Consider the following 56,815-nt stretch of genomic DNA (forward strand, 5'->3'; position numbering starts at 1 on the left):
CCCCTTTGGGGGAAGAGGAAGAGAGGGGGGACCCCACCCCCTTCCGCCCCTTCCTAGGAAGAGGGGGGCGGACGTCCTCCCCCTTCCCCCCCCGTTCTGCGTAGACGGCGCCCAGAACTAGAACAGGCGGAGCTTGTCGTCCTCGATGCCGCGCATCGCGTTGTAGTCGAGGACGACGCAGTCCATGCCGCGGTCGTTCGCCAGGACACGCGCCTGGGGCTTGATCTCCTGGGCCGCGAAGATGCCCTTGACGGGCGACAGGTGCGGGTCCCGGTTCAGGAGCTCCAGGTAGCGCGTGAGCTGCTCGACGCCGTCGATCTCGCCGCGGCGCTTGATCTCCACCGCCACCGTCGCGCCGGAGGCGTCCCGGCACAGGATGTCGACCGGTCCGATCGCGGTCATGTACTCGCGGCGGATCAGCGTGTAGCCCTCGCCGAGGGTCTCGATCCGGTCGGCCAGGAGCTCCTGCAGGTGGGCCTCGACGCCGTCCTTGATCAGACCCGGGTCGGTGCCCAGCTCGTGCGAGGAGTCGTGGAGGACTTCCTCCATGGTGATGATGAGCTTCTCGCCCGCCTTGTTGACGACGGTCCAGACGCCGGCGTCGTCACCGCTCCCCTCCTTGAGGGTGCAGGGCGGGGACATCCAGTTGAGCGGTTTGTACGCTCGGTCGTCCGCGTGGATCGAGACACTGCCGTCGGCCTTCACGAGGATCAGACGGGGTGCCGAGGGCAGATGGGCGGTGAGCCGGCCCGCGTAATCGACGGAGCAGCGGGCAATGACGAGACGCATGGTCGGCAACGCTACTCGACCGACGGGCCTGCACGCGATTCGCCCCCGAAAGCCCCGTTCGAGGATGGCGCGTTGTATGCGCATTCTCCTGGTGCGGTACCCACCGGGCGCCTACCGTGGTGAGCGGGAGGTTGCGAAGCGTGCACGCTGCGTCGCGATCTCCCTCCCTGCCCGTAAGGCTCCGGCAACCCAATCGGCCGGAGTCGCGAGAGGAGAACCCATGTCGCTCGACGTCTCACCGGCCCTACTCGAACAGGCCGAGCGAGGCGAGGTCGACGAAGCCGCTTTCGTCGACTGCGTCCGGACCTCCCTGCCCTACGCATGGGAGATGATCAGCTCGTTGGTGGCCCAGCTCAAGGTGGACGGCGGACAGTTCGCCGACAACCAGACGCCGCCGCCGGACGAGCAGGCGCGTGGCCAGCTGCTGCGTGCCCTTGCGAGTGACGCGATACGGGGTGCGCTGCAGCGCCACTTCGGAGTGCGCCTGGCATTCCAGAACTGCCACCGGGTTGCGGTGTTCCCGCTGGACTCCTCGGTGGACGACCGGCTGGCCAAGTTCACTTCGATCCGTGGTCAGCTGCTCAACCAGTCGCCCGAAATGCGCGACTGTTAGCAGGAAGTTCCGCACGACAGCACGCTGCACGACCAGCACTTCGGCACGACAGCACCTCCGCACGACCGCAGTCCGCACCGCCGTACGACCGTATCGCCGCACGACCGGTACCTCGCTGCCGCTCCGGTGCCAACGGAGCGGCAGCCCTGGTCTCAGCCGAGCCGGGGCAGCACCTCGGCGCCGAGGCGCCGGAGGTTCTCCTCGGTCGAGGCGAGATCGCCCGATCCTTCCGTCAGCAGGGCGAACCGCGTGATGCCCGTACGCTCCGACGTGGCCGCGAGCCGGTCGGCCGCCAGCTCCGGTGTGCCCACGGGGTGCAGATCGCACAGGAGCTCGGTGTACGCGACCGGGTCCCGCATCGCCCGCTGCCGTCCGTCCACCGTGACGTGCGCGTCCAGGCCCTGCTTGAACCAGCCCGGCATCGCCTTCAGCAGCGTTTCGCGGGCGTCCGCCGTCCGGTCCGCCAGCTGGCAGACCCCGGCCGACACGTGGCCCGCCTCGGGCGAGCGTCCCGCGGCGCGCGCCGTGCGCCGCCACAGGTCGACCATGGCGGCCTTGTCCTCGTCCCCGCAGTGCATGCCCAGCAGCATCGGCAGTCCGCGCTCCGCGGCCAGCCGTACGGAGCCGGGGGAGGTGCAGGCGACGATCAGTTCCGGCCCTGTCCCGTCACCGTCCAGCGCCTCCGACGCACGCGGTACGACGGCCACTTCGCGGAAGCCGTCCCGGCCGCCGGCCGTTGCCGCAGGGGCCCCCACGCGCGGCTCGGCCAGCCAGCGGCGCAGCAGGTCCAGGTCCTCCGGGAAGCGGTTCTCGTACGCGTCGAGCCCACCGCCGAAGACCTCCAGGTCCACCCAGGGACCGCCCCGGCCCACCCCGAGGGTGAACCGCCCCTCCGAGGTCAGGTGCAGCAGGGCCGCCTGCTCGCCCAGGGCCACCGGGTGGGTGTTCGGCAGCACGCTCACCGCGGTGCCCACGCGCAGCCGCCGGGTGCGGCCCAGCATCAGGGCCGCCAGGGTCACCGCGGACGGGCAGACCCCGTACGGGACGAAGTGGTGTTCGGCGAGCCAGACCGAGTCGAGTCCGGCCTCCTCGGCCACCTCGGCGGTCCGCACCGCCCGGTGCAGTGCCTCGCCCTGTCCCTGTCCCGGGAACTGGGCCGCCAGTACAAATGCTCCTACGCGCATCGCCTTTAGCCTCCTCGCGGCTGACGCGGCCTCCCCCAGGCGGACCGGTTTCTTCACCGGCAACAACGTCTGACACGTGCCAAAGGCACGGCCTGAACAGAAAGTTATTGGGATTGTCGGGTCAGTCACGCCAACCGGTTGATCCGTACTACGGTCGTCCTTCGGCCACCCTGCGGGTACCCCGGCTCGCTGCGCGTAGTCTGGGAGAAAGTCACTGCCGTCCGCCCATCCGTGAGGTATACGTGTCACCGCGCCACAACCGCCCCAGGGGCGGCGAGAATCCAGCCGATCGTTCGGACCAGGGCTCGGGCCCGGGCGGTCTGGACCGGTACGGCCTGGAGCGCACGGAGGAGTACCAGGGCGAGGAGTGGAAGGTCCGGCACGTCGCGGGCGCGAGCGCCGCGGGCAAGCGCTACCGCTGCCCCGGCTGCGACCAGGAGATCCCCTCGGGCACCCCGCACCTCGTGGCCTGGCCGGAGTACGGCGGCGTCGACGACCGCCGGCACTGGCACAAGGCCTGCTGGAACGCGAAGGACCGCCGCACCTCCAAGGTGCAGCGGTCCCGCAACGCTCCCAAGTATTGAGGCGGAGGCGCCTGAGCCGGAGTCGCCCGGGTCAGACGTCCCGGCGGCCGGACACCACGTACGAAGCGGCGACCGCGGCGCCCGTCACCAGCAGGATCAGCACCAGGTGGCTCAGGCTCGTCGGGTACGCCGGGCTCCCGTCGGCCGGGGCCTCGGTGCTGTCCAGCGGCATGCCGAACAACGTGATCAGTGCCACCGGCGCGTTGTACTGGAGCAGGGCGCGGCCCACCGGGGCCAGGGCCTCCCAGATGCTGAGCACCGCCCCTATCACCGGCGGCAGCGTGACGACCCCGAGCATCACGGCGATCGCCCCGGCGGAGTGCCGCACCAGCGCCCCGACCGCCATGGCCAGCACGCCGAGCAGGGTGACGTAGAAGCTGCCCAGGAGTCCGGTGGCCCACTCGGCGCTCGCGTGCGCCCCGGAGCCCCGGCCGTCGCGCAGGATCGTCGCGGTCAGCCCGACCAGGCAGACGGACCCGGCCGTGACGAAGAAGGCGGTGGAGGCGAAGACGAGGTACTTCGCGGTGAGCACCCGGTACCGGTCGGGGGCGGCCGTGAACGTGGTGCGGATCAGGCCGGTGCCGTGCTCGGAGCTGATGGTCAGCACCCCGAGCACCATCACCGCCAGCTGCCCGACCAGCAGCCCGAACAGGGCCGGGGCGATGAACGGCATCTGCTCGTAGTCGGCGGAGGAGGTCTGCAGGATCACCGCGCCGCCGATGCCGATGACGAGCAGCACCAGCGCCCCGAGCGTCCACATCGTGGAGCGCACCGAGGTCAGCTTGGTCCACTCCGAGGCCACCGCGTGCCCCAGGTGCGGCCGGCGGGCCGGCAGGGGCGAGGTGTATCCCGGCGGGCTCTGCTCCCCGTCGGTCGCGATCGTCGGGGCGGTCATCTCTGGTCCTCGGGCTTCTGCGCGGGGGTGTGCACGGGGTCGGGGGCGTGCACTGCGTCGGGGGAGTGCCCGGCCCCGGTCCCGCTCGTGGAGCCGGAGAGTTCGCCGGGGCTGGCGGGCATCAGGAAGGGCTGCCCGGCCGCGCCCGGCGGCGGGGGCGCGAAGAAGCCCGCCGCGGGGACCTGGAGGGCCTCGGCGGCCTCCAGCGCCTCTTCCTCCCACTTCGGGACGCTCAGCGGTTCGGGCTCCCAGAGCTCGGCGCGCGGGTCCTCGCTGGAGGTGTACTCGACGGAGGACTGGGTCATCCGCATGTACGCCTCCTCCAGCGAGGCCCGGTGCGGCGACAGCTCCCACAGCCGTACGCCGGCCGCGTGCGCGAGGTCGGAGATCTGCGGCAGCTCCAGCCCGGTCACCCGCAGGGCCCCGTCGGGCTCCCGCAGGACCCGGCCGCCCGCCTTGGTGAGGACGGAGCCGAGGGTGTCCCAGCCGCCCGGGTCGGTGTCGGCCGTGCGCACCCGGGCGAATCCGGCCGAATTGTGGGTGATGAAGTCCTGGGTGCCCATGTCGGCGAGCAGCCGCCCCCGGCCGATCACGATCAGGTGGTCGGCGGTCAGCGCCATCTCGCTCATGAGGTGGGAGGAGACGAAGACGGTGCGGCCCTCGGAGGCGAGCCGGCGCATCAGATTGCGGACCCAGAGGATGCCCTCGGGGTCGAGTCCGTTGACCGGCTCGTCGAAGAGCAGCACCTGGGGGTCGCCGAGCAGGGCGGTCGCGATGCCGAGCCGCTGGCCCATGCCGAGCGAGAAGCCCTTGGCGCGCTGCCGCGCCACGTCCTGCAGGCCCACGACGCCCAGGACCTCGTCCACCCGCTTCTCGGGGATCCCGGAGAGCTGGGCGATCGACAGCAGGTGGGTGCGGGCCCGGCGGCCGCCGTGGACGGCCTTGGCGTCGAGCAGGGCTCCGACGTGCCGCTGGGCGTTCGGGAGCTCGCGGAACGGCAGGCCGTTGATCGTGACCCGGCCGGCGGTGGGCCGGTCCAGGCCGACGATCATGCGCATCGTGGTGGACTTCCCGGAGCCGTTGGGCCCCAGGAATCCCGTCACGTGACCGGGCTTGACCTGGAAGGAGAGGTCGTCGACAGCGGTCTTCGCGCCGAAGCGCTTGGTCAGGCCGACTGCCTCGATCATCTTTGCTGCCCCTTGCCAGGCCGGGACGACTCTCGCCCGCGTAAGGGTTAAGAGGATATCCAGTCCCTTGCGGTTCCACGTCGTCCCCGACCCTGAGCTACCCCTGAGAACCGACCCGGGGATCCCCCGTAGTACGTCAGGCGTCCCTCTTCTTGAGGACCAGGTAGCCGCCGAGCACGGCCGCCAGCACCCACAGGGCCATGATCCCGAATCCGCCCCAGGGACCGTAGGGCACCTTCTCGCTGCCCATCGCTCCCGGGATCACCTGCATGATCTTGGAACCGGCCTGGTCGGGGAAGTACTGGGCCACCTTCCGGGTCGCCGGGACCGCTCCGAGGATGGTCGAGATCAGGAGGAAGAACGGCATCAGGATGCCGAGCGAGAGCATCGAGCTGCGCAGCATGGTGGCCACGCCCATGGAGAACAGCGCGAGCATCGCCATGTACAGCCCGGCTCCGAAAACGGCGCGCAGCACGTTCGGCTCGTCGATGCCGATGGAGCGGTCGCCCAGGATCGCCTGTCCGATGAAGAAGGACGCGAAGCTGGTGATCAGGCCCACGATCAGCGCGAGCCCTGTGGCGACGAGGAGCTTGCCGGCGAGGAAGCTGCCGCGCCCGGGTACGGCCGCGAGCGAGGTGCGGATCATGCCCGAGCTGTACTCGGTGCCCACGACCAGCACTCCGAACACGATCATCGCGAGCTGGCCGAGGGACATGCCGGCGAAGCTGGCGAGCGTCGGGTCGAAGGTGGCCTGCTCCTGTGGGGGCATGTCCTTGAAGGAGGAGTTGATGAACGCGCAGAGCAGGGAGCTGATGCCGACGGTGACGATGGCGGCGGCGGCCAGGGTCCAGACGGTCGAGGCGACCGAGCGGATCTTGGTCCACTCGGACTGGAGAACGGCGGGGAAGGCGGACATGGTCACTTACCGCCCTTGCGCTGAGCTTCGAAACCGGCGCCCCAGGCGGGTACGTCCGCCGGCCGGGCCGGGTTGTCCGCGGCCATGCCGGGTCCGGCCGGGAAGTCGGCCGCCCCCGGTGCGTGGGCGTGGTACTCGACGGAGTCCGCCGTCATGCGCATGAACGCTTCCTCCAGTGAAGCCCGCTGCGGGCTGAGTTCGTGCAGCACGATCTGGTGCTGGGCGGCCAGCTCGCCGAGCCGTTCCGCCCCCACGCCGTCGATCTCCAGGGTGCCGGTGGCCGGGACGCTGATCGCGTCGATCCCGGCCTCGTGCAGGACGTCCTTCAGCCGTTCCTGCTGCGGAGATCGCATGCGGACGAAGCTGCGGGAGTTCTGCTGGATGAAATCGGCCATGGACAGGTCGGCGAGCAGCCTTCCTTGTCCGATGACGACCAAATGCTCTGCGGTCAGGGCCATTTCGCTCATCAGATGGGAAGAAACGAAGATCGTCCTTCCCTCCGCCGCAAGCCCCTTCATCAGATTGCGGATCCAGAGAATTCCCTCCGGGTCCAGACCATTGACGGGTTCGTCGAACATCAGGATCTCCGGGTCGCCGAGCAGCGCGGCGGCGATTCCGAGCCGCTGGCCCATGCCCAGCGAGAATCCTTTCGACTTCTTCTTCGCCACGGCCGTGAGGCCGACCATGTCCAGCACGTAGGAGACCCGGCTGCGCGGGATCCGGTTGGCCTGGGCGAGGCAGAGCAGGTTGTTGTACGCGCTACGGCCGCCGTGCATGGCCTTCGCGTCCAGCAGTGCCCCGATGTACTTCAGCGGCTCCGGCAGGTCCCGGTAGTGCTTCCCGTCGATCCGGACCGTACCGCTGGTCGGATTGTCGAGGTCGAGCATCATGCGCATGGTCGTGGACTTGCCCGCCCCGTTGGGGCCGAGGAAGCCGGTGACCACCCCCGGTCTGACCTGGAAGCTGAGGTTGTCCACGGCGGTCTTCGCGCCGAATCGTTTCGTAAGGCCCTCAAGCTCGATCATTCCGCCACGCTAGAACGCCCGAGGGCCCTACGCCACCTCTCATGGGTGACGAAGGGCCCTCGGTGTCGAAGCGGATTGTTGGCTTCCGGCCACTGGTGCCGGAAGCCTTCCCGCGACTAGCGGCTCTGCTGCGCCGGAACGCCGCGCGTGACCGGCTCGTCGTCGATCGGCGCGGACGCGGCGGCGACCGCGGCACCCGTCAGCGTCGCCAGCATCTCGCGGACGTTGGTGAGCTGCGCGTTGATCGAGTCGCGGCGGTTGGTGAGCGCCGCCAGCTCGCGCTCGGACTCGCTGCGGATCCGGTCGGCCTTGGCGTTGGCGTCGGCCACGATGTCCTCGGCCTGGCGCTGCGCGGTCTCCACGGTCTGGCGGGCGCGACGCTCGGCGTCCGTACGGAGCTTCTCGGCCTCCAGGCGCAGCTGCTCCGCGCGGTGCTCGATCTCCGCGAGACGCTTCTCGGCCTTGGCCTGACGGCCGGCCAGGTCGCGCTCGGACTGCTCGCGGCGCTTGGCCAGGTTGGTCTCGAAGTCCGCGGCGGCCTGGGCGGCCTTGGCGCGGGTCTCCTCGAAGAGCGCGTCGGCCTCCTCGCGCTTGGAGGCCGCGTCCTTCTGGGCCTCGGTGCGCAGCGAAGCGGCGTCGCCCTTGGCCTTCTCGACGATCCGGACACCCTCGTCCTCGGCGGTCGACTTCCGGTCGGCGGCGAACGACTCGGCGTCGTTGCGCACCTGCTGGGCGGCCGACTCGGCGAGCTCGCGGTGCTGCTCGGCCGCGCGACGGGCCTCCTCACGGAGGTCCTTCGCCTCCTCCTCGGCCAGGCGCAGGATCTTCTCGACCCGGGCGCCGAGACCGGCGTACGACGGCTCGGCGTCGTTCACCTGAGCCTGGGCGTTCTGCGTCTCGAGGTGCAACTCCTCGATCCGCTTTTCCAGAGAGTTGATACGTCCGAGGGCGCTGTCACGGTCGGAGACCAGCTTGGTGATGCGGTCGTCCACCTGACCGCGGTCGTAACCACGCCGCACGAGCTCGAAGCCGAAGGGGGAGGATGTGTCGCTCATGGGGTTCCTGTCGAATGAGACCGATGAGGTGCTACGCGGGGTGTTAGGTGTGTAAGGGGAATCCTAGGCGCCAGGACGGCGTGTCATCGAGTCAATCCGCGTTTGATCTGGACAATGACACCCCTTTTGAGTGGCAAGGCGACAGAATGCTTGTCACTCGTTCGCCTGAACCTCCATCAGGAGCACAGAGTCGAGTGCATTGACTAGCCCTCTGACGTCTTGCCACCCGATCGAGTGGAACCCGCTGTCGCACCGGCCTTCACGCCCCCCGCGCCCTGGCCGCCGACCCCGGGCTTTCCGCCGCCCGAAGGCGCCTCGAATGATTCCAACGCCTCAAGAACGTCCTGGACACGGGAGATCTCCGCCTGAATGTCCTCGCGCCTGCGCACGAGCACCTCCAGCTCGCGCCGGCCCTCCTCGACGAGCCGCTCCGCCTCGGCCTTCGCCTCCGCGAGAGCGCCCTCGGCGGCCCGGACCAGCTCGGCCTTCTTCTGCTCGGCCTCCTTGAGCAGCGCTTCCGCCTTGCGCACCGCGGCGATGCGGACCTTGCTCGCCTCGCTGCTCGCGTCCGACACCAGCTCCTTGGCCTTCGCATCGGCCTCGATGCTCTGCTCGGTCGCCGCCCGCACCAGCTTGTCCACGCGCTCGCCGGCCGACTTCATCTGCTCGGCCGACTCCCGGCGGGCCCGCTCGTGCAGCTCCTCGACCTCCGCCTCGACGCGGCCGCGCAGCTCCTCCGCCCGCTCCCTTATGGCCGACGCGTCGCTGCGCGCCCCGACCAGCAGCTCGTCGGCGTCCGTACGGGCCTTCTCCACCAGGGAGTTGCCCTCCACGGTCGCCTCCGAGGAGATCCGCGCGGCTTCCTTGCGCGCCGCGTCGACCATCGCGTCCGCCTGCTCCTCGGCCGCCGTCGTGGCGGCCAGGGCCTGCTTCTGCGCGTCCCCGGTGAGCTTCTCGGCCTCCGAGGAGGCCTCCGTGATGAGCCGGTCGACCTGCGTCGCGGCCTCGCTGCGGCGCTTGTTGGCCTCTTCGCGGGCCTCGTCCAGCACCCGCTCCGACTCGGTGCGCGCTTCGCCGCGGATCCGCTCCGCCTCGGTGGCGGCCTCGGCCTTGACCCGCTCGGCCTCGGACCGGGTACGGGTCGCGTGCTCCTGCGCCGAGGACAGCGCCTCGGAGGCCTCGGCCCGCAGCCGCTCGGCCTCGTTCGCCGCCTCGCCGACCGTGCGCTCGGTGTCCTTGCGGGTCTGCTCGGTGAGCCGGTCCGCCTCCGCGACCGCCTCGCCGACCAGGTGGTCCGCCTGCTCGGCGGCCTCGGTACGGATCCGGCCCGCCTCGGCGCGCGCCTCGTCCAGGGTCCGCTCGGACTCCCGCTCGGCGCCCGCCAGGGTCTCGTTGGCCGCGACCGTGACCCGGTCCGCCTCCGCGGTGGCCTCGCCGATGATCCGGCCGCCCTCCGCGCGGGCGTCGTCCAGGGTGCGCGCCGCCTCGGCGCGCAGCCGGTCGGCCTCCGCCGCGGCCTCGCCGACGGTGGCCTCGTTGGCCGTGCGCGTCTCCTCGACGAGCCGGTCGCCCTCGTTGCGCGCGTCGACGAGGATCCCCGTCGCGTCCCGCTCGGCCCCGGCCAGCGTCTGCGCGGCCTGCGCCGTGAGCTGCTCGGCCTTGGCCGTCGCCGCGTCCAGGGCGGCGGCCGCCTCGGTCCGCAGCGCCTCGGCCGCGGCCTCGGCCTCACCGACCGTCAGCGCATTGGCCGCGCGGGTCTGCTCGGTGAGCCGCTCCGCCTCCGTGGTGGCCTCGGCGATCAGGCGGTCCGCCTGCTCGGCCGCCTCCGTGCGCAGCCGGTTCGCCTCGGAACGGGCCTCGTCCAGCGTGCCCGCGGCCTCGGTACGGGTCGCGTCCGCGGCGGCCTCGGCCTCGGCCGTGAGCCGCGCCGCCTCCGCCTGGGCCTCGCCGACCGTGGCCTCGTTGGCCGCGCGGGTCTCCTCGGTGCGGCGCTCGGCCTCGGCCGTGGCCTCCGCGACGATCCTGCCGCCCTCGGCGCGAGCGGCCTCCAGGGACTCCGCGGCCTCGCCGCGGATCCGGTTGGCGTCGTCCCGGGCGTCGGCCTTCGTACGGGCCGCGTCGCGCTCGGAGGCGGCCAGCGCGTCGGTGGCCTCCGTGCGCACCCGCTGCGCGTACTCCGCGGTGTCCGTGCGCAGCTGCTCGACCTCGGCCGCGGTGTCCGTGCGCAGCTGCTCGGCCTCGGCGATCGCGTCGCCGACCGTGCGGGCGGCCAGTTCCTTCGCCGCGTCCGTCTCGGTGCGTGCTTCGGTGCGGATCCGGTTGGCGTCCTCGGTGGCCCGCTCCCGCTCCGCGTACGCGTCGGCGCGGACCCGGCCGGCCTCTTCCTCGGCCTCCGTCTTCGTGCGCTCCGCGGAGTGCTCCGCCGCGCTGCGCAGCCCCGCGACCTCTTCCTCGGCCTGCTCGTGCAGCCCGGCCACGGCGTCGCGCACCTGCTGGGCGGTGGCCTCGGCCGCCGCGACCACCTCGGACGCGCGCCGCTCGGCCTCCTCGGTGAGCCAGACGGCCTCGGCCGTGGCGTCCTCGGAACGCTTGCGGGCCTGGGCGAGGAGCTCCTCGCTCTCCTCCCGGGCCTGCGCCCGCTCGCTCTCCGCGTCCGTACGCGCCGAGGTCAGGGTCTCCTCGGACTCCCGGCGGCGCCTGGCGGCCTCCTCCTGGGCGGCGGCCAGCGCCTCGGCGGCCTCCTGCGCGACCCGCTCGGCGGCGGCCTTGGCCTCCGCGCGCAGCCGGTCCGCGGTCTCCTTCGCCTCGGAGCGCAGCCGCTCCGCCTCGGCCTCGGCCTCGCCGGTCAGCCGTACCGCGGACTGCTCGGCCTCCGCGCGGACCCGGCCGGCGTCCTCGGCGGCGTCGGTGCGCAGCTGGTCGGCCTCGGCCTCCGACTGCGTCTGCAGCGTGCGGATCCGCTCCGCGGACTCCGCGCGCAGCCGGTCGCTCTCCTCGGTGGTCTCCTTGCGGATGTTCTCCGCGGCCGCCCGGGCGTCGCGCAGCGTCTGCTCGGCGGTCGCCAGGCGTCCCTCGGCGTCGGTGTGCAGCCGGACGAGCTCCTCGTCGGCCTCCGCCCGCTTCGCCGACAGGGCCCGCTCGGTCTCCTCGCGCCGCACGGCCGCCGCGGCGTCCGCCTCGGCCCGTACCGACTCCGCCTGCTCCTCGGCCTCCGCGCGCAGCCGCTCGGCCTCGGCGCGGGTCCGCTCCAGGGTCTCCTCGGCCTGCTTGCGCAGGGTGGTGGCCCGCTCGACGGCTTCGCCGCGGACCCGCTCGCTCTCGGTGTTCGCTCCGGCGCGCACCTCGTCGGCGTCGGCCCGGGACTTGCCCAGCAGCTCTTCGGCGGTGCGGGCCGCCTCCTCGATCTGCTGGACCGCCTCGCGACGGGCCTCGCCGCGGATCCGCTCGCCCTCGGCGACGGCCTCCGCGCGCAGCTGTTCGGCCTCGCCGCGCAGCCGGCGGGCCTCCTCCTGGAGCTCGACCGTACGGGCCCGGTACTCCTCCGTGTCGTCCTTCGCGGCGCCCTTGAGCTCATCGGCCGTGGCCGCGGCCTGGGCGCGCAGCCGCTCGGCCTCCGCCTCGGCCTCGCCGCGGATCCGCTCGGCCTCCTCGGACGCCGCCCGGGTGGTGGCGCGGGCGTCCTCCGAGGCCTTGTTCAGGACCTCCTCGGCGGTGCGGGCCGCCTTCGCCAGCTGGGCCGCCGTGTCCTCGGCCGCCGCGGTACGGGCCTGCTCGCCGGCCTCCGTGCGCAGCCGGTCCGTCTCCGCGCGGGCATCGGCGAGCGCCTGCTCGGCCTCGGCCTTGAGGGTCTCGGCCTCCTTGCTGGCCTCGCCCACCAGGCGGGCCACCTGCTCCTTGGCCGTACGGGTGCGCTGCTCGTTGACGGACTCCGCCGAGGCGAGCTGCCGTGCGGCGCTCTCCTTGGCCTCCGCGAGCAGCTTCTCCGCGGCCGCGCGGGCCTCGCGCAGGGCCCCTTCGGCCTCCTGCGTGCGCTGCTCGGCGACCCGGCCCAGATCCATCGTCTGGCGGCGGGTCTGCTCGGCTTCGGCGGAGGTGGTGGAGCGCAGCCGCTCCGCGTGCTCGGTGGCCTCCTGGGCCTGCGCGGAGGCGGCGGTCAGCAGCCGCTCGGCCTCCTTGCGGGCGCGCAGCAGCGTCGACTCGGCCTCGGCGCGGGCGGATTCGTTCTCGGAGGCGAGCCGCCGGGTGGCCTCGGAGGCGACCCGGGCGGCCTCGGAGCGCGCGGTGTTCAGCGTCTGCTCGGCCTCGACGCGGGACTCGTCCATGAGCCGGCGGGCCTGGGCTTCGGTGCGGGCGCGCAACTGCTCGGCCCAGGCCACGTTCTCGTTGACGTGGGCTTCCACCGTCTGGCGGCGCTCGCTCAGCTCCTGGTCCAGGCGCTGGCGGCGGTTGACGGCCTCGGCGTGCAGTTCGGCCTGGAGCCGCGCCTGGTGCTCGGCGTGCTCCTGGAGGATGCGCTGGGTCTGTGCCCGGACGTCGCGCAGTTCGCGCTCGGCGTCCGAACGCATCTGGTCGGCCTGGATCTGGGCATTGCGGAGCAGCTGCTCCGCCTGGTACCCCATGTCCGCGCCGTCGTAGGCGGGGCGGGACGCCAGGTTGCGGCGTACCTCGTGGAGCTTGGCGCGCAGCACCTCGACCTGGTACCCCAGGTCATCGGCGTGCTGGACGGCCTTCCCGCGTTCCTTCTTCAGCCGCTCCATCTCGGCTTCGAAGCGCGAGAGATGGTCGGCCTCGGCCTGATGGCTCTCCTGGCTTTCGTAGCCCCGCACAGCGCGGTCCCATCCGTCCCCTGGTCGCAAGCTCACTACCGAATGAGCACCGTCCGCCCGCTGAACGACGCCCCCGGGGAATGGTGTCAGATTCCGGGTCGGTCGACACAGGCCCCGACCCCGTCTCCGCACCGAACCCCGGCCGAGCCAGAGCCACTCTACCGGCCGGGGAAACGGGACATCAGTGCCCTCGTGCGGTAAACCCGACGAGCTGCCCCTGCGGAGATTCCCTCTTCGGGTCCGCGGAGTGCTGATTTGCGGTGTTCGAATGCATGTGTACGGGCCGCACCGTACGGTCGTCGACGTCAAGCTCGTGGTGCAGGTCAAGCTCCTGCCGACGGCGCCGCGGGAGTCGGCGCTCGCGGCGACCCTGCGCGCCTGCAATGAGGCCGCCTCGTGGGTGAGACCAAGGACCGGTGGGGCTCGGAGCGCAGGCGGCTCAGCATGTGATCAAGAAGACGTGCGACGCCTACGCGACGTTGAGGACGAATCTGCGGACCGGGCATCTGGACGCGTACGGCGCACCGCAGCCGGTGATGCGCCGGAACGCAATCCCGTCAGTGCTGGGCGGTTGACTGGTCGGGGTTGCTCGTGACCAGTTCGGTGAGGACGCCGTGGCAGTCCTTGGGGTGCAGGAAGGTGATCGAGGAGCCCATCGAGCCGGTGCGGGGCTGGTCGTAGAGGACGCGGACGCCCTTGCCGCGGATGGCCTCCGAGTCGCCCTGGACGTCCTCGGTGCCGAAGGCGATGTGGTGGACGCCCTCGCCGTTCTTGGCCAGCCACTTGCCGACCGCGGAGTCCTCGCGGGTGGGCTCCAGGAGCTGGAGGTAGGAGGCTCCGCCGTCGGAGGTCTCGTTGATCTTCAGCATGGCTTCGCGGACGCCCTGCTCCTCGTTGACCTCGGAGTGGAACACCTCGAAGCCGTACGTGGCACGGTAGAACTCAACCGTCTTGTCCAGGTCGAAGCAGGCGATCCCGATGTGGTCGATTCTTGTCAGCATGGACACAGTGCAGCGCTACCGGGGCCGGTTACGCAACGTGCGCGCGATCACACTGGCGGGCCGGTGACGGCACGGGTACCGCTCAGTACATTCGGGTAAACCCTCGTTCACTCCTCATCTCCAAGGGGCTGTGCTCCATGTCCGGAACGAACAACACCACGTCAGTGATCGTCGCCGGGGCCCGCACGCCCATGGGGCGACTGCTCGGCTCGCTGAAGTCCTTCTCGGGTGCCGATCTCGGCGGCTTCGCCATCAAGTCCGCGCTGGAGCGGGCCGGGATCTCCGGTGACCAGGTCCAGTACGTGATCATGGGCCAGGTGCTCCAGGCCGGCGCGGGCCAGATCCCCGCCCGCCAGGCCGCCGTCAAGGGCGGGATCCCCATGAACGTGCCCGCGCTCACCATCAACAAGGTGTGCCTGTCGGGCCTCGACGCCATCGCCCTGGCGGACCAGCTCATCCGCGCCGGGGAGTTCGACATCGTGGTCGCGGGCGGTCAGGAGTCCATGACCAACGCCCCGCACCTGCTGCCGAAGTCCCGTGAGGGATTCAAGTACGGCGCCATCGAGATGCTCGACGCGATGGCCTACGACGGCCTCACCGACGCCTTCGAGAACATCGCGATGGGCGAGTCCACCGAGAAGCACAACACCCGCCTGGGCATCGAGCGGGCCCCGCAGGACGCGTTCGCGGCCACCTCCCACCAGCGCGCCGCCGCCGCGCAGAAGAACGGCGTCTTCGAGGCCGAGATCACCCCGGTCGAGATCCCGCAGCGCAAGGGCGAGCCGGTGGTGTTCTCGCAGGACGAGGGCATCCGGGCCGAGACCACCGTCGAGTCCCTCGGCAAGCTGCGTCCGGCCTTCGCCAAGGACGGCACCATCACCGCGGGCACCTCCTCGCAGATCAGCGACGGTGCGGCCGCCGTGGTCGTGATGAGCAAGGCCAAGGCCGAGGAGCTGGGCCTGGAGTGGCTCGCCGAGATCGGCGCGCACGGCAACGTGGCGGGCCCGGACAACTCGCTCCAGTCGCAGCCCTCCAACGCGATCCTGCACGCCCTGAAGAAGGAGGGCCTGGGCGTCGAGGACCTCGACCTCATCGAGATCAACGAGGCCTTCGCGGCGGTGGCCGTGCAGTCAATGAAGGACCTCGGCGTGACCCCGGAAAAGGTGAACGTCAACGGCGGCGCCATCGCCCTGGGTCACCCGATCGGCATGTCCGGCGCCCGCGTGGTGCTGCACCTGGCGCTGGAGCTCAAGCGCCGCGGCGGCGGGGTCGGCGCGGCCGCCCTGTGCGGTGGCGGCGGCCAGGGCGACGCCCTGATCGTCCGCGTCCCGTAGGGGAGGGGCGGCCGTCCGGCCGCCCGCACGCGTAGCCGTACCCGTACGAGACCCGCGGGACGAGACCCGCGGGACCCGTGAGAACGAAGGAGCGCAGCAAGAATGACGGCGGTGGACGTCCCCCAGCTGGTGGCCCAGGCCCGTGAGGGCAGGCCGCGAGCGGTCGCCCGGCTGATCTCGCTGGTCGAGGGGGCGTCCCCGCAGCTGCGCGAGGTGATGGCGGCGCTGGCGCCGCTCACGGGCAACGCGTACGTGGTGGGCCTCACCGGCTCCCCGGGCGTCGGCAAGTCCACGACGACCTCGGCGCTGGTCTCCGCGTACCGGCAGGCCGGCAAGCGGGTCGGCGTCCTGGCCGTCGACCCGTCCTCGCCGTTCAGCGGGGGCGCGCTGCTCGGCGACCGGGTGCGGATGTCGGACCACGCCTCCGACCCGGGGGTCTACATCCGCTCCATGGCCACCCGCGGCCACCTGGGCGGACTCGCCTGGGCCGCCCCGCAGGCGATCCGGGTGCTGGACGCGGCCGGCTGCGAGGTGATCCTGGTCGAGACGGTCGGGGTCGGGCAGTCGGAGGTGGAGATCGCGGCGCAGGCCGACACCTCGGTGGTGCTGCTGGCCCCCGGGATGGGCGACGGGATCCAGGCCGCGAAGGCGGGCATCCTGGAGATCGGCGACGTCTACGTGGTGAACAAGGCCGATCGGGACGGCGCGGACGCCACCGCCCGGGAGCTGAACCACATGCTGAGCCTGGGGGAGTCCCGGGGCAAGGGCGACTGGCGGCCGCCGATCGTGAAGACGGTCGCGGCGCGCGGTACGGGCATCGACGAGCTGGTCGAGGCGCTGGAGAAGCACCGGGCGTGGATGGACGAGCACGGGGTGCTGGCGCAGCGGCGTACGGCCCGGGCCGCGCGCGAGGTGGAAACGATCGCGATCACCGCCCTGCGGGCCCGGCTGGCCGACGTGCACGGCGACGCCCACCTGGATGCCCTGGCCGGGCGGGTGGCGGCGGGCGAGCTGGATCCGTACGCGGCCTCGGACGCGCTCCTTGCGACCCTCACGGAACCGGCGGAACCGGATGCGGAGCCCGTGGCCCGGTCATAGACTGGCGAACGCCCGGAATGCCCCAAACGCAGGGAGGTTTCATGGCGAAGCGCGGCAACAAGAAGCGAGCCCGCAAGAAGAAGAAGGCCAATCACGGAAAGCGTCCCAACGCCTGACCGTGACGACTGACCACACACGGAAGCCGCACCCCGTCCACGAGGTGCGGCTTCCGTGCGCAGGGGCCGTGCGGGGTTCAGTCGTTTCCGTCGTCGTTTCCGTCGCCGTCCGAGTCGGACGAGACCACCTTGGCCGTGGCGGTGTCCACGTGGACGTTCTGCGTCTTGCCGTCTGCGGTCTTGACCTCGACGTTCCAGGTGGCGGCGCGGCCGTTGTCGTCGTCGTCATCCCACTCGACCGACCAGACCTTGCCGGGGTGGGCGGCCAGGGCCGTCTTCATCGCCTGCTCGGCGGTCACCTTCGCGGCGAGCAGCGAGGCGTAGTCGTCGGCCTTCTGCTCGTCGTCCTGGTTCTCCTTGGTGACGCCGCCGCTCACGGCGTCCACCTCGAGCTCCACATGGGTGCCGTCCTTGCTGACGACGTCCACGTGCCAGACCGCGCCGTCGCGGTCCAGGGACTCGATGACCCCGGGGCTGGCCTTCAGGGCCGCCGCTGCCGCCGCCTCGGCGGTCACGTCGGCGCGCGCGGCGGTGGCCGCGGTCAGGGCCGTCGGCGCGGCGGCGGCTGCCGTCGCCGCGGCTGCCACCGGGCCTCCCAGGGCCAGGACCACGGCCGCGGCCGCGGAAACGTACGTAGTGCGCTGCATGGCAGGACCTCCTCGGGCCGGCCATGTGCGCCTACGGTCGCTCGGCGTGGGCCGGCTGCGGATGCGTTGCCACCATTGTCCGGTGATCCGCCGCGACGGGCGCGCCGAGCGACCCGGGGTCAGGCCTTGCCGCGCCCCGCGCGCAGGTGGTCGGCGACCGGTGCGAGCGCGGCGCGCAGCGCGGCGAGGGCCTCCGGCGGGAGCAGGTCGATGAAGTGCCGGCGGACGGACGCCACGTGGTGCGGGGCGACCTTGCGCATCGTCTCCATGCCCTCGGGCGTGAGGACGGCGTAGAGCCCGCGGCGGTCGGACTCGCAGTTCACGCGGCGGACGAGGCCCGCCGTTTCCATGCGGGTGATCTGGTGGGAGAGCCGGCTCTTGGACTGCAGGGTCGACATCGCGAGATCGCTCATCCGCATCCGGTGTTCCTCGGATTCGGAGAGGTTCACGAGGATCTCGTAGTCGTTGTTGGTGAGCCCGAACGGCTGGAGGTCCTTTTCCAGCTGGTGGGACAGCAGTCTGCTGACGTCCAGGTGGGTGCGCCAGGCGCACTGCTCGGCGTCGTTCAGCCAGGGGGTGGCCGCCTCGGTCTCGATGGTCTCCATGAAAGAACTCTACCTAAGAAGTTGAATTGCGTACAAAAATACTGCGAGGTGAGAGGTTTCCTACAGCCCGAAGCGCCGCTGGAGATCACCCAGCTGCCCCGGCATCCGCGGTACGCCGAGCTGCCCCAGCGGACCCTGCCCCTGGCCGGGAACGCCCTGCGCCTGGCCCGTGGCCGCCCCGGCGCCCACGGCCCCGACCGCCTGCTCCGGCATCAGCATCTCCGAGGACTGGAGAAGCACCGTACCCGCACCCACGAACTCGAACTGGTGCTCCTCGCCCGAGGAGCCCCCGATGCCCGTCAGCGAGCGCAGGCCGCCGATCACGCCCGACATGTACCCGTGGTCGTAGTGGTGGCAGGGGGAGGGGCAGTCCGCCCACCCCACCAGCGCCTGCGGATCCACCCGCAGCGGCGGCTCCATGAACACCACCGGACCACTGGAGGCCGCCACGAACTTCCCGGTGCCGATCAGCGTGAGGAAGCCCGGGACGATCGACTGCTTCAGCGCGAGCGAGGGCTGGTAGGCGAGCAGGTTGCCCGACCGGATGGTCAGGTTGCCATTGTCCAGGTCGTACGAGTTCACGTCGAAGGCCCGGTCGGCCAGCAGCATCTTGCCCTGGCCCTCGGCCACCACCCAGTCGCTCGCGTGCAGCGGCGAGTGGAAGCTGGTGCGCAGCAGCCGGTCGAACCGGCCGTGGCCGATGCCGTTGAACTCGATGCGCCCGTAGTAGGCGATCATCTTGCCCTTCTGCAGGAACCACTGGCTCCCCTTGAGCTCCACGCAGAAGGTGTAGGCGTTGACGTTGTCGTCGGACGGCAGGGTGTACGGGTCGAAGACGGTCGGACCTCCCGGTCCACCGGTCACGGGACCAAAGTTCACAGTTTTTCCTCCGAGGCCTGTACGTACACCGCGCCCTGGCCGGACAGTTCCAGCTGGAACGCCTCGCCCGAGCCGCGCCCGACCATGTCGCGCCAGCCCAGCGCCGTGGACAGCTTGTTGCGGACCTCGCCGTGGTGGGCGACGTAGGCCTGCGGGTCCACGTGGATCGGACGGTTCGGGTGGATCGGCAGCTCGATGACCCCGCCGTGGGCCATCACGGCCACCGAGCCGTGGCCCTTGAGGGTGGTGGTGAACAGGCCCTGCCCGGTCACCTGGCCGCGCACCATGCCCATGACCCCGCCCTGCGCGCCCATGAACATCGTGCCCTGCTGCAGGGTGCCGTCGAAGGCGAGCAGCCGGTCGGCCTCCACGTAGAGGGTCTCGCCGGTGAGGCTGATCACCTGGATGTGGTGGCCGCCGTGGCCGAACATCACGGTGCCGCTGCCCTCGACCTCCATCAGCGGGGTCTGCTCGTTCGCCACGCGGCGCCCGATCATGCCCATCACGCCGCCCTGGCCGCCGGTCAGGCTCGGGGTGAAGGAGACCTCGCCGCGGTAGGCGAGCATCGCGCCGCGCTGGCTGTACATCTTCTGCCCCGGTACGACCTGGGCCTCGACCATCTTCGAGTTGATCTCGCGGAACGGCATCAGACGTCGCCCCCGATGGTGTTGCGCTCGCTGGGCTGCACGTACACCAGGCCCTCGCCCTCGAAGCGGATCTGGAACGCCTCGCCGGAGCCCTCGCCGATCAGCGTGCGGAAGTTCACACCGGACTGGAAGGACTGCTGGAGGTTCCCGGTGTGCGCGATGTACGCACCCGGGTCGACGGAGAGCGGGTACTGGGAGCTGACGCGCAGCACCACCGCCGGGCCGTCGGACATGATCGCCGCCTGCCCGCTGCCCTCGACGGTCGTGGTGAACAGGCCGTTGCCCGTCGTAGCGCCCCGCAGGCCGGTGAAGGTGGTGCCGGTGCGCAGGCCGGCGTCGGTGCACAGCAGGTTGCTGGACTCGACGTACAGCTTCTCGCCGCGCAGATTGACCAGATTGATCTCACTCGCCCGGTCGGCGAAGAAGCAGGTGCCGTGTCCCTGTACTTCCATCACGGTCATCTGCTCGCCGGTGAGCCGCCGGGTCACCATTCCGCGGAGGCCTTCGCCGCCGCCGGTCATCTTCTTGAAGGCCATCTGGCCGTCGTACGCGACCATGGAGCCGTTTTTCGCTTTCACGGCGTCCCCGGTCAGGTCGACGGCGAGCACCTTGCTGCCTTGGAGTCGGAACTGAGCCACGGGAAGACGTTATCGGCAGCGGGCGGCACCGAACAGGGCCCGTTGGCCGATATCCGTCACGGTTCAGCACGGTCCGCCCCGGTCCGCGGGGACCCCCGGGCCCCGCGCCAAGATCGCCCGGGGCGGCTGAGACACTGGGACGGACCCCCGGCATCCACCCCGAAGGTTCCACGTGGACATCAAGACCGCTTCCGCCCTGCACCGGCTGCGCCTCATCTCCGTACCGGAGGCGCTCTCGTTCCCGGCGCTGCTGATCTTCGGCTCGGTGCTGAGCCGGATCTCGGACATCGACTACCTGATGATGCCGCTCGGCGTCATCCACGGGATCCTGTTCGTCATCTACGGCGTCTTCCTGCTGGACGTCTGGTTCAAGGCGAAGTGGCCCCTGAAGAAGGTCGCCCTGTTCTTCCTGCTGGCGCTGGTCCCCTTCGGCGGGCTCTACGGCGACCGGCTGCTCAAGCGGGACGAGTCGGCCGGCGTGCTCGCCGCCCGCGCCCGTGAGGCGGCCCGCGCATGATGATCGCGTTCTCGGTGACCCCGCTGGGCGTCGGCGAAGAGGTCGGCGAGTACGTGGCCGACGCGGTCCGCGTGGTCCGCGCGTCGGGGCTGCCGAACCACACGGACGCCATGTTCACCACCATCGAGGGCGAGTGGGACGAGGTGATGGACGTGGTCAAGCGCGCGGTGGCCGCCGTGGAGGCGCGCGCCCCCCGGGTCTCCTTCGTCCTCAAGGCCGACATCCGCCCCGGCGTCACGGACGGCATGACCTCCAAGATGGAAACGGTGGAACGCCACCTCGCCGGGGGCTGAGCCTGCCCACGAGCCCCTCGAAGCTGCCCGCGCGACCCTTCGGATCTCCGGAGGCCGTGCCGGCGGATTCGGGGGCTTCGTCGTGTCCGGGATCGATCAGGGGCCAATATCGCGTACCGATCGGTACAACTTTCACCTTTATGTACGCTCGCCGGGCCCGGCACGCATCAGCAGAAGGACGCCCCGTGACCTACCCGCCGCCGTACCCCCACCCGTATGCGCCCGTACGGCGTTGGTGGCACCATCCGGCCCTGATCATCACCCTGCTCGTCGTCTTCCCGCCCGGTGGCATCGCCCTCGCGTGGACCAGCGGCTGGAGCAAGGGAAAGAAGATCACTGCCACGGTCCTCGCCGGCCTCTGGTTCTTCACCCCCTTCCTGGGCGATCCGCCGGAGAAGACCGGGACCGATGCGAAGCCGAAGGTCGCGGTCAGCCAGGAGGCCGCCGCGATACCCGTGGCCTCGGCCGGCGCGACGGCGGCGCCTTCGGCGACCGTGACACCCGCGCCTTCGGCGACCGCAGCCCCGGCTCACCCGAAGATGCCGATGGTCATGGGCCTCCCCTTCGCCAGGGCCACCGAGACCCTCAAGCCCATCGGGCTCGCGTTGGTCGAACCGGAGAGCGCGTACGCCGACGTCACGCTGCCCGCGGCCGTGGACGGCTGGAAGGTCTGCTTCCAGGACCCGGCCGAGGGCAAGGAGATCCAGGCCCCGAACACCGTGAGCGCCCACCTCAAGGTCGTGGCACCCGGCACGGGCTGCCCGGCGACGGCCGGCGCCAGGCTGCATCCGGACCCCGAGCCCACCCCCGAAGCGCCGGGGGACGGGGACGACTCGGGCGGCTCGTCCTCGGGAGGATCCTCTTCGGGCGGATCCTCCACCGGCGGGGGGAGCGGCAGCGTCTCGTACAAGAACTGCGCCGCCGTTCGCGCCGCGGGAGCCGCTCCGATCCGTCGCGGCGACCCCGGTTACGGCCGTCATCTGGACCGGGACGGCGACGGCGTGGCCTGCGAGTAGCCGGGATCTGCCCCGGGGCGCCGCGGGGCGGAGGCCCGCCGTAGAGCAGACTTCGGACGCATGACCGTCTCCGTGATCAAGCACGCCGTCCCGTACTACTCCCAGTGGGAGTCCGCCGCGCTGGTGCCCGAGTTCGTCGCGGGGGCCGACGCGGCCCTGGATCCCCTGTGGGCCGGGTCCGGGGCCGAGTCCGCCGAGGAGTACGCCTTCTGGGCGCCCCGCATGTGCGGAGTGGCCTGTCTGAGGATGGTGCTGGGCCGGCTCGGGCTTCCGGTGCCGCCCTCGGTGGAGCTGGTCAAGGAGCTCTGCGGGGCCGGGGCGTACGTGCGGGACGGGGACGCCGTGCAGGGGCTGATCTACCGGCCGTTCGCCGAGTACGTGAACGCCCGCTGGGACCTCGACGCCCGCTCGGTGCCCGAGCTCGGCCACCAGGCCGTCCGGGACACGCTCGCCGCGGGCGGTACGGCGATGCTGTCGGTGCACTGGTCGATCCGTACCCTCGCCCCCGTCGTGGAGGCCAGGGGCGGTCACCTGGTGCTCGCCGTCGGGGCCACCGAGGATGCCGTCCTCGTGCACAATCCCTCCGGCTTCCCCGGCGCTTCCCAGCAGTACGCGTCCGTCTCCTGGGCCGACCTGGACCGCTTCTACGCCGGACGCGGGATCCTGCTGGGAGGCCGGACCGGCTGAAGGGCGGCGGCCGGGCCGCGCGTCGCCGCTTCCCGGTGCGGTGACCCGTTCGGCCCCGTCGCGGAGGGCACGGAACGGAACCGCCCGGTCGGGTGAGTCCAGTTCGACAGGCCGAGGCATCTCCCCTTTCGTTGGGATACGTACCTCGGTTTCGAGCGCTGGAGGAACCGTGCGGCAGGAACCCTTCGACTACGAGACCCACAGCCGGCTGGCCGGCCCCTGTGAGGAGCCGGATCCCGCCGTCGCCTACCGCGTGAGGTACCGCTCCCTGCTCGCGCGCGAGGACCTCCGGACCCGAATACGGGCCGTCGCGCTCATGACGCTCGCCCCCGTCGCCGCCGTCGGGCTGCTGCTCTACCTCGTCTGGCCCACGCACCGGACGGTCCGGGAGGGCGGCGAGGGCTGGCTCGTCCGGCTCGACGCCGTGATGCTCGGATCCGTCGCGCTGATCATGCTCTTCATGGTGGTCAACGTGGTCTCGATCGCCCACGCCACGATGGTCGCCCGGGACCCCGTCCCCGTCCCCGCCGAGCCCGGCACCCGCGTCGCCTTCCTCACCACCTACGTCCCCGGCAAGGAACCGCTCTCCATGGCGGCCGCCACCCTGCGCGGGGCCGTGGCCGTCCGGCACGACGGTCCGCTCGACGTCTGGCTCCTCGACGAGGGCGACGACCCCGGGGCCAGGGAGCTGTGCGCCGCGCTCGGCGTGCGCCACTTCACCCGCAAGGGCGTCGCCGAATGGAACACGGCCGAGGGGGCCCACCGGGCGAGGACCAAGCACGGCAACTACAACTCCTGGCTCGCCCGGCACGGCGCGGACTACGACTACTTCGCCTCCGTGGACACCGACCACGTGCCGCTCCCGCAGTACCTCGAGCGGATGCTCGGCTTCTTCCGCGACCCCGACATCGCCTTCGTCGTCGGCCCGCAGGTCTACGGCAACTACACCGCCTCGGTCACCAAGGCCGCCGAGTCGCAGCAGTACCTCTTCCACGCGCTGATCCAGCGCGCCGGAAACCGCTACGGCGCCCCCATGTTCGTCGGCACCAACAACGCCGTCCGGATCAGCGCGCTGCGGCAGGTCGGCGGGCTCTACGACTCCCTCACCGAGGACATGGCCACCGGCTTCGAGCTGCACCGGAGCAGGAATCCCGGCACCGGGCGGTTCTGGCGGTCCGTGTACACCCCCGACGTGCTCGCCGTGGGGGAGGGGCCGAGCACCTGGACCGACCTCTTCACGCAGCAGCTGCGCTGGTCGAGAGGGACGTACGAGACCCTCCTGCGGCAGTACTGGCGCGGCTGCTTCCGGATGCCCCCGGGCCGCTGGCTCAACTACACCCTGATGCTCGTCTACTACCCGATGACCGCCGTCAACTGGCTCCTCGGCGTCCTCAGCTGCGTGCTGTTCCTGTGGTTCGGGGCCTCCGGCACCCAGGTCTCCTCCGAGGTCTGGCTGATGCTCTACACCGACGCCGCGGCCCTCCAGGTCGGCCTGTACCTGTGGAACCGCCGCCACAACGTCTCGCCCCACGAGCCGGAGGGCTCCGGCGGGCTCGCCGGCATGGCCATGTCGGCCGTCTGCGCGCCGGTCTACCTGAGGTCGCTCGGCTCGGCGGTGCTGCGCACCCGGGGCCGTTTCGTCGTCACCCCCAAGGGCGTCACCGCCAGCCCCGACCGGCTCGCGACCTTCCGCATCCACCTCTTCTGGGCCGCCGTCCTCCTCGTCTCCCTCGCCGCCTCCGTGCGCTACGAGCACACCCACGCGGCCATGCGCATCTGGGCGGTCCTCGCCCTGGCCGTCACCCTCGCCCCGCCGGCCGTCTGGGCCGTGACGGAGCTGCGCGCCCGGACGGCCCGGTCCGCGCCCGGCGGGGGCCCCGAACCGGGTGAGGAGCCGGAGCAGGCGCTCGCACAGACGGCGGGAGGGAACTGAGCCATGGCGTACCGGCCTTCGAAGCGGTTCAAGAAGACGGCCCTGGGTGCCGGAGCCGTCGCCCTGCTGCTCGCGCTCAACGCACCCGCCGCGCTCTCCTTCGCCGGGGACCGCTACCACGCGTACAAGATCGGGCGGACCGGCTACCGCCTCCAGTACGGCTCCTGGGGGCTGATCGAACTCCCCGAGGAGTACCGGATCAACGCCATGCACGCGGCGCTGCTGCGCACCGGCAAGGTGCTGCTGATCGCCGGGTCCGGCAACGACCAGCGCAACTTCGACAAGGGCACCTTCTCCACCGTCCTGTGGGACCCGAAGGACGACAGCTTCAAGAAGATCCCGACCCCCGAGGACTTCTTCTGCTCGGGCCACAGCCAACTCCCCGACGGACAGCTCCTGGTGGCCGGCGGGACCGCGCGCTACGAGGTGCTCGGCGGGAAGGTCACCCGGGCCGGCGGCGGCATGCGGGTCAAGAACGAGAGCCCCGACAAGGCGGTCAGCCTGCCGAAGGGCACCGTCTTCCGGTCCCCCTCCGGGGTCGAGTACGTGTCGAAGTTCGCCGTCACCGTCCCCAAGGCCACCCGGCGGTTCGAGATCGCCTACGGGCGCGGCGGGCAGATGATGCCGTGGAAGACCCAGGTGGTCGCGGCCGAGGCGCGGGTCTTCGTGGAAGCGGTCCGGGAGGGCGCCGCGGGGCTGACGACCCAGGCCGCCCAGTACACCGTGGCCGGGCTCACCGGCAAGGACGCCGCCAACGTCTACGGGCTCGCGGAGCGGCTCAGCGCCGGCAAGCAGGACTTCCAGGGCATCAAGTCCGCCTACGAGTTCGACCCCCTGGCGGAGAAGTACGTACCGGTCGACCCGATGAGGGACGCCCGCTGGTACCCGACCCTGGTGGGCCTCCAGGACGGGCGGGTCCTCGCGGTGTCCGGGCTCAACGACGTGGGCGACGTCGTACCCGGCGACAACGAGTACTACGACCCGAAGACCAAGAAGTGGTCCAAGGGGCCCTTCCGCTACTTCCCGACCTACCCCGCCCTCTTCCTCACCCAGGGCGGCAAACTGCTCTACACCGGCTCCAACGCGGGCTACGGGCCCAAGGGCAAGGGCCGCGAGCCCGGCGTGTGGGACCTGGCGACGAACCAGTACCGCAAGGTCGGCGGACTCGCCGACCCCGACCAGCTGGAGACCTCCTCGTCCGTGCTGCTCCCCCCGGCCCAGGACCAGAAGGTGATGGTGCTGGGCGGCGGCGGAGTCGGCGAGTCCAGGCTGTCCACGGACCGCACGGCCGTCGTGGACCTCAGGGCGGAGGTGCCGGTCTTCCGGTCGACGGCCCGGCTGCCGCAGGGGGTCCGCTACCTCAGCAGCGTGCTGCTGCCCGACGACTCCGTCTTCACCACGGGCGGCTCCGCCGACTACCGCGGCCGGGGCGCCAGCGACATCCGCAAGGCGCAGTTCTACTACCCGCGCACCGACACCTTCGTCGCCGCCGCGGCCCCGAAGGTCGGGCGCAACTACCACTCCGAGGCGCTGCTGCTGCCCGACGGGCGGGTGGCGACCTTCGGCTCCGACCCGCTCTTCGCGGACAAGGACAACACCAGGCTGGGCAGGTTCGAACACCGGCTGGAGGTGTACAGCCCGCCGTACCTGTACCGGGACCCGGCCCTGCGGCCGGTGCTGGGCGAGGGGCCCGAGGAGGTCGGGCCCGGGGGCCGCGCCACCTTCCGGGCACCGCAGGCGGAGCGGATCCAGCGGGCCCGGCTGATGCGGCCGAGCGCGGTCACGCACACCACCGACGTGGAGCAGCGCTCGATCGAACTCGGGCTGGAGAAGACCGCCGACACGGTGACGGTCGCCGTGCCGGCGGACCCGACGCTGGTGCCGCCCGGCTGGTACATGCTGTTCGTGACGGGCGCGGACGGGACCCCGTCGGTGGCGAAGTGGATCCGGGTGCGGCCGGCTCCGGAGCCGGAGCCGCCGCCGGCGGCCTCGCGGGACGGCTGGCTGAGTTAGGGCCGGGGCCGTGCCGCGCTAGTCGGTGGCGCGGCGGGCCAGGCCCAGGGCGTAGTCCGGCCACCACTTCCCGGCCGGGGGGCCGCCGCGGCAGGTGCCGTCCGATTCGCCCGGCCGCTTGACCCAGAGGTACGCGTCCACGAGCGGGTCACCCGTCCCGTCGGTCGGCGGCGTGCCCAGCGCCCGGCCCGGCGGGTTGCACCAGGCCTGGCTGCGGTCGCCCTGGAGCGGGCCGTCGCCGTTGCGGCTGGTGTCGATGACGAAGTGCTTGCCCTTGGTGGCCTTGGACAGGGCGGCGCCGTACTCGCGGCCGGCCGGGCTGGGCTGGAAGTTGGAGACGTTGAGGGAGAAGCCGTCGGCGCGGTCGAGTCCCGCCTTGTAGAGGGGATCGACCAGCTTCTTCGGGTCCGGGATCCACGCCGGGTTCCCGGCGTCCAGGTAGACCTTGGTGTTCTTGTTGCGCTTGAGCCGGTCGACGGCCTCGGAGAGCAGCCGCAGCCGCTCGTCGCGGTGGCCGGCCTGGGTGCAGCCGTCCACGAGGTGCGGGACCGCGTCCGGCTCCAGGACGACCAGGGCCTTCGTATCGGCGATGTTGTCGGCGAAGGCGCCGATCCAGTTCCGGTACGCGGCGGCGTCCCGGGCGCCGCCCGCCGAGTGCTGCCCGCAGTCCCGGTACGGGATGTTGTACGCGACGAGGACCAGCGTGCGGCCGGCCGCACGGGCGCTCGCCCTGGCCCGGCGGATCTCCGGACCGGGGTCACCGGCCGGTCCCCACAGGGCCATCGGCCGGTCGGCGATGCGGCGCAGCACCTGGGCGTCGCTGTTGCGGCCCTGCGCCTCCCAGGCGGCGACCTGGCGGGCGGCGTCGCTCTGCGGGTCCACCCAGAACGGGGACTCGTCGACGAGGCCGACCCCTGCCGGGTGGTGGGGCGGTGCGGATTCCGGCTGGGCGGTGGGGGCGGGTGAGCATGCCGCTGTCGCGGCGAGGACGAGGGTCAGGGTGAGGAGCGTGACGGGGCGTCTACGGGGGCGGCGGCCTGGCATCCGGCTTCCTCGGGGCGAAGGGGGTGGGCTGCGAACCGGGTCATCGTGACATAACGGGCAGTTGGGGTGGGGTGCGACACCGCTGCGTGCGGGTGGGTGGGGCCGGGTGGCCGCTGCGCGGGGCCGTCCCCGACCCGCCCTTCCACCATCCCCCAGACTCCGTCCGGGGGGACCCCCAGCCGGGCTGCGCCCGGACCGCTTCGGGGGCTCCGCCCCCGGACCCCCGCGCCTCAAACGCCGGCGGGGCTGGGAGTTGCCCCGGCGGAGCCGGATTGCTCCGGCGGGCTGGAATCGGAACCCCCCGTCAGGGCGATGGCCAGTGGGGTGCGTTCGTAGAGGATCTGGTGGCCGTGGCGGGAGGGGAGGAGGAGGCCGGCCTGTTGGAGGGTCTTCAGGTGGGCGGAGACCGTCGAGGGGGCCAGGGACAGGCGGTGGGCCAGGGCGGTGGTCGAGGCCGGCTCGGTCAGGGCGCACAGGACGTCGGCGCGGGCGCGGCCCAGGAGGCGGGCCAGGGCCAGGGGGGCCGGGCCCGCGGGGGCGGTCCAGAGAGCGCCGATGCCCCGGGCCGGGTACACCAGGGTGGGCTGCCACGGCGGGTCGTAGCCGCCCACCACCTCCGGCCAGACGAAGGCGCTCGGCATGAGGAGGAGGCCCTGGCCGTCGAGGGAGCGGTCGTGGTGGCCCCGGCGGGCGATGCTGAGGGTGTTCCCCGACCAGCTCAGATCCGGGTGGAGGCCGTCGAAGAGGGCCTCCAGCCCGCCCGCGGCCAGCCGCCGGGAGTGGAACATGATGTCCGCCTCCAGCAGGGCGCGCAGCCGGGGCCAGTGCGGGGCGACCAGCGCCCGCCAGGCCTGCTCGTAGAGGTCGGCCAGCTCCTGGACCGCCCGCTCCGGGTCCGCCAGCATCCGCTGCCCGGCCGCGCTCTCCAGTGCGCCCGGGGTGCAGACCAGGGAGCGCCGCAGGTCCTCCCGCGCCTCCAGCGGATCGGCGGCCCGGACCCGCGCGAGCTCCTCCTCGAAGGTGACCGACGGGCCCGTCGGCGGCGGGCTGAGGAAGTCCGGATTGTGTCCCGTGCGCGGCATCAGCAGCCACAGCGGCCGCAGGTCCAGCCCGGCGGCCGCCGTGCGGATCCCGCGGAGCCAGGGCAGGTGGTAGGCGTGGCGGCGCTGGTCCAGCAGGACCCGTACGGCCTCCTGGGTCTCCCAGCGGGGCGAGATCGAGAACCGGCAGCGCAGCAGGTCGGCGGGGCCGAAGCGGAAGTGGAACGGCACGGGTCCCTCCGGGGGTGGAGCGGGGTGGGGTGGTGCCGGGCTGCCGGGCCGGGCTGTGGGCTGCCGGGCGAGGCGGGCGACGGCCTGCCGGGCCAGCCGGGCGACGGGGTGTCGCCGCGGTCCCGGCTGCCGTGACGCCGGGCCCGCCCACCCGGTCGGAAGCGGGTGATTCGGGTGGGGGCGAATCTCTGGCACCCCAGCCTAGGCGCCGCCAGGGTGCACCGTATGACCACCGCAGACCCGTCCCGGCCCCCGTCTCCATCCCGCTCCCCGTCCCCGGCGTCCGCCGCCACCGGTCCCGGGTCCGCCACCGGTCCGGGCAGGGCGTCCCTCCCCGGCTCTCCGCCGGAGTCCGCCGGGTACCGGGCCGTGTTCCGGGTGGGGGAGTTCCGGCCGGTCTTCGCCGCGCACCTGGTGTCCGTGCTCGGCGTCGTCATCGCCGAGATCTCCCTCACCGTGCTGGTGTACCGCGCCACCGGCTCGCCTCTGCTGAGCGCGCTCACCTTCGCCCTCGGCTTCCTCCCCTACGCCCTCGGCGGCACCCTCCTCGCGCCGCTGGCCGACCGGCTCCCCGCCCGCCGCGTGCTCGTCGGCTGCGACCTCGTCTGCGCGGCCTGCGCGGCGGCCATGGCCGCGCCCGGCACCCCGGTCGCGCTGCTCCTCGTACTGCGCTGCGCGATGGCCTTCGTCGCGCCGCTGTTCCAGGGCACCCGCAGCGCCTCCCTCGCCGACGTCCTCGGCGCCGGCGACGCGTACGTCCTGGGCCGCTCGCTCCTGCGCATGGTGGCGCAGAGCGCCCAGCTCATCGGCTTCGGGCTCGGCGGCCTGCTGCTCACCGTGCTGGCCCCGCGCGGGGCCATCCTGCTCACGGCCGCCGGGTTCCTCGGCTCCGCGGCCCTGCTGCGCCTGGGCACCCGGGCCCGGCCCGCCCGCAGTGCGGGCACCGGGCGGACGCCGGACCGGGTTTCCCCGATCGCCGGGCTGCGCGCCGTCCTGGGCCACCGCCGGCTGCGGGCCCTCACCCTGCTGTCCTGGCTGCCGCCGCTCTTCGTGGTCGTGCCCGAGGCGCTGCTGACCCCGTACGCCACCGGCCTCGGCGCCTCCACCGCCGGGCTCGGGCTGCTGATGTGCGCGATGCCCGTCGGGGCCATCGCCGGGGAGGTGTGGGCGGGTTCCGCGCTCACCGCCCGAACGCGTTCGCGGATCACGGCCCCGCTCGCGGCCGTCTCGCTGCTGCCGCTGCTCGCGTACGCCGTCCGGCCCGGCCTGCCGCTCCTGTGGGGCACGCTCGTGCTGGCGGGGCTGGCCCACGCGTACACCCTCGGGCTCGACCAGTGGTACGTCGAGGCCGTGCCCGAGGAGCTGCGCGGCCGGGCGATGACCCTGCTCAGCACCGGGCTGATGACCCTTCAGGGCGTCGGCATGGCGCTCGCCGGAGTCGCGGCGGAGTTCCTGCCCGTCCACGTGGTCGTCGCGTCGGCGGCGGTACTCGGCACCGGGGTCGTCCTGTTGCTGCTCGCCGAGGTGCGCCGGACGGACGCGCCCGGGGGTGCCGGGCCGAGGCGTGAGACGGTTCCCGCGGCCAAATGACCGCCCGGTAGGGTCTGGTGCGTGCCGAAACCGCTCAGCCTTCCCTTCGACCCCATCGCCCGCGCCGACGAACTCTGGCAGCAGCGCTGGGGTCCCGTGCCCTCGATGGCCGCGATCACCTCGATCATGAGGGCGCACCAGATCCTGCTCGGCGAGGTCGACGCGGTCGTCAAGCCGTACGGCCTGACCTTCGCGCGCTACGAGGCGCTGGTGCTGCTGACCTTCTCCAAGGCCGGGGAACTGCCGATGTCGAAGATCGGCGAGCGGCTGATGGTGCATCCGACGTCGGTGACGAACACCGTGGACCGGCTGGTGAAGTCCGGGCTCGTGGCCCGGCGCCCGAACCCCAACGACGGGCGCGGCACGCTCGCGTCGATCACGGACAAGGGCCGCGAGGTGGTCGAGGCGGCCACGAAGGCGCTGATGGAGATCGACTTCGGGCTGGGCGCCTACGACGCCGAGGAGTGCGGGGAGATCTTCGCGCTCCTGCGCCCGCTCCGGGTGGCCGCGGCCGACTTCGAGGAGCACTGACCACCGCCTGAGCAGCACTGACCGCCGCCCGATGCGGGCGGCGGCGCCTGCGAGGGCGGCGCCCGCGACGGCGGCGTACGCTCGGCAGGGGTGGGCCCGGACGGGACCGCGGAGGGCCGATGACCGCGCTCGGTGACCTGATCGAGATCGACGACCGGACCGTACTGGTCCTCGGGCAGGAACTGGACCTCGGCCGCGGGCAGCCGGACGTGGCCAACGCCCTGGTGCACCGGGCCGGCGACACCCTGGTGCTCGTCGACACCGGGGTCACGGAGGCCTTCCGCACGGCGCTGCTGGAGGCGGCCGGCCGGGTCGGCCCCTGGTCCCGGGCGCTGGTGCTGACCACGCACGGCCACCTCGACCACGTCGGCAACAACGACCTGGCCGACGGACTGGGCGTACCGGCGGAGCACTGCGTCCCCGCCCCCGACGTGGCCCAGATGCGGGACCCGCTGGGCTACTGGGTGCGCGCCTTCGAGCGCGTCGCCGGGCCCGCGGCGCTGACCGACCCCGCAGGAACCGCGGCCCGGGTGGTCTCGCTCTTCCAGCCGATGCGGCCCTTCGGCGAGACGACCCGGACCTACGAGGAACGGCCGCCGGAGCAGATCCGGATCGGCCCGCTCCGGTTCACCGGCTGGACCTTCGCCGACGGCGCGGTCCGCGTGCTACGCAGCCAGGGGCACTGCGCCGGGCACGTGATCGTGCACCTGCGGGACCCCGGCGTCCTGCACCTGTCCGACGAGGACAACGGGCCCTGCGGCGCCATGGCCGACGCCGACCAGCTCAAGATCCAGACCGTGCTGGGCTCCGCGGCCGCCCTCTTCGAGGCGGGGGAAGCGGAGCTCCTCACCGACGGGCACACCTTCGCCGTGCGCCGCGGGCCCGAGGCGGTGTCCCACCTGGACCGGCTGCTGAGCCGGGCCGCAGCCCTTCAGGAGGCGGGGCTCGGGCTGGCCGGGGCGGCCGCCGTGGCCGGGGAGTCCGGGGGCGCCGAGGCCGCCGGGGCAGGGGGCCGCATCGACGCGAGCGCCTTCACCGCCCGCTTCGGCCGGGCCGTCGCAGACCTGGGCATCGGCGGCGCCAACCCGAACGCGCTGTTCACCGCCATGATGGCCGTCAACCAGCTTCGCGAGCTCGGGCTGCGGCCGGAGTCGGACGCCCCGGATGCGCCCTGGTCCCGGCCCCCGTCAAGATCGTGCAAACCGGACGGCTAGGCTCGACGGCATGAAACGAAGCGTGCTGACCCGCTACCGCGTCATGGCCTACGTGACCGCGGTCATGCTCCTCATCCTCTGTGCCTGCATGGTGGCGAAGTACGGCTTCGACACCGGCGCCGACCTGACCTTCGCGGTCTCGCAGGCGCACGGTGTGCTGTTCATGATCTACCTGGTGTTCGCCTTCGACCTGGGCTCCAAGGCCAAGTGGCCGTTCGGCAAGCTCCTCTGGGTCCTGGTCTCCGGCACCATCCCGCTCGCCGCGTTCTTCGTCGAGCGCAAGATCCGCGCCGAGGTCGAGCCCCTCGTCGTCGGCGATCCGGCGGCCGCCCGCGCCTGACCTCGGGTGATCCACCCGCGGTGATCCACTGACCCCCGGGGGGACTCCCCGGGGGTTTGCCATCGACATTTACTAGGACGTCCTAGTAAATTCAGAGGCATGGACGCTGACGCCATTGAGGAAGGCCGCCGTCGCTGGCAGGCCCGGTACGACAAGGCCCGCACGCGCGAGGCCGATTTCACCACGCTCTCCGGCGACCCCGTCGATCCCGTCTACGGCCCGCGGCCCGGAGACTCGTACGAGGGCTTCGAGCGCATCGGCTGGCCGGGGGAGTACCCGTACACCCGCGGCCTGCACGCCACCGGCTACCGGGGGCGGACCTGGACCATCCGGCAGTTCGCCGGGTTCGGCAACGCCGAGCAGACCAACGAGCGCTACAAGATGATCCTGGCCGCCGGCGGTGGCGGGCTCTCCGTCGCCTTCGACATGCCCACCCTGATGGGGCGCGACTCCGACGACCCCCGCGCGCTCGGCGAGGTCGGCCACTGCGGGGTCGCCATCGACTCCGCCGCCGACATGGAGGTCCTCTTCAAGGACATCCCGCTCGGCGACGTGACCACCTCCATGACGATCAGCGGCCCGGCCGTCCCGGCCTTCTGCATGTACCTCGTGGCCGCCGAGCGGCAGGGCGTCGACCCGGCCGTCCTCAACGGGACGCTGCAGACCGACATCTTCAAGGAGTACATCGCCCAGAAGGAGTGGCTCTTCGAACCCGAGCCGCACCTGCGCCTCATCGGCGACCTCATGGAGTACTGCGCGAACGGCATCCCCGCCTACAAGCCGCTCTCCGTCTCCGGCTACCACATCCGCGAGGCCGGAGCCACGGCCGCGCAGGAGCTCGCGTACACCCTCGCCGACGGCTTCGGGTACGTGGAGCTCGGCCTCTCGCGCGGGCTGGACGTGGACCACTTCGCGTCCGGGCTCTCCTTCTTCTTCGACGCGCACCTCGACTTCTTCGAGGAGATCGCCAAGTTCCGTGCCGCCCGCCGCATCTGGGCCCGCTGGATGAAGGAGGTGTACGGGGCGAAGTCCGAGAAGACGATGTGGCTGCGCTTCCACACCCAGACGGCCGGGGTCTCCCTCACCGCCCAGCAGCCCTACAACAACGTCGTGCGCACCGCCGTGGAGGCCCTCGCGGCCGTCCTCGGCGGCACGAACTCCCTCCACACCAACGCCCTCGACGAGACCCTCGCGCTGCCGAGCGAACAGGCCGCCGAGATCGCCCTGCGCACGCAGCAGGTGCTGATGGAGGAGACGGGCGTGGCCAACGTGGCCGACCCGCTGGGCGGCTCCTGGTTCGTCGAGCAGCTCACCGACCGCATCGAGGCCGACGCCGAGAAGATCTTCGAGCAGATCAAGGAGCGCGGGCTGCGCGCCCACCCGAACGGGCAGCACCCGATCGGTCCGATCACCTCGGGCATCCTGCGGGGCATCGAGGACGGCTGGTTCACCGGGGAGATCGCCGAGTCGGCCTTCCAGTACCAGCGCTCGGTGGAGAAGGGCGACAAGCGGGTCGTGGGCGTCAACGTGCACCACGGCTCGGTCACCGGGGACCTGGAGATCCTGCGGGTCAGCCACGAGGTGGAGACCGTGCAGGTCCGCGAGCTCGCGGAGCGCAAGGCCGCCCGCGACGACGCGAAGGTGAAGTCGGCGCTGGACGCCATGCTGGCCGCCGCCCGCGACGGATCGAACATGATCCCGGCGATGCTGGACGCGGTGCGCGCCGAGGCCACGATGGGCGAGATCTGCAACCTGCTGCGGGACGAGTGGGGCACGTACACGGAGCCGCCGGGCTTCTGACGCCCCGTCGCACGTGACGCGCCCTAAGGTGGCGGCCATGACAGGCCGCCACCTTCCCGTCCCCGTGTACGGGGTGACCGCCCGCGTGCTCATGCAGACCGGCTGCGGGCCGTACGCCTACATCGCCGCCGACTTCGAGCCGCCCGGCCGGGACGGGCTGACGGAGGTCCTGAACGCCGTGCCGGCGGACCGCCGGCTGCCCGAGGTGTACGCCTCCTGCGTGCGGGCGGGCATCGTGCGCGGCCTCGACGGGGTGGCGGCCTCGGTGCTGCTCACCGACGCCCGGGTCCACGAGGTGGACTCCTCGGAGTACGGCTACCGGCTGGCCGGGCTCGAAGCGGGCCGGGCGGCCCTGGTGGCCTCCGGCCTGCTGCCGCCCGAGGAGGCCGACAGCCTGCGTTGGGCCGACTGGCCGGGGCGCCCGAGGCCCTGGCCGGGCCACAACCCGCGCTCGGAGGCGCTGATCGCCTCGGCGCCGGCCTGGTGCGAGGACTTCCTGCCCCTGTCGGACGGCGGCAGGCCCGCCGTGGTCACACCGCCGGTGCGGGGCCGGAAGGGCCGGCGGCAGAACCCTGGAGGCCGTACATGAGCAGGGCCGTGAAGGTGGCCACCCACAGCTCGTCCACCGGCTCGGAGCTCACCAGCGCCCGGTGGACCACCGTGCCCGCGATCACGTCGAAGATCAGGTCCGTGGTGGGGGAGGCGAGGGACTCGTCCTCCTCGTAGGGGAGTTCGCCCCGGGCCTGCGCCCGTTCGCGTCCCAGTACGACGAGACGTTTCTGCCGGTCCACGATCGCCGACCGGATCCGGTCCCTCAGGGCCTCGTCCCGGGTGGACTCGGCGACGACCGCCATCAGGGCGGTACGGGCCTCCGGACGCCGCAGCAGCGCCGCGAACTGGAGCACCACGTACTCGATGTCGGCTTCGAGCGAGCCCCGGTCGGGCAGTTCGAGGGAGTCGAAGAGCTCCGCGACGGCGTCCACGACCAGTTCGCTCTTGCCCGACCAGCGCCGGTAGAGGGTGGTCTTCGCGACCCCGGCCCGCGCCGAGACGTCCCCCATCGTCAGCTTCGACCAGCCCAGTTCCACCAGTGCGTCCCGGGTCGCGGCGAGGATCGCGGCGTCCGCCGCGGCGCTGCGCGGGCGTCCGGTGCGGCCGGGCGGGCAGGAGGTGTCCGAACTGGGGTTGCGCATGGCCGAGACCATACCCGCCGGTAGCAGGACCGATCGGCACCCCGGGCGTGTGCTTCAGATCACGGCCCGCGGGGGGGCGGAGGGAGTTACGCTACGACTCGTAGCGTAAGAGCGACAACCACGCGAAGAGCTACCGGCGCCAGGTGGGGACCCGGCGCCCCAGCACGACAGGCACAGCACGACAGACACAGCACGACAGGCACAGCACGGCAGGACGGGCACGGCACGGCAAGTACCGCGATCGGTTCGTTTCGGCCGATCTTTTTCGTCGGCGCGCGCACTCGGGGGAGGATGTACGCATGCAGCCCAGAAACATGTCCATGAGCGGCGTCGTCGACCTCGCCGCGGTGAAGGCGGCCGGTGAGGCCAAGGCCAAGGCCGAGCAGGCCCGCGCCGAGTCGGCCCGGAAGGCCGCTCAGGGCGGTGCGCCCGCGCCCGCCGGGGCCGTTCCGCCGTCCGCGCTCGTCTTCGAAACCGACGAGACCCGCTTCGAGAGCCACGTCGTCCCGCTCTCGGGTGAGGTTCCGGTCATCCTCGACTTCCGCGCCGAGGGCTTCGATCAGGGGCAGGAACTGAGCCTGCTGCTGGAGCGGCTCACCCTCGAGGCGAACGGCCGCCTCGCGCTGGCCGCGCTCGATGTGGCCGCCAACCAGAACCTGATCCGCGAGTTCCGCATCCAGGCCCTCCCGGCCGTCTTCGCCGTGGTCGCCGGCCAGGCGATGCCGCTGTTCCAGGACCTCCCGTCCGAGGGCGAGGTCCGCGGGGTCCTGGCCCAGCTGGTCCAGATCGCCGAGGAGCGCTTCGGGGTCATCGGCGTCGAGGTGGACCCCGGCGCCGAGGGCGCCGCCCAGGGTCCGGGCGCGGTGGAGGCCGAGGAGCCGGCCGGTCCGTACGACGCGCTGCTCGACGAGGCGATCGCGGCGCTGGACGCCGACGACCTCGACGGGGCGGTGCGCGCCTACAAGAACGTACTGGCGGCCGATCCGTCCAACACCGACGCCAAGCTGGGCCTCGCCCAGACCGAGCTGTTCGTCCGGGTCAAGGACATGAACCCGCAGGCGGTGCGTGCCGCGGCGGCCGAGAACCCGAAGGACCCGGCGGCGCAGATCGCCGCGGCGGATCTGGATCTGGCCGGCGGTCACGTGGCGGACGCCTTCGGGCGGCTGGTGGACACCGTGAAGGTGACGTTCGGTGAGGACCGCGACGCGGTGCGCGTCCGGCTGCTGGAGATGTTCGAAGTGGTCGGTCCGGACAACCCGCTCGTCACCTCGGCCCGTACGGCCCTCGCGCGGGTGCTCTTCTAGTACCGGCACAGGACCGACACAGCACCGGCACACCACCGGTGATTTGTTGACACGGAGATAAACAGCGGCCGCACTTTGCCAAAACTTGGTAATCGCGGCCGCTGTTACTCGCAGTAAATCGAACCCCGTGAACTGTCCGGTGTGTTCACTCTTCCCCCGGTCTGTCGTGGCCCTTGGTGACACCCTGTGTTGCTGCCCGACAGGGTGGGTACTCCCTCAGGTTATCTGGCCGTTACCCGCCAGTAACGAACCCCCTTGTGCCCCGGCCGTGAATGGACCACGATCGGCGACGCTCGGTCCTTCCCGCAGAGCCGCTCATCCCGGAGCCGCGGTGGAGGGTCCCCACCGGGCCGGCCGGTGGCAGTGGCACCGGCCGTGGGACAGGGGGGTCTCCGTCACACGGCGGGGCCTGTCCCCCCAGGTTGCGCGAACGCGTGGCCAAGTGGTTGTCGCTCGGGGGTGAACGCCGGTGTACGGACGCGGTATTGCCGCGGTTCGGCCGCTCGCGCTCCTTCCCGAGGACGTAGCACTTCTCCCATCCCAGGACGGGCACCGCCCGGACCGGAGATGTACGTCCGAGAAGGAGGAACGAACATGATTTCCCAGATTCGTGGCGGGACCAGATGGAAGCGCTTCGCGCTCGTCATGGTGCCGAGCATCGCTGCCACGGCGGCGGTCGGTGTGGGTCTGGCGCAGGGTGCCCTCGCGGCGTCCTTCAGCGTCTCGGGCCAGGACTTCAAGGTTTCGGCCGACAAGCTCGACGGTCAGAACCTGATCCAGTACGGCGGCGTCGCCGAGGGTCACAACCTCGACGGCACGGCGGCGCACCACCCGGTCACCATCTCCGGGTTCAGCCACGCCGAGATCACCAACATGTGCCAGTCGCTGGTCACCCCGACGCCGCTCGGCAACATCACGCTGAAGCTGCAGACGGGCACCAAGCCGGGCAAGCCCGCGGTGGCCGACAACATCTACCTGGATGTTGCCGAGCTGGACACCGACGCCGAGTTCACCAACCTGGACATCGGTGTCGCGGTCGGCGATGCGTCCCACAAGACGAAGCCGCAGGCGGGCACGGTCGCCAACAAGTACGCGTTCTCGCAGCGTGCGGACCGCGCGGTGCTGTCGAACGTGCGCCAGAAGGCGTGGGCGACGACGGCGGGCACCTTCAAGCTGCCCGACCTCAAGCTGCGCCTCCTCGGTGGAGACCAGCCCTGCTACTAGGACGCGAAGCCATCGCTCCGAGTGCGTAACCGGACGGGCGGGCGGTGAGGGCAGCCGCCGCCGTCGCCCGCCCGTCCGGGCTCCACATAGTTCTCAGTACCACCCGTTTCCAGGGAGCTGTTGTCCATGAACCCCCAGGCCCCGGTTTACGTGCGCGCCGAAGACGACGCCTGGCTCACGATGGTGTACTACCGCTTCCACGCGTGGTCCGGTCAGCGCCCCTTCTGGGCCGGACTGATCACGCTCATCGCCGGATTCCCCATCGCCTACTTCCCGTACGCGGACGTCCGGCTCGGCAACGTCACCATCGCGATGGCGACGACGGCCGGTGCCGGCTCGCTGATCATCGGCGTCCTCCTGGCAACGCTGGGGCTGACGCTCTGGTTCCAGCAGAACGTACGGATCTTCGCGGGTGTCGCGGCCATCCTCCTGGGACTGGTGTCCCTGCCGGTCTCGAACCTCGGAGGCTTCGGCGCCGGCCTCATCCTCGCGATGGTCGGCGGCGGTCTCGCACTGTCCTGGGTACCGGGCAAGCCGGTGGCGGAGACGGAAGCGGCGAACACCGCGGACCCGGCGCACACCGTGAACCTGGGCAAGGCCGAGGCGATGGCGGGCCCCCACGGGGTCCCGGGACAGCGCGAAACGGAAACGCCGGCATACGCGAGCGAGACGACTGCCCACGCCGATGGCGGGAGGAACAGTGCGGGGTGACGAAACGCAACGGGGCGAGGCTCCGGGTGCGGAGTCCCGTGAAAGGAAGGGCCCGCGTCACGCGGCGCCCAGGAAGTCGCTGCTGACCAAGATCCAGATACCCGTCGGCAAGACGATGGCGCTGGCCGCCATGCCGACCGCGGTCTTCGTCGGCATGAGCATGGCGCCGAAGCTGGCCGTGGCCGACGAGAAGGACATCCCCTTCGCGCCCGGACCGTGCGTGACGCGGTCCGACGAGCCCGCGGAGTCGGCGTCCCCGTCGGCGAAGGCGCCTTCCAAGACTCCTCCGAAGACTCCTCGGACGACTCCCGCACCGGGCAAGTCGCCCACCGCGGTGCCTTCGCCGAACGTGAGCCCGTCGGCCACCAAGCCCGCGACGAAGCCCGTCGAGAAGCCCGGCGTCGTGCCTGCGGCGGTGCCTCCGGCCAAGGCGGCGAACCCGCTGGACCCGCTCGGCGTCGGCGACGCGATCAAGGGCCTGGTCGGCGAGCTCGGCAAGCCCCTCACGGGCACCCCGGCCGCGCCGGCTCCGACCGCCACCGCTGCCACCGCCGCGCCCGCCGCGGACCCGGCCGCGGCCGCGATCCGTGACGCCGCGAAGACGGCGGGCGTCACCGTCTCGGAGCTCTCCGAGGAGGTCAAGGACACCGCGACCACCCCGAAGGACGAGACGGGCAAGACGACCAAGCCGAAGCCCAAGCCGGTGCCGGAAACGACGACGGAGGGCGAGGACAAGGGCGCGAAGGGCAAGAACGGGAAGGAACCGTTCCCCTGCCCGACCTACGACGCCAAGGCGCTGGCCGCCGCCGAACTGGAGCAGGGCATCCCGCTGCTCCCGGACGAGCCCTGGTACCTGGACAGCTCGCTGCTGACCCTCTACGGCCTCGACTACGAGGGCATCGTCGAGGTGAAGACGGCGGGCGGCAAGACCAAGACCGTCCTGAAGTTCACCGCGGACTCGCTGGACATCAAGGACCTCTACCAGACGGTGGGCAAGGGCGCGCAGGTCGCCCACCTGAAGTCCCGTCCGGGATCCACCTCGAAGATCCGGGGGGCCAAGGTGACGATGTACACCGAGAGCCTCAAGGGCAACCTCTTCGGTCTGATCCCGATCGAGTTCACCCCGAAGAGCCCGCCGCCCCTGAACGTCCCGTTCGCGTTCTTCACGAACGTCACGGTCGTCCAGGCCGGCCAGTTCGGCGGCACCCTGACCGTCCCGGGCCTCAAGAACTACATCGGGCCGGCGGAGTAGACGCGTACGGCCTCGCGCGGCCGCACGCACCGAGGGCGGCACCCCGGATCCTCATCGGATCGGGGTGCCGCCCTCGGTCTCTGTGCGGCAGAGTCTTACGGGTGGAGCCGGCGGTGCGGGATCAGTCGCGGGCGCCGCTGCCCAGGTGGTGGACCCGGACCATGTTGGTCGTGCCCGGGACGCCGGGGGGCGAGCCGGCGGTGATGACCATGGTGTCGCCGTTGTTGTAGCGCTGGAGCTTGAGCATCTCCACGTCCACCAGGTCGACCATGGAGTCGGTGTTGTCCACGTGGGGGACCACGTAGGACTCGACGCCCCAGCTCAGCGTGAGCTGGTTGCGGGTGTTGACGTCGGTGGTGAAGGCCAGGATCGGCTGGTTCGCGCGGTAGCGCGACAGGCGGCGGGCGGTGTCACCGGAGTGGGTGAAGGCGACCAGGGCCTTGCCGTCCAGGAAGTCCGCGATCTCGCAGGCCGCGCGGGCGACGGAGCCGCCCTGGGTGCGGGGCTTCTTGCCCGGGACCAGCGGCTGCAGGCCCTTGGACAGGAGCTCCTCCTCGGCCGCCTCGACGATCTTCGACATCGTCTTGACGGTCTCGATCGGGTAGGCGCCGACCGAGGACTCGGCGGACAGCATGACCGCGTCCGCGCCGTCGAGGATCGCGTTGGCCACGTCGGAGGCCTCCGCGCGCGTCGGGCGCGAGTTGGTGATCATCGACTCCATCATCTGGGTCGCGACGATCACCGGCTTGGCGTTGCGGCGGCACATCTCCACGAGGCGCTTCTGCACCATCGGGACCTTCTCGAGCGGGTACTCGACGGCGAGGTCGCCACGGGCGACCATGACCGCGTCGAAGGCCGCGACGACGCCCTCCATGTTGGCGACGGCCTGCGGCTTCTCGACCTTGGCGATGACGGGGACCCGGCGGCCCTCCTCGTCCATGACCTTGTGGACGTCCTTGACGTCGTTGGCGTCACGCACGAAGGAGAGGGCGACCATGTCGCAGCCCATCCGCAGGGCGAAGCGGAGGTCGTCGACGTCCTTCTCCGACAGGGCGGGGACGTTGACGGCGGCACCCGGCAGGTTGATGCCCTTGTGGTCCGAGATGACACCGCCCTCGATGACGATGGTCTTGACCCGGGGGCCCTCGACCTCGGTCACCCGGAGCTCGACGTTGCCGTCGTTGATCAGGACCTGGTCGCCCTTGGAGACGTCGCCCGGCAGACCCTTGTAGGTCGTGCCGCAGATGGACTTGTCGCCCGGGACGTCCTCGGTGGTGATGGTGAACTCGTCACCGCGGACGAGCTCGACGGGACCCTCGGCGAAGGTCTCCAGACGGATCTTCGGGCCCTGGAGGTCGGCGAGGACGCCGACCGCGCGCCCGGTGTCCTCGGAGACCTTCCGGACGCGGTCGTACCGCTCCTGGTGTTCTGCCTGGGAGCCGTGGCTGAAGTTGAATCGGGCCACGTTCATACCGGCCTCTACGAGAGCTTTCAGCTGCTCGTAAGAGTCGACGGCGGGGCCCAGCGTGCAGACGATTTTGGAACGGCGCATGGAGCGGATCCTATCGGTTTGTTTCGTAGCGGAATATTCCGTCTGGCGGAAAGTCCAAAGTGACTACCCGGTAACCAGCGCGTACGTCTGGCTGGCGATCTCCAGTTCCTCGTCCGTCGGGACCACGGCCACGGCCACCCGTGCGTATTCCGCGGACACCAGGCGCGGCTCGGGGGACCGTACCGAGTTCGCCTCCAGGTCGAGCGCCAGACCCAGTTCGGCCAGACCGGCCAGGGCCATCTCCCGGATCTGGGAGGAGTTCTCGCCCACGCCCGCCGTGAAGGCCACCGCGTCCACCCGGCCGAGGACCGCCGAGTAGGCGCCGATGTACTTCTTCAGACGGTGGATGTACGAGGCCAGCGCCAGGCGGGCGGAGGCGTCGCCCTCCGCGGCCCGCCGCTGCACCTCGCGCATGTCGTTGTCGCCGCACAGACCCAGCAGACCGCTCTTCTTGTTGAGCAGCGAGTCGATCTCGTCGATGGACATGCCCCCCACCCGTGCCAGGTGGAAGACGACCGCCGGGTCCAGATCGCCCGAGCGGGTGCCCATGACCAGGCCCTCCAGCGGGGTGAGCCCCATGGAGGTCTCCACGCACACCCCGCCGTGCACGGCCGAGGCCGAGGCGCCGTTGCCCAGGTGGAGCACGATCACGTTCACGTCCTCCTCGGGCTTGCCCAGGAGCCGGGCCGTGGCCCGGGCGACGTAGGCGTGCGAGGTGCCGTGGAACCCGTACCGCCGGATGGAGTACTTGTCGGCCGTCGCGGCGTCGATCGCGTACCGCGCCACGTGCTCCGGCATGGTCGAGTGGAAGGCCGTGTCGAAGACGGCGACCTGCGGCAGGTCGGGGCGCAGCTCCCGCGCCACCTCGATGCCGGTCACGTTCGCCGGGTTGTGCAGCGGGGCGAGCGGGATCAGGGCGCGGATCTCGGCCAGGACGGCGTCGTCGATCAGCGTCGGGTCGGTGAACTTGGTTCCGCCGTGCACCACCCGGTGGCCCACGGCGGCCAGCTCGGGGGAGTCCAGGCCCAGGCCGTCGGCGGCGAGCTCCGCCGAGACGGCGCGCAGCGCGGCGGCGTGGTCCGCGATCGGGCCCTCGGTGACGCGCTTGCCGCCCTGGGCACCGGGGCCGGTCAGCGGCTCGTGACTGAGCCGGGAGGTCTCCTCGCCGATGCGCTCCACCAGACCGACTGCCAGGCGGGAGGAGTCCGCCATGTCGAGCAGCTGGTACTTCACCGACGAGGAGCCGGAGTTGAGGACGAGTACGCGCGATGCGGTCACGATGAGGGTCTTTCCTTTGCGGTCGGGGCTCGGTGGGTGCTCGGTGGGGCGGGCTCAGCCGGCCACAGGCTGGGACTGCGCCTGGATCGCGGTGATGGCCACGGTGGTGACGATGTCCTGGACCAGGGCGCCGCGCGAGAGGTCGTTGACGGGCTTGCGCAGACCCTGCAGGACCGGGCCGACCGCCACGGCGCCGGCCGAGCGCTGCACGGCCTTGTACGTGTTGTTGCCGGTGTTGAGGTCGGGGAAGATCAGCACCGTCGCGCGGCCGGCCACCTCGGACTCGGGCAGCTTGGTCGCGGCGACCGATGGCTCCACGGCGGCGTCGTACTGGATCGGCCCCTCGATCAGCAGGTCGGGGCGCTGCTCGCGGACGATCTCGGTGGCCTTGCGGACCTTGTCCACGTCGGCGCCCGAGCCGGAGGTGCCGGTCGAGTACGAGAGCATCGCGATCCGCGGGTCCAGGCCGAACGCGGCGGCGGTGGTGGCCGACTGGACGGCGATGTCGGCGAGCTGCTCGGCGTTGGGGTCCGGGTTCACGGCGCAGTCGCCGTAGGCCAGGACCTTGTCGGCCAGGCACATGAAGAAGACCGAGGAGACGATGGACGCGTCGGGCTTGGTCTTGATGATCTCGAAGGCCGGGCGGATGGTGGCGGCGGTGGAGTGCACCGAGCCGGAGACCATGCCGTCGGCGAGGCCCTCCTGGACCATCAGGGTGCCGAAGTAGTTGACGTCGGTGACCACGTCGTGGGCCAGCTCGACCGTCATGCCCTTGTGGGCGCGGGCCTTGGCGTAGTACTCGGCGAACCGTTCCCGCAGCGGGGAGGTCGCCGGGTCGATGAGCTGGGCGGCCGAGATGTCGATGCCCAGGTCGGCGGCCTTCTTCAGGATCGCCTGCTCCTCGCCCAGCAGGGTGAGGTCGCAGACCCCGCGGCGCAGCACCACGTCCGCGGCGCGCAGCACGCGCTCCTCGGTGCCCTCGGGAAGGACCACGCGGCGGCGCTCGGAGCGGGCCTGCTCCAGCAGCTGGTTCTCGAACATCATCGGCGTGACCCGCTCGGAGCGGGCCACCGAGAGCACCTTGCGCAGCTCGGCGGTGTCCACGTGGCGTTCGAACAGGCCGAGCGCGGTCTCCAGCTTGCGCGGGGTCGCGGAGTTCAGCCGGCTCTGCAGCGCGAAGAGTTCGGCGGCCGTGGGGAAGCTGTTGCCCGCCACCGAGACCACCGGGGTGCCCGGAGCCAGCTTGGAGGCCAGCGTCAGGATGTCCTTGCCCGGACGCTCGTTCAGCGTCAGCAACACGCCGGCGATCGGCGGGGTGCCGGAGGTGTGCGCGGCGAGCGCGCCGATGACCAGGTCGGAGCGGTCCCCGGGGGTGACGACCAGGCAGCCGGGGGTCAGGGCGTTCAGGAAGTTCGGCAGCATGGCCCCGCCGAAGACGAAGTCCAGGGCGTCGCGGGCCAGTCCGGCCTCGTCGCCGAGGAGCACCTCGCCGCCGAGCGCCCGGGTGATCTGGGCGACCGTCGGGGCGGACAGGTGCTTGTCGTCCGGCAGGACGTAGCAGGGCACGGGGAGCCTGGCGGCCAGGCGCTCGGCTATCACCTCGCGGTCCTCGGCGGCCACCCGGTTGACGACCATCGCGCCCACGTGGCAGCCCAGCGCCTCGTAGGCGCGGTAGGCGTTGCGGGTCTCGGCGCGCACGGCCTCGGCCGGGTGCTTGGTGCCGCCCACGACGGGGATGACCAGCGCGCCCAGCTCGTTGGCGAGGCGGGCGTTGAGCGCCAGCTCGTCCGGGAGGTTGGTGTCGGCGTAGTCGGTGCCGAGGACCAGCATGACCTCGTAGTCGCGCGCCACCTTGTGGTAGCGGCCGACGAGCTGGGAGACCAGTTCGTCGGTGCCCTTCTCGGCCAGGATGGCGGAGGCCTCGTGGTACTCCATGCCGTAGGCCGTCGCGGCGTCCTGGTCGATCCGGTACCGGCCCTTGAGGAGGTCGAACAACCGGTCGGGCCCGTCGTGCAACAGGGGGCGGTACACGCCCACCCGGCCTGTCTGGCGGGTCAGGAGCTCCATGATGCCCAGCTCGACGACCTGGCGGCCGTCCCCCCGCTCGATCCCCGTCACGTACACGCTGCGCGTCACGCGTGCTCTCCGTCCCAATTCGAGTCGGTTGTCCCAGTTAATGTGGGCTTGACCTCTTGACAATACCCCTGTGATTCCTTAGGACGCCCGCCGGGAGAAGGGCCTGCCGGAGGGGCCGAAAGGCCCTACGGGCCCCCGCGGGCGGAGTGGCACGGAGGGCGCGCGACCCGAGGCCCGTGGAACAATCGGACAGGCTTCATCAATACGCCCTTCATATGTACGACTGGACGCCCGCACGCGAACAGTCACGTACGACCAGGAGCAGGAGACACAGCACGATGCGTATCGGAGTTCTCACCGCAGGCGGCGACTGCCCGGGCCTGAACGCTGTCATCCGGTCGGTCGTACACCGTGCCGTGGTCGGGCACGGGGACGAGGTCATCGGCTTCGAGGACGGCTTCAAGGGTCTCCTCGACGGCAACTTCCGCCCCCTCGACATCAACGCGGTCAGCGGCATCCTCGCCCGCGGCGGCACGATCCTCGGATCGGCCCGCATGGAGCGCGCCCGCCTCCACGAAGCGGCCGAGAACGCCGTCGAACTGGCGAAGCGCTATGGCATCGACGCCCTGATCCCGATCGGCGGCGAGGGCACCCTGACGGCCGCCCGGATGCTGTCGGACGCCGGCATGCCGGTCGTCGGCGTACCGAAGACCATCGACAACGACATCTCCTCCACCGACCGCACCTTCGGCTTCGACACCGCCGTCATGGTCGCCACGGAGGCCATCGACCGCCTCAAGACCACCGCCGAATCGCACCAGCGCGTCATGGTCGTCGAGGTCATGGGCCGGCACGCGGGCTGGATCGCCCTGGAGTCCGGCATGGCCGGCGGCGCCCACGGAATCTGCCTGCCGGAGCGCCCGTTCGAGGTGGACGCCCTGGTCAAGATGGTGGAGGAACGGTTCGCCCGCGGCAAGAAGTTCGCCGTCATCTGCGTGGCCGAGGGCGCGCACCCGGCCGAGGGCTCCATGCCGTACGAGAAGGGCGCGATCGACGCCTACGGCCACGAGCGCTTCGCCGGCATCGGCAACCGCCTCGCCGTCGAGCTGGAGCGGCGCCTGGGCAAGGAAGCCCGCCCGGTCATCCTCGGCCACGTCCAGCGCGGCGGCACCCCCACCGCCTACGACCGCGTCCTCGCGACCCGCTTCGGCTGGCACGCGGTCGAGGGCGTCCACCGCGGTGATTTCGGCAACATGACCGCCCTGCGCGGCACCGACATCGTCATGGCCCCGCTGGCCGATGCCGTCACCGAGCTGAAGACCGTCCCCGAGGACCGCATGTACGAGGCCGAGTCCGTCTTCTGACGGCCCCGGCCGGGACTTCCGTCCCGAATTCCGCCGCCGAACGGCCCGGTCCGCACCCCCCTCCGGGGCCGCGGAGACCGGCCGCCAGGCCCGGACGGCCCGTCCGCGTCCCCACCGGGACGGGGGCGGGCCACACCTCGTTCGGACCCCTCCCCGCGTTATGATCCGAAGACTCCGCCGTTGGGGGATTGATTGGCCGAGCCGCACATGGCCGGATCGGGCCGCGAAGTCCAGGCCCCTCATCCGGCTCCCGTGCGCACGATGGAAGGTTCCCGTCTCCCGTGGCGACCCGCCCTGCCCTTTTGACCAGTAGAAACGCCGAGAACCCGCAGGCGGGACAGCCCGGCGGTCCGGCACCGGCCCCGGCACGGCGGCGGTGGCCCGTGCTCGCCGCGGCCGTGGGCCTCTCCTGGGCGCTGCCGCTGCTCCTCGACGCAACCGGCCTGGACGTGGTGCTGATCCCCGTCCTGGTCCTGGCGATCGCCTCCCTGATCCGGGTGGGCGGAGGCCTCCTCGACCGCCTGGTCGTCTCCGCCTTCATCCTGTGCGGCGCCGTCATGGCCTTCGGACTGCTCTTCTCCGTCTGGCCGTGGGGGCTGGCCCCGGTCCCCGGCGCGGGCCTCCTGCTGACCGTCGTGTCCGTCTGCGGCTGGCTGTCCGGCCGGCGCCCGCACATCCCCCTGCGGCTGCGCGGCACGGACGCACTGGTCCTCGGTACCTTCGCGGTGGTCTGGCACTACATGCACCACCCGCTCGCCGGTAAGTCGATCACCGAGCGGCTGGCCTTCTTCGTCACGTCCGAGGACCGGATGGGGCACTTCTCGTACTTCGACGGCATCCACCACGTGGGCGGCTACAACTTCCTCCACCAGGAGGCCGCCAAGACGTTCATGATGACCCCCTCGGAGGCCGTCTACCCGCAGGGCACCCACTTCCTGCTGGCGTGGATCGACGTCCTCGTGAAGTCCTCGACCGACGGCGGCCCCACCGCCGAGATGATGAACCGGTACCTCCTGTACGTCATCGGCGCCTACGCGCTGCTCTGCGCCGTCCTGGTCTGGGCCGCCCGCTGGATCGGCGGCCCGCGCCTGCGCGGCTGGCGCGCCGCGGCGGTCTGCGCCACCGTGATGGCGGTGATGCTGATCGGCTCCATGTCCACCCTCGTCGAGCGGGGGTTCGACTCCGAGATCGTCGGGCTGCTGTTCCTCGCCGTCGGACTGGCGCTGCTCGTCCGGCCCGCGATGGGCCGGGCCGAGTTCGCCCTCGTCGCGGTGGCCGGCCTGGTGACCGTCACCTTCGTCTACAACCTCTACGGCGCCCTGCTCGGCCTCGGCCTGGCCGCGGTCCTCGTCGTCCACCGGCGGCGCTTCGCCCACCGGCGCGGGCTGCTCCTCACGGTCCTGGCGGGCGGCACGCTGCTCGCGGGACTCCCCAGCATCTTCTCCGTGCTGACCAAGCTGGACGTCTCCAAGACCTCGAACCTCGCCGGCCCGATGGTCGTCCCCGACCGCCCGGTGCTCATCGGATGCGCCCTGGCGGCCCTGCTGGCCGCCTCCCTGCGGGCGAACCGGCGCACCGCCACCGGACAGATGGTCCTGGTCCTGGTCCTCGGCGCGATGGCGATGCTCACCCTGTTCGGCGTCTACCAGACGAAGACCATCGGCTACCTCTCGTACTACTTCGAGAAGCTGGCCGCCGCCGGACTGGTGATCGGCCTGATCTCGCTGGGCCTGGTCGGGCTCCTGCTGACGCCCGGGCAACAGGCGGCGGGTTCCCCCCGGCGCCGCCGGGTGGAGCGGCTGCTGCAGTCCGGTCTCGCGGCGGTCACCGCGCTCGCACTGTTCGGCGGCGTGCAGTTCGGGGTCCCCTCGGGGTGGACCAGCTTCGCGGACCGGCTGAACACCACCTCGGCCTTCCATGAGAGCCCGATGATCAAGTGGGCCAAGGGCGGCGGCCGGAGCGACATGGGCCCGCCGGCCCGGGCGCTCGTCGGGCGGGACCTCAAGGACCGGCCGGGCCCGGTGATCGCCCTGTACGCCAACGACTCGTACCTGAACCTGAAGTCCACCTTCCTCGCCCAGCTCCTGAACCACCGGGCGGGCGACATGGTGGCGCTGTACGAGATCTTCTACGTCCAGATGGGCGGCCCGCCCACCGAGAAGGACGCCCAGAAGCGGGAGTTCGCGACGCTGTACGACACCTCGCTGGTCCACCTGAAGAAGGCGCTCGCCGAGGGCCCCGCCGCACCGACCATCCTGGTCGGCGACCGGACGGTGGCGGACCGGCTGACGAAGGACCTCGCCAAGGCGGGCATCACGGCGACCGTGGTGTACGCGCCGCTGCCGCCGCACTAGCGGCCGTCGCCCGGGGGGCTGCCGACCGGCCCCCGGGGCGGGACCTCCGCCCCGACTTCGAACGCCGAAAGGCCCCGATCACGTCCTCGTCTGGACGCGGTCGGGGCCTTTCCCGTAGGGAGCCCGAGGGCGAAATGTGTCCTACGCCGCACCCCCGGCGAGGGCCCAGAACCGCTCCACGATGTCCGTGAGGTACTCACGTCCCGAATCGCCGCTGCCGGCCTCGCCCCCGCCGCCGCCCCAGCTCAGGGTCGCCACCATCCGCGACTGGTACTCGCCGTGCAGCTGCTCCAGCACCCGCTCCAGGTGCGCCTTGGGCACCGGAAGCAGCTTGGTCAGCGGCTTCACGTACGCCTGCCAGCGGGTGGTCACCGCGCTGCGCAGCAGCTCGGCCAGCTCCTCGTGCTTGCCGGTCGCCGTCACGAACTGGGCCAGGGTCAGCCCCAGCGCCGTCGCCAGCGCGGCGGACTGCCGCTCGTTGCCCTTCCAGCGGCCGGTGTCCTCCATCTTCTGGTAGGCACCCGCCTCCACCCCGACCCGGCGGGCCAGGTCCTCGGCGGCCAGGCCCCGGGCGATGCGGTGCTCCCGCAGGGTGACGGGCTCCGCGAGCAGCTCGCCGGGGGCGCACCAGAGCACGCCGGCCAACGCGGTGAGCTCGGCGGAGGTGGGCGAAATCTCGCCACGCTCCCACGCCATCACGGTCTCGGGAGTGACGAGCATTCCGTACTGGGCCCGCAGGCCGTAGGCGACATGACCGGGAGCCATGCCCAGGGCCGCGCGGAGACGACGCGCGGCGGGGGCATTGAAGGGGGGGCTGGAGTGCACATGGCACACCGTAGGAGTGGCCGAGGCGCGGCGACTACAGACCAAACAAACAAGCCCATAACTCGTAGGAACGTCCTATGGAGTTAAGGGCTTTGGACGGTTTTCCCTGCGACTGTCCGGTAATCGGGGCGAACCGTGATCCACTTCTTAGCGTACGTTTCCGGCCGCCCGTAGCGATAGCCCCGTGCGTGATCCGTCTCACATGACCGGACCGATCCGAACCGGCCACCCGTCCCCTCCGTGCTCCATGAGGCGGAGGCCCTCGCTCACGGGGGTGGCGAGGGCCTCCGGACCCGCTCCTTGCCTTGACGTCGGGGTCAAGGATTACCGTCGGGGCCATGCGAATCGGCGAACTGGCCGAGCGTGCGGGCACCAGCACCCGGACGCTCCGGTACTACGAGTCGCGGGGACTGCTGCCCGCCCGGCGCGACGGCAACGGCTACCGCACCTACGACGAGGAAGACCTGCGGCTGCTCCGCCAGATCCGCACGCTCCAGGACTTCGGCTTCGACCTGGAGGAGACCCGCCCGTTCGTGGAATGCCTGCGCGCCGGGCACCCGTCCGGCGACTCCTGCCCGGCCTCGCTGGCCGTCTACCGGCGCAAGCTCACCGAACTGGATGGCCTGATCGGCCGCCTCGGCGAGGTGCGCGACCAGGTCGCGAGCCAGCTCGCCGAAGCCGAGGCCGAAGCCGAGGCCGAAGCCGAAACGCCCGGACCCAGATGCGAGATGACCGGCTGATCCGGTCGGGACGAGAGGGGAAGCACATGATCAAGGCCCACGGTGTCGCCGAAGTGACCGACGCGGACTTCGAGGCGGAGGTGCTCGCCGAGCGCGGCCGGCCCGTCCTGGTGGAGTTCACCGCCGACTGGTGCGGCCCCTGCCGTCAGCTCGCACCCGTCCTGTCCGCCGTCGCCGCGGAAGAGGCCGACCGCCTCAAGGTCGTGCAGATCGACGCGGACACCAACCCCGAGACGGTCGTGCGCCACGGCGTGCTGTCCATGCCGACCCTGCTCGTCTTCCGCGACGGCGAACCCGTCCTGCAGCTGGTCGGAGCCCGCGCCAAGCGCAGGCTCCTCCAGGAGCTGGAAGGGGTCCTGGCCGCTAGCGGCGTGGCAGCGGGCTGAGCCAGAGCGTCGCCAGGGGCGGGAGGGTCAGCCGCAGGCTGGCCGCCCGGCCCTGGGCGGGGACCGGCTCGGGGCGCACCGGCTGGGTGTGGTGGACGCCGCTGCCGCCGTAGAGCTGCTGGTCGGTGTTGAGGACCTCCCGCCACAGCGGCACCTCTTCCGGGACCCCGATCCGGTACCCGTGCCGGACCACCGGCGAGAAGTTGGAGACGCACAGCAGCTGCGAGCCGTCCTGCGCGAACCGCAGGAAGGCGAACACGTTGTCCTCCGCCGCGTCCGCCTCCACCCACGCGAACCCCTCCGGCACCGTGTCCCGCTCCCACAGGGCCGGAGCCGCCCGGTAGGTGCGGTTCAGGTCGCCCACGAGGCTGCGTACGCCCCGGTGGTCGCCGGCCGCCGCGTACGAGGAGTCCAGCAGCCACCAGTCCGGACCGTACGTCTCGGACCACTCCGAGCCCTGCGCGAACTCCTGCCCCATGAAGAGCAGCTGCTTGCCCGGGTGGGCCCACATGAAGCCCAGGTACGCCCGGTGCGCGGCCCGCTGCTGCCACCAGTCGCCGGGCATCTTCGACACCAGCGAGCCCTTGCCGTGCACCACCTCGTCGTGCGAGATCGGCAGCACGTAGTTCTCGCTGAACGCGTAGACCATCCCGAAGGTCATGTCGTGGTGGTGGTACTTGCGGTGCACCGACTCCTTCGACGCGTAGCGCAGGGTGTCGTGCATCCAGCCCATGTTCCACTTCAGGCCGAAGCCGAGCCCGCCCGTGTCGGTGGGCTGCGTGACGCCCGGCCACGCCGTGGACTCCTCGGCGATCGTCACCACGCCCGGGCAGCGCCGGTAGACGGTGGCGTTCATCTCCTGGAGCATCGCCACCGCGTCCAGGTTCTCCCGCCCGCCGTGCTCGTTCGGCGTCCACTCGCCGTCCTTGCGCGAGTAGTCGAGGTAGAGCATCGAGGCCACCGCGTCCACGCGCAGCCCGTCCACGTGGAACTCCTGGCACCAGTACACGGCGTTGGCCACCAGGAAGTTCCGCACCTCGCGGCGCCCGTAGTCGAACTCCAGCGTCCCCCAGTCCGGGTGCGCGGCCCGCTGCGGGTCGTGGTGCTCGTACAGCGGCCGCCCGTCGAACTCGGCGAGCGCCCAGTCGTCGCGCGGGAAGTGCGCCGGCACCCAGTCGACGATCACCCCGATCCCGGCCCGGTGCAGCGCGTCCACCAGGAAGCGGAAGTCGTCCGGGGTGCCCATCCGGGAGGTCGGCGCGTAGAAGCCGGTGACCTGGTAGCCCCAGGACCCGCCGAAGGGGTGCTCGGCGACCGGCATCAGCTCCACATGCGTGAAGCCGAGCTCCGTCACGTACGCGGGCAGCTGCTCGGCCAGCTGCCGGTAGGAGAGCCCGGGCCGCCAGGACGCCAGGTGCAGCTCGTAGACGGAGAAGGGGGCCTGGTGCGGCGGGCGCTCCCCGCGCTTCGCCATCCACTCCGCGTCCTGCCAGACGTAGGAGGAGGCCGTCACCACCGAGGCGTTGGCCGGCGGGACCTCGGCGTGCCGGGCCATCGGGTCGGCGCGCAGGGTGTGCGAGCCGTCCGGGCGGGTGATGTCGTACTTGTACAGGGCGCCCTCGCCGACGCCGGGCAGGAACAGCTCCCACACGCCGGTCGCCCCGAGCGAGCGCATCGGGTAGGCGACCGAGTCCCAGTACGAGAAGTCCCCGCTGACCCGCACCCCCTGCGCGTTCGGCGCCCACACCGTGAACCGGGTGCCCGCCACGCCCTGGTGCTCCATCGGCTCCGAGCCGAGCGCCGTCCACAGCTCCTCGTGCCGGCCCTCGCCGATCAGGTGCAGGTCGAGCTCGCCGAGCGCGGGCAGGAACCGGTAGGGGTCGTGGACCTCCACCTCGTCGCTGTCGTACGTCACCAGCAGCCGGTAGTCCGGCACCCCGGCCAGCGGCAGCAGCCCGGAGAACAGCCCGTCGCCCTCGTCGAGGAGCTCGGCCCGCAGCCCCTTGGCGACGATGGTGACCGCCTTCGCGTACGGACGCAGCACCCGGAAGGACACCCCGCCCCGCTGGGCACGGGCCCCGAGCACCGCGTGCGGATCGTGGTGGCGGCCCTCCAGCAGCCGGGACCGTTCCTCCGGGCCCAGCGCCGGCGCCGGCCGGACCCCGTGCGCCGGGGCCGCCCGCCGGGCCCTGGGGGCCCGGGGCTTCTTCACGCTCGTCGGGGCGGGGGAGCCGGGGACTTCAACGGCACTCTTGGCTTCGTCGCGGACGGTCGGTGACGGCTGTCGTGCGGCGCTCACGCGAGCGGCCTCCTCGGGGGCTTCGGGTGGAGGGTGGGGGATCCTGGGGCGGGGAGCTGCGTGCGGTGCGACGGCGGACGCTGCGGCTCCGAGAGCCGCCGGATCGCCGCCATCGGCACGTGCAGCCAGTCGGGGCGGTGCCGGGACTCGTAGCGGGCCTCGTACACCGCCTTGTCGGTCTCGTAGGCGCGCAGGAGCACGGGGTCCTCGCGCGGGTCCCGGCCGGTCGTGCGGGCGTACCCCTCGCAGAAGGCGGCCCGGCAGTCGTCCGCCCAGGCGGGGGCGAACGGCCGGTGGGAGCGGGCCGCGTAGTCGAAGGAGCGCAGTATCCCGGCGATGTCCCGCACCGCCGGCTCGGGGCGGCGCCGGTCGGCCAGCGGCCGGGCCGGCTCGCCCTCGAAGTCGATCAGCGCCCAGCTGCCGTCGGCGGTGCGCAGGGTCTGGCCCAGGTGCAGGTCCCCGTGGATGCGCTGGGCGGACACCCCGGTCCCGCGGGAGGCGGCCAGTGCGTCGAAGGCGCCGCGCAGCCCCGCCTCGTAGGGGCGCAGGGCCGGTACCTCGCGGGCGGTGGCGGCGAGCCGGGCCGTCATCCCGGCGGCCAGCCGGGCCGTCTGCTCCGGGCCCAGCGCGACGGTGGGCAGGGCCCCGGCCAGCGCGCTGTGCACCTCGGCGGTGGCCCGGCCGAGCGCGTGCGCCTCGGCGGTGAAGTCGGCCCCGGTGCGCAGCCGGTGCAGTGCGAGCTGCCAGCCGTCGTCGGAGCCGCGCAGGTACGGCTGGAGCACGCCCAGGGTCAGCGGTTCGGAGCCGGGCAGCTCGGCCTCGTACCAGGCGACCGGCGCGGGCACCCGGGCGCAGCCGGCGGCGGCCAGGGCGCGGGGCAGCTCCAGGTCGGGATTGACCCCGGGGCCGACCCGCCGGAAGATCTTCAGGATGTACGAATCCCCGTAGATCAGCGAGGAGTTGGTCTGTTCCCCGGACAGTGGCCGGGGGGTGGGCGCCTCGGGGATCACGGCGCCCGGATCCCGGTCGAAGCGGAGCGGGCCGAGGGTGCCGGGGGAGCGCAGCCGCTCCAGCAGCAGCGAGGCGAGCCGCGGATCGCCCAGTCCCTCGTAGACCGCCAGGCCGGCGTACGGGCCCTGCTCGGCGCGGCCGATCAGCGCGGGCGCGAGGGCCGGCGGCAGCGGGCTCGGGCGGATGCCGAGCAGGAGCTGGTAGCAGTCCCCGTCCACGTCCAGCAGCAGGTGCAGCAGTCCGGCGGCAGATCCGGGCGGCAGCAGTTCGGCCGCCGAGATGGTCCTGAGCCGTCCGATGGCGCGGCCCTTGCCCGCGAACCAGCGCTGTGCGGGCAGCCAGGCCCGCAGCATCGGCTCCAGTGGACCCAGCCCGGGTCCCGGTCCGAGCCCGAGCCCGGTGGCCCGGTCGGCGGTGAGCCGATCCCGGGCGGATGCAGCCTCCGACATGGCGTCGCGTCCTTTCCCCGGGCCGTCAAAGAATGCGCAGAGTGTCCCGGATCGCGGTGTGTGCTTCTCCGGTGTGAGCGAGTGTCGGGTCAGAAAGGTCCGTACAGGGGCGGGCGATTGACCCATTCGCCCGCCCTCGTGCGTCGTCACTGCGCGCGGGACTTCACTCCGAGCGCAGGCGGAACCAGTAGAAGCCGTGGCCCGCCAGGGTCAGCAGGTACGGCCATTCGCCGATCGGCGGGAAGCGGACGTCGCCGGTGAGTTCCACCGGGACCCGCCCGTTGAACGACCGCAGGTCCAGCTCGGTGGGCTGCGCGAAGCGCGAGAAGTTGTGCACGCACAGCACCAGGTCGTCCCCGTACTCACGGAGGAAGGCGAGCACCGCCGGGTTGGACGAAGGCAGTTCGGTGTACGAGCCCAGTCCGAAGGCCGGGTTGGCCTTGCGGACCTCGATCATCCGGCGGGTCCAGTGCAGCAGCGAAGACGGTGAGGCCATCGCCGCTTCGACATTGGTCACCTGGTACCCGTGGACCGGGTCCATGATGACCGGCAGGTTCAGCCTGCCCGGATCGCACGAGGAGAAACCGGCGTTGCGGTCCGGGGTCCACTGCATCGGGGTGCGCACGCCGTCGCGGTCGCCGAGCCAGATGTTGTCGCCCATGCCGATCTCGTCGCCGTAGTACAGCACCGGGGAACCGGGCAGCGACAGCAGCAGGGCGGTGAACAGTTCCATCTGGTTGCGGTCGTTGTCCAGCAGGGGGGCGAGCCGGCGCCGGATGCCGATGTTGGCCCGCATCCGCGGGTCCTTGGCGTATTCGGCGTACATGTAGTCGCGCTCTTCGTCGGTGACCATTTCGAGCGTGAGCTCGTCGTGGTTGCGCAGGAAGATGCCCCACTGGCAGCGGTCCGGGATCGCCGGGGTCTTCGCCAGGATTTCGGAGACCGGGTAGCGGGACTCTCTTCGGACCGCCATGAAGATGCGCGGCATGACGGGGAAGTGGAAGGCCATGTGGCACTCGTCCCCGCCCTTCTCGAAGTCCCCGAAGTAGTCGACGACGTCCTCGGGCCACTGGTTCGCCTCGGCGAGCAGCACGGTGTCCGGGTAGTGCGCGTCGATCTCGGCGCGGACCGCCTTGAGGAGGGTGTGGGTGCGCGGCAGGTTCTCGCAGTTGGTGCCCTCCTCGGCGTACAGGTAGGGCACGGCGTCGAGGCGGAAGCCGTCGATCCCGAGGTCGAGCCAGAAGCGCAGCGCGGAGACGATCTCCTCGACGACGGCCGGGTTCTCGTAGTTGAGGTCCGGCTGGTGGGAGAAGAACCGGTGCCAGTAGTACTGCTTGCGGACCGGGTCGTACGTCCAGTTCGAGGTCTCGGTGTCGACGAAGATGATGCGGGCGTCCTGGTACTGCTTGTCGTTGTCGGCCCACATGTAGTAGTCGCCGTAGGGCCCGTCGGGGTCCTTGCGGGACTGCTGGAACCACTCGTGCTGATCGCTCGTGTGGTTCATGACGAAGTCGATGATCACCCGCATGCCGCGGGTGTGCGCCGCGTCCACGAACTCCACGAAGTCGGCGAGGTCGCCGAACTCGGGCAGCACGGAGGTGTAGTCGGAGACGTCGTAGCCCCCGTCGCGCAGGGGTGAGGCGAAGAACGGCGGGAGCCACAGGCAGTCGACGCCGAGCCACTGGAGGTAGTCCAGCTTGGCGGTGAGCCCCTTGAGGTCACCCACGCCGTCGCCGTTGCTGTCGTGGAAGGACCGTACGAGGACCTCGTAGAAGACCGCCCGCTTGAACCAGTCGGGATCGCGGTCCTTGGCGGGGGTGTCCTCGAAGGTGTCGGGGACGGGATCGTTGATCATCATGAGATGGGTGACCCTCCGGTGGGCGGGGACGGTCGCAGAGCCGCCAGTACGTGCGCGGGCGTGCGGCCCGGTTCCAGGCGCACGTAGTTGGCCCTGCCCCAGTGATAGGTCTCGCCGGTGAGCTCGTCGCGCACCGCGAGGGACCCGTGCCAGTCGAGGCCGAGTACCGGCATGTCCAACGAGACCGTCGCCTCCTGGGTGTGGTGCGGATCGAGGTTGACGACCACCAGTACGGAATTGCTCCCCGCGTGCTTCGAATAGGCGATCACCTGTTCGTTGTCGGTCGGGTGGAAATGGATGTCGCGCAACTGCTGGAGCGCGGGGTTGCGCCGGCGCAGCCGGTTCAGGGAGGTGATCAGCGGGGCGATGGTGCGGCCCTCGCGGTCGGCGGCGGCCCAGTCGCGCGGGCGCAGCTCGTACTTCTCGGAGTCCAGGTACTCCTCGCTGCCCTCCTTGACCGGGGTGTTCTCGCAGAGCTCGTAACCGGCGTAGACCCCCCAGGTGGGGGAGAGGGTGGCGGCGAGGACCGCGCGGACCTCGAAGGCGGGGCGGCCGCCGTGCTGAAGGTATGCGTGCAGGATGTCCGGGGTGTTGACGAAGAAATTCGGCCGCATGACGGAGGCGGAGCGGGTGTCCGCGAGCTCGGTCAGG

The 56,815-nt window shown here is 71.6% G+C and carries 50 protein-coding genes (1 of these 50 cut by a window edge); 25 read left to right on the top strand and 25 right to left on the bottom strand.

Annotated elements, in window-relative coordinates; genetic code table 11:
- Positions 1–117: 117 nt before the first annotated feature.
- Entirely contained in the window at positions 118–789 is a 672-nt protein-coding gene (gene nucS / locus ACFRU2_RS11515; RefSeq protein WP_250744748.1) for an endonuclease NucS, read from the bottom strand.
- 220 nt (positions 790–1,009) lie between these two features.
- Between nucS and ACFRU2_RS11520 the strand changes: the two genes are divergently transcribed.
- Positions 1,010–1,402 carry an SCO5389 family protein gene (locus ACFRU2_RS11520; protein WP_243336246.1) on the top strand — a complete coding sequence of 131 codons (393 nt, stop codon included), beginning with the start codon at positions 1,010–1,012 and terminating at the stop codon, positions 1,400–1,402.
- A gap of 152 nt (positions 1,403–1,554) precedes the next feature.
- On the opposite strand, the gene ACFRU2_RS11525 is transcribed toward ACFRU2_RS11520, so the two are convergent.
- Positions 1,555–2,586 carry an LLM class flavin-dependent oxidoreductase gene (locus tag ACFRU2_RS11525; protein WP_382970654.1) on the bottom strand — a complete coding sequence of 344 codons (1,032 nt, stop codon included), beginning with the start codon at positions 2,584–2,586 and terminating at the stop codon, positions 1,555–1,557.
- Between the two features lie 242 nt (positions 2,587–2,828).
- On the opposite strand from ACFRU2_RS11525, the gene ACFRU2_RS11530 reads away from it, so the two are divergent.
- Positions 2,829–3,170 (top strand): ATP/GTP-binding protein, encoded by a 342-nt coding sequence (locus ACFRU2_RS11530; protein WP_382970656.1) that lies wholly within the window; start codon positions 2,829–2,831, stop codon positions 3,168–3,170.
- 31 nt (positions 3,171–3,201) lie between these two features.
- Here ACFRU2_RS11530 and ACFRU2_RS11535 read toward each other — a convergent pair whose 3' ends face one another.
- From ACFRU2_RS11535 to mce, 7 genes are all read right to left on the bottom strand, one after another.
- Positions 3,202–4,065 (bottom strand): ABC transporter permease, encoded by an 864-nt coding sequence (locus ACFRU2_RS11535; protein ID WP_382970658.1) that lies wholly within the window; start codon positions 4,063–4,065, stop codon positions 3,202–3,204.
- The gene (locus ACFRU2_RS11540; protein ID WP_382970660.1) at positions 4,062–5,252 is read right to left on the bottom strand and encodes an ABC transporter ATP-binding protein; all 1,191 of its coding nucleotides are present in this window, start codon (positions 5,250–5,252) and stop codon (positions 4,062–4,064) included. The genes ACFRU2_RS11535 and ACFRU2_RS11540 overlap by 4 nt, the downstream gene beginning before the upstream one ends.
- A gap of 136 nt (positions 5,253–5,388) precedes the next feature.
- Positions 5,389–6,168, bottom strand: a complete 780-nt coding sequence (locus tag ACFRU2_RS11545; protein ID WP_382970872.1) for an ABC transporter permease — start codon at positions 6,166–6,168, stop codon at positions 5,389–5,391.
- Between the two features lie 2 nt (positions 6,169–6,170).
- The gene (locus tag ACFRU2_RS11550) at positions 6,171–7,193 is read right to left on the bottom strand and encodes an ABC transporter ATP-binding protein (protein ID WP_382970662.1); all 1,023 of its coding nucleotides are present in this window, start codon (positions 7,191–7,193) and stop codon (positions 6,171–6,173) included.
- Positions 7,194–7,309: 116 nt separating this feature from the next.
- Positions 7,310–8,248: a cellulose-binding protein gene (locus ACFRU2_RS11555; RefSeq protein ID WP_243336252.1), complete on the bottom strand. Its 939-nt coding sequence runs from the start codon at positions 8,246–8,248 to the stop codon at positions 7,310–7,312.
- A gap of 203 nt (positions 8,249–8,451) precedes the next feature.
- Complete coding sequence (scy, locus tag ACFRU2_RS11560) at positions 8,452–13,074, bottom strand: polarized growth protein Scy (protein WP_382970664.1); 4,623 nt, start codon at positions 13,072–13,074, stop codon at positions 8,452–8,454.
- A 557-nt stretch (positions 13,075–13,631) separates the two neighbouring features.
- Complete coding sequence (mce, locus tag ACFRU2_RS11565; RefSeq protein WP_382970666.1) at positions 13,632–14,075, bottom strand: methylmalonyl-CoA epimerase; 444 nt, start codon at positions 14,073–14,075, stop codon at positions 13,632–13,634.
- Between the two features lie 137 nt (positions 14,076–14,212).
- Between mce and ACFRU2_RS11570 the strand changes: the two genes are divergently transcribed.
- The 3 genes from ACFRU2_RS11570 to ACFRU2_RS11580 all read left to right on the top strand — a co-directional run bounded on the left by ACFRU2_RS11570 (position 14,213) and on the right by ACFRU2_RS11580 (position 16,623).
- Positions 14,213–15,409, top strand: coding sequence for an acetyl-CoA C-acetyltransferase (locus tag ACFRU2_RS11570; RefSeq protein WP_274549602.1), 1,197 nt, complete (start codon positions 14,213–14,215; stop codon positions 15,407–15,409).
- A gap of 102 nt (positions 15,410–15,511) precedes the next feature.
- Positions 15,512–16,507 carry a methylmalonyl Co-A mutase-associated GTPase MeaB gene (gene meaB, locus ACFRU2_RS11575; RefSeq protein WP_382970671.1) on the top strand — a complete coding sequence of 332 codons (996 nt, stop codon included), beginning with the start codon at positions 15,512–15,514 and terminating at the stop codon, positions 16,505–16,507.
- Between the two features lie 41 nt (positions 16,508–16,548).
- A complete protein-coding gene (locus ACFRU2_RS11580) occupies positions 16,549–16,623 on the top strand; it encodes a 50S ribosomal protein bL37 (RefSeq protein WP_099895366.1) in 75 nt (24 codons plus the stop codon).
- 77 nt (positions 16,624–16,700) lie between these two features.
- Here ACFRU2_RS11580 and ACFRU2_RS11585 read toward each other — a convergent pair whose 3' ends face one another.
- The 5 genes from ACFRU2_RS11585 to ACFRU2_RS11605 all read right to left on the bottom strand — a co-directional run bounded on the left by ACFRU2_RS11585 (position 16,701) and on the right by ACFRU2_RS11605 (position 20,039).
- Complete coding sequence (locus ACFRU2_RS11585) at positions 16,701–17,270, bottom strand: PepSY domain-containing protein (protein ID WP_382970674.1); 570 nt, start codon at positions 17,268–17,270, stop codon at positions 16,701–16,703.
- A gap of 119 nt (positions 17,271–17,389) precedes the next feature.
- On the bottom strand, positions 17,390–17,866 hold the full coding sequence (locus tag ACFRU2_RS11590; RefSeq protein ID WP_382970874.1) for a MarR family winged helix-turn-helix transcriptional regulator: 477 nt from the start codon (positions 17,864–17,866) through the stop codon (positions 17,390–17,392).
- 69 nt (positions 17,867–17,935) lie between these two features.
- Positions 17,936–18,739 (bottom strand): AIM24 family protein, encoded by an 804-nt coding sequence (locus tag ACFRU2_RS11595; protein ID WP_274551839.1) that lies wholly within the window; start codon positions 18,737–18,739, stop codon positions 17,936–17,938.
- An 11-nt stretch (positions 18,740–18,750) separates the two neighbouring features.
- On the bottom strand, positions 18,751–19,401 hold the full coding sequence (locus ACFRU2_RS11600; RefSeq protein ID WP_250744760.1) for an AIM24 family protein: 651 nt from the start codon (positions 19,399–19,401) through the stop codon (positions 18,751–18,753).
- Positions 19,401–20,039 (bottom strand): AIM24 family protein, encoded by a 639-nt coding sequence (locus ACFRU2_RS11605; RefSeq protein WP_250744761.1) that lies wholly within the window; start codon positions 20,037–20,039, stop codon positions 19,401–19,403. Before ACFRU2_RS11605 ends, ACFRU2_RS11600 begins: the two co-directional genes overlap by 1 nt.
- A gap of 172 nt (positions 20,040–20,211) precedes the next feature.
- Between ACFRU2_RS11605 and ACFRU2_RS11610 the strand changes: the two genes are divergently transcribed.
- The 6 genes from ACFRU2_RS11610 to ACFRU2_RS11635 all read left to right on the top strand — a co-directional run bounded on the left by ACFRU2_RS11610 (position 20,212) and on the right by ACFRU2_RS11635 (position 26,498).
- The gene (locus ACFRU2_RS11610) at positions 20,212–20,556 is read left to right on the top strand and encodes a DUF3817 domain-containing protein (RefSeq protein WP_382970677.1); all 345 of its coding nucleotides are present in this window, start codon (positions 20,212–20,214) and stop codon (positions 20,554–20,556) included.
- Positions 20,553–20,849, top strand: a complete 297-nt coding sequence (locus tag ACFRU2_RS11615) for an MTH1187 family thiamine-binding protein (protein WP_250744763.1) — start codon at positions 20,553–20,555, stop codon at positions 20,847–20,849. Before ACFRU2_RS11610 ends, ACFRU2_RS11615 begins: the two co-directional genes overlap by 4 nt.
- Positions 20,850–21,034: 185 nt before the next feature.
- Positions 21,035–21,865 carry an excalibur calcium-binding domain-containing protein gene (locus tag ACFRU2_RS11620; RefSeq protein ID WP_382970681.1) on the top strand — a complete coding sequence of 277 codons (831 nt, stop codon included), beginning with the start codon at positions 21,035–21,037 and terminating at the stop codon, positions 21,863–21,865.
- Positions 21,866–21,925: 60 nt separating this feature from the next.
- The gene (locus ACFRU2_RS11625) at positions 21,926–22,552 is read left to right on the top strand and encodes a C39 family peptidase (RefSeq protein WP_382970684.1); all 627 of its coding nucleotides are present in this window, start codon (positions 21,926–21,928) and stop codon (positions 22,550–22,552) included.
- 169 nt (positions 22,553–22,721) lie between these two features.
- Positions 22,722–24,485 carry a glycosyltransferase family 2 protein gene (locus ACFRU2_RS11630; protein ID WP_382970687.1) on the top strand — a complete coding sequence of 588 codons (1,764 nt, stop codon included), beginning with the start codon at positions 22,722–22,724 and terminating at the stop codon, positions 24,483–24,485.
- A gap of 3 nt (positions 24,486–24,488) precedes the next feature.
- Positions 24,489–26,498: a galactose oxidase-like domain-containing protein gene (locus ACFRU2_RS11635; protein WP_382970690.1), complete on the top strand. Its 2,010-nt coding sequence runs from the start codon at positions 24,489–24,491 to the stop codon at positions 26,496–26,498.
- Positions 26,499–26,516: 18 nt separating this feature from the next.
- Here the strand turns inward: ACFRU2_RS11635 and ACFRU2_RS11640 are convergent, their stop codons facing one another.
- The gene (locus ACFRU2_RS11640) at positions 26,517–27,542 is read right to left on the bottom strand and encodes a glycoside hydrolase family 6 protein (RefSeq protein ID WP_382970693.1); all 1,026 of its coding nucleotides are present in this window, start codon (positions 27,540–27,542) and stop codon (positions 26,517–26,519) included.
- A gap of 230 nt (positions 27,543–27,772) precedes the next feature.
- Entirely contained in the window at positions 27,773–28,813 is a 1,041-nt protein-coding gene (locus ACFRU2_RS11645) for a DUF5937 family protein (protein WP_382970696.1), read from the bottom strand.
- 225 nt (positions 28,814–29,038) lie between these two features.
- Here ACFRU2_RS11645 and ACFRU2_RS11650 point away from each other — a divergent pair, with 225 nt between their 5' ends.
- From ACFRU2_RS11650 to ACFRU2_RS11675, 6 genes are all read left to right on the top strand, one after another.
- On the top strand, positions 29,039–30,403 hold the full coding sequence (locus tag ACFRU2_RS11650) for an MFS transporter (RefSeq protein ID WP_382970698.1): 1,365 nt from the start codon (positions 29,039–29,041) through the stop codon (positions 30,401–30,403).
- 21 nt (positions 30,404–30,424) lie between these two features.
- Positions 30,425–30,934, top strand: a complete 510-nt coding sequence (locus tag ACFRU2_RS11655) for a MarR family winged helix-turn-helix transcriptional regulator (protein ID WP_250744772.1) — start codon at positions 30,425–30,427, stop codon at positions 30,932–30,934.
- A gap of 119 nt (positions 30,935–31,053) precedes the next feature.
- Complete coding sequence (locus tag ACFRU2_RS11660) at positions 31,054–32,148, top strand: MBL fold metallo-hydrolase (RefSeq protein WP_382970701.1); 1,095 nt, start codon at positions 31,054–31,056, stop codon at positions 32,146–32,148.
- Between the two features lie 10 nt (positions 32,149–32,158).
- Positions 32,159–32,488 carry a DUF3817 domain-containing protein gene (locus tag ACFRU2_RS11665; protein ID WP_382970704.1) on the top strand — a complete coding sequence of 110 codons (330 nt, stop codon included), beginning with the start codon at positions 32,159–32,161 and terminating at the stop codon, positions 32,486–32,488.
- A 99-nt stretch (positions 32,489–32,587) separates the two neighbouring features.
- A complete protein-coding gene (locus ACFRU2_RS11670; protein WP_382970707.1) occupies positions 32,588–34,288 on the top strand; it encodes a methylmalonyl-CoA mutase in 1,701 nt (566 codons plus the stop codon).
- 37 nt (positions 34,289–34,325) lie between these two features.
- Entirely contained in the window at positions 34,326–34,877 is a 552-nt protein-coding gene (locus tag ACFRU2_RS11675; protein WP_382970710.1) for a hypothetical protein, read from the top strand.
- Here the strand turns inward: ACFRU2_RS11675 and ACFRU2_RS11680 are convergent.
- The gene (locus ACFRU2_RS11680; protein ID WP_382970713.1) at positions 34,819–35,481 is read right to left on the bottom strand and encodes a TetR/AcrR family transcriptional regulator; all 663 of its coding nucleotides are present in this window, start codon (positions 35,479–35,481) and stop codon (positions 34,819–34,821) included. The two genes, ACFRU2_RS11675 and ACFRU2_RS11680, sit on opposite strands and share 59 nt — an antisense overlap.
- 299 nt (positions 35,482–35,780) lie before the next feature.
- Between ACFRU2_RS11680 and ACFRU2_RS11685 the strand changes: the two genes are divergently transcribed.
- From ACFRU2_RS11685 to ACFRU2_RS11700, 4 genes are all read left to right on the top strand, one after another.
- Complete coding sequence (locus ACFRU2_RS11685) at positions 35,781–36,785, top strand: tetratricopeptide repeat protein (protein WP_382970716.1); 1,005 nt, start codon at positions 35,781–35,783, stop codon at positions 36,783–36,785.
- A 594-nt stretch (positions 36,786–37,379) separates the two neighbouring features.
- Positions 37,380–38,009: a DUF6230 family protein gene (locus tag ACFRU2_RS11690; protein WP_250744779.1), complete on the top strand. Its 630-nt coding sequence runs from the start codon at positions 37,380–37,382 to the stop codon at positions 38,007–38,009.
- Between the two features lie 126 nt (positions 38,010–38,135).
- A complete protein-coding gene (locus ACFRU2_RS11695; RefSeq protein ID WP_274549621.1) occupies positions 38,136–38,720 on the top strand; it encodes a DUF6114 domain-containing protein in 585 nt (194 codons plus the stop codon).
- Positions 38,710–39,972 carry a hypothetical protein gene (locus ACFRU2_RS11700; RefSeq protein WP_382970718.1) on the top strand — a complete coding sequence of 421 codons (1,263 nt, stop codon included), beginning with the start codon at positions 38,710–38,712 and terminating at the stop codon, positions 39,970–39,972. The genes ACFRU2_RS11695 and ACFRU2_RS11700 overlap by 11 nt, the downstream gene beginning before the upstream one ends.
- Before the next feature lie 121 nt (positions 39,973–40,093).
- Here the strand turns inward: ACFRU2_RS11700 and pyk are convergent, their stop codons facing one another.
- From pyk to pta, 3 genes are all read right to left on the bottom strand, one after another.
- Positions 40,094–41,524, bottom strand: a complete 1,431-nt coding sequence (pyk, locus tag ACFRU2_RS11705) for a pyruvate kinase (protein ID WP_250744782.1) — start codon at positions 41,522–41,524, stop codon at positions 40,094–40,096.
- 63 nt (positions 41,525–41,587) lie between these two features.
- Positions 41,588–42,802, bottom strand: coding sequence for an acetate/propionate family kinase (locus tag ACFRU2_RS11710; RefSeq protein ID WP_382970722.1), 1,215 nt, complete (start codon positions 42,800–42,802; stop codon positions 41,588–41,590).
- 54 nt (positions 42,803–42,856) lie between these two features.
- Positions 42,857–44,938, bottom strand: coding sequence for a phosphate acetyltransferase (gene pta, locus ACFRU2_RS11715; protein ID WP_382970724.1), 2,082 nt, complete (start codon positions 44,936–44,938; stop codon positions 42,857–42,859).
- A gap of 278 nt (positions 44,939–45,216) precedes the next feature.
- Here pta and ACFRU2_RS11720 point away from each other — a divergent pair, with 278 nt between their 5' ends.
- A complete protein-coding gene (locus ACFRU2_RS11720; RefSeq protein ID WP_382970727.1) occupies positions 45,217–46,242 on the top strand; it encodes an ATP-dependent 6-phosphofructokinase in 1,026 nt (341 codons plus the stop codon).
- 302 nt (positions 46,243–46,544) lie between these two features.
- Positions 46,545–48,596, top strand: a complete 2,052-nt coding sequence (locus ACFRU2_RS11725; RefSeq protein ID WP_382970729.1) for a hypothetical protein — start codon at positions 46,545–46,547, stop codon at positions 48,594–48,596.
- Between the two features lie 141 nt (positions 48,597–48,737).
- Here the strand turns inward: ACFRU2_RS11725 and ACFRU2_RS11730 are convergent, their stop codons facing one another.
- On the bottom strand, positions 48,738–49,421 hold the full coding sequence (locus ACFRU2_RS11730) for a helix-turn-helix domain-containing protein (protein ID WP_382970732.1): 684 nt from the start codon (positions 49,419–49,421) through the stop codon (positions 48,738–48,740).
- Between the two features lie 338 nt (positions 49,422–49,759).
- Between ACFRU2_RS11730 and ACFRU2_RS11735 the strand changes: the two genes are divergently transcribed.
- A complete protein-coding gene (locus ACFRU2_RS11735; protein ID WP_382970735.1) occupies positions 49,760–50,161 on the top strand; it encodes a MerR family transcriptional regulator in 402 nt (133 codons plus the stop codon).
- A gap of 26 nt (positions 50,162–50,187) precedes the next feature.
- Positions 50,188–50,547, top strand: coding sequence for a thioredoxin family protein (locus ACFRU2_RS11740; protein ID WP_382970738.1), 360 nt, complete (start codon positions 50,188–50,190; stop codon positions 50,545–50,547).
- On the opposite strand, the gene glgB is transcribed toward ACFRU2_RS11740, so the two are convergent.
- The 4 genes from glgB to ACFRU2_RS11760 all read right to left on the bottom strand — a co-directional run.
- Positions 50,525–52,846: a 1,4-alpha-glucan branching enzyme gene (gene glgB / locus ACFRU2_RS11745; RefSeq protein WP_382970741.1), complete on the bottom strand. Its 2,322-nt coding sequence runs from the start codon at positions 52,844–52,846 to the stop codon at positions 50,525–50,527. The two genes, ACFRU2_RS11740 and glgB, sit on opposite strands and share 23 nt — an antisense overlap.
- Positions 52,843–54,306, bottom strand: a complete 1,464-nt coding sequence (locus ACFRU2_RS11750) for a maltokinase (protein ID WP_382970743.1) — start codon at positions 54,304–54,306, stop codon at positions 52,843–52,845. Before ACFRU2_RS11750 ends, glgB begins: the two co-directional genes overlap by 4 nt.
- A 163-nt stretch (positions 54,307–54,469) precedes the next feature.
- Positions 54,470–56,164 carry a maltose alpha-D-glucosyltransferase gene (gene treS / locus ACFRU2_RS11755; protein ID WP_382970746.1) on the bottom strand — a complete coding sequence of 565 codons (1,695 nt, stop codon included), beginning with the start codon at positions 56,162–56,164 and terminating at the stop codon, positions 54,470–54,472.
- Positions 56,161–56,815: the end of a maltotransferase domain-containing protein gene (locus ACFRU2_RS11760; protein WP_382970749.1), read on the bottom strand. The gene runs 1,340 nt beyond the window's last position; only the last 655 of its 1,995 coding nucleotides appear in the window; the start codon falls outside the window, past its right edge; its stop codon occupies positions 56,161–56,163. Before ACFRU2_RS11760 ends, treS begins: the two co-directional genes overlap by 4 nt.

Source organism: Streptomyces sp. NPDC056883, assembly GCF_042788835.1.
Lineage (GTDB): Bacteria > Actinomycetota > Actinomycetes > Streptomycetales > Streptomycetaceae > Streptomyces > Streptomyces stoeckheimensis.

Bases quoted from the DNA above. Each gene is read 5' to 3' on its own strand.
- nucS (WP_250744748.1), bottom strand. From the start codon at position 789: ATGCGTCTCGTCATTGCCCGCTGCTCCGTCGATTACGCGGGCCGGCTC.
- ACFRU2_RS11520 (WP_243336246.1), top strand. From the start codon at position 1,010: ATGTCGCTCGACGTCTCACCGGCCCTACTCGAACAGGCCGAGCGAGGC.
- ACFRU2_RS11525 (WP_382970654.1), bottom strand. From the start codon at position 2,586: ATGCGCGTAGGAGCATTTGTACTGGCGGCCCAGTTCCCGGGACAGGGA.
- ACFRU2_RS11535 (WP_382970658.1), bottom strand. From the start codon at position 4,065: ATGACCGCCCCGACGATCGCGACCGACGGGGAGCAGAGCCCGCCGGGA.
- ACFRU2_RS11540 (WP_382970660.1), bottom strand. From the start codon at position 5,252: ATGATCGAGGCAGTCGGCCTGACCAAGCGCTTCGGCGCGAAGACCGCT.
- ACFRU2_RS11545 (WP_382970872.1), bottom strand. From the start codon at position 6,168: ATGTCCGCCTTCCCCGCCGTTCTCCAGTCCGAGTGGACCAAGATCCGC.
- ACFRU2_RS11550 (WP_382970662.1), bottom strand. From the start codon at position 7,193: ATGATCGAGCTTGAGGGCCTTACGAAACGATTCGGCGCGAAGACCGCC.
- ACFRU2_RS11555 (WP_243336252.1), bottom strand. From the start codon at position 8,248: ATGAGCGACACATCCTCCCCCTTCGGCTTCGAGCTCGTGCGGCGTGGT.
- mce (WP_382970666.1), bottom strand. From the start codon at position 14,075: ATGCTGACAAGAATCGACCACATCGGGATCGCCTGCTTCGACCTGGAC.
- ACFRU2_RS11570 (WP_274549602.1), top strand. From the start codon at position 14,213: ATGTCCGGAACGAACAACACCACGTCAGTGATCGTCGCCGGGGCCCGC.
- meaB (WP_382970671.1), top strand. From the start codon at position 15,512: ATGACGGCGGTGGACGTCCCCCAGCTGGTGGCCCAGGCCCGTGAGGGC.
- ACFRU2_RS11585 (WP_382970674.1), bottom strand. From the start codon at position 17,270: ATGCAGCGCACTACGTACGTTTCCGCGGCCGCGGCCGTGGTCCTGGCC.
- ACFRU2_RS11600 (WP_250744760.1), bottom strand. From the start codon at position 19,401: ATGCCGTTCCGCGAGATCAACTCGAAGATGGTCGAGGCCCAGGTCGTA.
- ACFRU2_RS11615 (WP_250744763.1), top strand. From the start codon at position 20,553: ATGATGATCGCGTTCTCGGTGACCCCGCTGGGCGTCGGCGAAGAGGTC.
- ACFRU2_RS11625 (WP_382970684.1), top strand. From the start codon at position 21,926: ATGACCGTCTCCGTGATCAAGCACGCCGTCCCGTACTACTCCCAGTGG.
- ACFRU2_RS11635 (WP_382970690.1), top strand. From the start codon at position 24,489: ATGGCGTACCGGCCTTCGAAGCGGTTCAAGAAGACGGCCCTGGGTGCC.
- ACFRU2_RS11640 (WP_382970693.1), bottom strand. From the start codon at position 27,542: ATGCCAGGCCGCCGCCCCCGTAGACGCCCCGTCACGCTCCTCACCCTG.
- ACFRU2_RS11650 (WP_382970698.1), top strand. From the start codon at position 29,039: ATGACCACCGCAGACCCGTCCCGGCCCCCGTCTCCATCCCGCTCCCCG.
- ACFRU2_RS11660 (WP_382970701.1), top strand. From the start codon at position 31,054: ATGACCGCGCTCGGTGACCTGATCGAGATCGACGACCGGACCGTACTG.
- ACFRU2_RS11665 (WP_382970704.1), top strand. From the start codon at position 32,159: ATGAAACGAAGCGTGCTGACCCGCTACCGCGTCATGGCCTACGTGACC.
- ACFRU2_RS11670 (WP_382970707.1), top strand. From the start codon at position 32,588: ATGGACGCTGACGCCATTGAGGAAGGCCGCCGTCGCTGGCAGGCCCGG.
- ACFRU2_RS11675 (WP_382970710.1), top strand. From the start codon at position 34,326: ATGACAGGCCGCCACCTTCCCGTCCCCGTGTACGGGGTGACCGCCCGC.
- ACFRU2_RS11680 (WP_382970713.1), bottom strand. From the start codon at position 35,481: ATGCGCAACCCCAGTTCGGACACCTCCTGCCCGCCCGGCCGCACCGGA.
- ACFRU2_RS11685 (WP_382970716.1), top strand. From the start codon at position 35,781: ATGCAGCCCAGAAACATGTCCATGAGCGGCGTCGTCGACCTCGCCGCG.
- ACFRU2_RS11690 (WP_250744779.1), top strand. From the start codon at position 37,380: ATGATTTCCCAGATTCGTGGCGGGACCAGATGGAAGCGCTTCGCGCTC.
- ACFRU2_RS11695 (WP_274549621.1), top strand. From the start codon at position 38,136: ATGAACCCCCAGGCCCCGGTTTACGTGCGCGCCGAAGACGACGCCTGG.
- pyk (WP_250744782.1), bottom strand. From the start codon at position 41,524: ATGCGCCGTTCCAAAATCGTCTGCACGCTGGGCCCCGCCGTCGACTCT.
- ACFRU2_RS11720 (WP_382970727.1), top strand. From the start codon at position 45,217: ATGCGTATCGGAGTTCTCACCGCAGGCGGCGACTGCCCGGGCCTGAAC.
- ACFRU2_RS11735 (WP_382970735.1), top strand. From the start codon at position 49,760: ATGCGAATCGGCGAACTGGCCGAGCGTGCGGGCACCAGCACCCGGACG.
- ACFRU2_RS11740 (WP_382970738.1), top strand. From the start codon at position 50,188: ATGATCAAGGCCCACGGTGTCGCCGAAGTGACCGACGCGGACTTCGAG.
- ACFRU2_RS11750 (WP_382970743.1), bottom strand. From the start codon at position 54,306: ATGTCGGAGGCTGCATCCGCCCGGGATCGGCTCACCGCCGACCGGGCC.
- treS (WP_382970746.1), bottom strand. From the start codon at position 56,164: ATGATGATCAACGATCCCGTCCCCGACACCTTCGAGGACACCCCCGCC.